The 57,671-nt window shown below is 37.3% G+C and carries 51 protein-coding genes, 2 tRNA genes, 3 rRNA genes, 1 pseudogene and 2 other annotated features (1 of these 59 running past the window's edge); of the genes and pseudogenes, 18 read left to right on the top strand and 39 right to left on the bottom strand.

Annotation, left to right across the window (positions count from 1 at the left end):
* From FSZ17_RS01750 to FSZ17_RS01735, 4 genes are all read right to left on the bottom strand, one after another.
* On the bottom strand, positions 1-308 hold the 5' end (the start) of the coding sequence (locus tag FSZ17_RS01750) for a GNAT family N-acetyltransferase (RefSeq protein ID WP_057776185.1). It extends 514 nt beyond the left edge of the window; 308 of the gene's 822 nt are visible here — the first part of the coding sequence; it begins with the start codon at positions 306-308; its stop codon lies beyond the left edge, outside the window.
* Between the two features lie 68 nt (positions 309-376).
* Positions 377-1,261 carry a DMT family transporter gene (locus FSZ17_RS01745; protein WP_057776184.1) on the bottom strand — a complete coding sequence of 295 codons (885 nt, stop codon included), beginning with the start codon at positions 1,259-1,261 and terminating at the stop codon, positions 377-379.
* A gap of 57 nt (positions 1,262-1,318) precedes the next feature.
* Entirely contained in the window at positions 1,319-2,131 is an 813-nt protein-coding gene (locus FSZ17_RS01740; protein WP_057776183.1) for a TrmB family transcriptional regulator, read from the bottom strand.
* Between the two features lie 97 nt (positions 2,132-2,228).
* Entirely contained in the window at positions 2,229-3,104 is an 876-nt protein-coding gene (locus FSZ17_RS01735; protein WP_057776182.1) for a LysR family transcriptional regulator, read from the bottom strand.
* A gap of 161 nt (positions 3,105-3,265) precedes the next feature.
* On the opposite strand from FSZ17_RS01735, the gene FSZ17_RS01730 reads away from it, so the two are divergent.
* Entirely contained in the window at positions 3,266-4,435 is a 1,170-nt protein-coding gene (locus FSZ17_RS01730; RefSeq protein ID WP_057776181.1) for an MDR family MFS transporter, read from the top strand.
* Between the two features lie 133 nt (positions 4,436-4,568).
* On the opposite strand, the gene FSZ17_RS01725 is transcribed toward FSZ17_RS01730, so the two are convergent.
* Positions 4,569-5,420: a vanadium-dependent haloperoxidase gene (locus FSZ17_RS01725; protein WP_057776180.1), complete on the bottom strand. Its 852-nt coding sequence runs from the start codon at positions 5,418-5,420 to the stop codon at positions 4,569-4,571.
* Between the two features lie 389 nt (positions 5,421-5,809).
* Between FSZ17_RS01725 and cyoE the strand changes: the two genes are divergently transcribed.
* Complete coding sequence (cyoE, locus tag FSZ17_RS01720) at positions 5,810-6,727, top strand: heme o synthase (protein WP_057776179.1); 918 nt, start codon at positions 5,810-5,812, stop codon at positions 6,725-6,727.
* A gap of 257 nt (positions 6,728-6,984) precedes the next feature.
* On the opposite strand, the gene FSZ17_RS01715 is transcribed toward cyoE, so the two are convergent.
* Positions 6,985-8,754, bottom strand: a complete 1,770-nt coding sequence (locus FSZ17_RS01715) for a sigma-54-dependent Fis family transcriptional regulator (protein ID WP_057776177.1) — start codon at positions 8,752-8,754, stop codon at positions 6,985-6,987.
* Positions 8,755-9,115: 361 nt separating this feature from the next.
* Here FSZ17_RS01715 and fdhA point away from each other — a divergent pair, with 361 nt between their 5' ends.
* Positions 9,116-10,330, top strand: a complete 1,215-nt coding sequence (gene fdhA, locus FSZ17_RS01710; RefSeq protein ID WP_057776176.1) for a formaldehyde dehydrogenase, glutathione-independent — start codon at positions 9,116-9,118, stop codon at positions 10,328-10,330.
* 12 nt (positions 10,331-10,342) lie between these two features.
* Positions 10,343-11,107, top strand: coding sequence for an MIP/aquaporin family protein (locus FSZ17_RS01705; RefSeq protein ID WP_057776175.1), 765 nt, complete (start codon positions 10,343-10,345; stop codon positions 11,105-11,107).
* Positions 11,108-11,138: 31 nt separating this feature from the next.
* On the opposite strand, the gene pdxR is transcribed toward FSZ17_RS01705, so the two are convergent.
* Positions 11,139-12,563: a MocR-like pyridoxine biosynthesis transcription factor PdxR gene (gene pdxR, locus FSZ17_RS01700; protein ID WP_082625412.1), complete on the bottom strand. Its 1,425-nt coding sequence runs from the start codon at positions 12,561-12,563 to the stop codon at positions 11,139-11,141.
* 93 nt (positions 12,564-12,656) lie between these two features.
* Here pdxR and FSZ17_RS01695 point away from each other — a divergent pair, with 93 nt between their 5' ends.
* Positions 12,657-13,235, top strand: a complete 579-nt coding sequence (locus tag FSZ17_RS01695) for a GNAT family N-acetyltransferase (protein ID WP_057776174.1) — start codon at positions 12,657-12,659, stop codon at positions 13,233-13,235.
* Between the two features lie 170 nt (positions 13,236-13,405).
* The gene (locus FSZ17_RS01690) at positions 13,406-13,951 is read left to right on the top strand and encodes a GNAT family N-acetyltransferase (RefSeq protein WP_057776173.1); all 546 of its coding nucleotides are present in this window, start codon (positions 13,406-13,408) and stop codon (positions 13,949-13,951) included.
* Between the two features lie 241 nt (positions 13,952-14,192).
* Here the strand turns inward: FSZ17_RS01690 and FSZ17_RS01685 are convergent, their stop codons facing one another.
* From FSZ17_RS01685 to FSZ17_RS01670, 4 genes are all read right to left on the bottom strand, one after another.
* Positions 14,193-14,738, bottom strand: a complete 546-nt coding sequence (locus FSZ17_RS01685) for an AAA family ATPase (protein WP_407643420.1) — start codon at positions 14,736-14,738, stop codon at positions 14,193-14,195.
* A gap of 146 nt (positions 14,739-14,884) precedes the next feature.
* The gene (argS, locus tag FSZ17_RS01680) at positions 14,885-16,591 is read right to left on the bottom strand and encodes an arginine--tRNA ligase (protein ID WP_057776172.1); all 1,707 of its coding nucleotides are present in this window, start codon (positions 16,589-16,591) and stop codon (positions 14,885-14,887) included.
* A gap of 48 nt (positions 16,592-16,639) precedes the next feature.
* Positions 16,640-16,849, bottom strand: a binding site (T-box leader).
* Positions 16,850-16,956: 107 nt separating this feature from the next.
* Positions 16,957-17,388: a GNAT family N-acetyltransferase gene (locus tag FSZ17_RS01675; protein ID WP_057776171.1), complete on the bottom strand. Its 432-nt coding sequence runs from the start codon at positions 17,386-17,388 to the stop codon at positions 16,957-16,959.
* Positions 17,389-17,425: 37 nt separating this feature from the next.
* Positions 17,426-18,127 carry a class I SAM-dependent methyltransferase gene (locus FSZ17_RS01670; RefSeq protein WP_057776170.1) on the bottom strand — a complete coding sequence of 234 codons (702 nt, stop codon included), beginning with the start codon at positions 18,125-18,127 and terminating at the stop codon, positions 17,426-17,428.
* Positions 18,128-18,384: 257 nt separating this feature from the next.
* Here FSZ17_RS01670 and FSZ17_RS01665 point away from each other — a divergent pair, with 257 nt between their 5' ends.
* The 4 genes from FSZ17_RS01665 (at position 18,385) to guaD (ending at position 21,747) form a co-directional block, all read left to right on the top strand.
* Positions 18,385-18,852 carry a COG4315 family predicted lipoprotein gene (locus tag FSZ17_RS01665; protein ID WP_057776169.1) on the top strand — a complete coding sequence of 156 codons (468 nt, stop codon included), beginning with the start codon at positions 18,385-18,387 and terminating at the stop codon, positions 18,850-18,852.
* A gap of 127 nt (positions 18,853-18,979) precedes the next feature.
* Positions 18,980-19,564: an RNA polymerase sigma factor gene (locus FSZ17_RS01660; protein ID WP_057776168.1), complete on the top strand. Its 585-nt coding sequence runs from the start codon at positions 18,980-18,982 to the stop codon at positions 19,562-19,564.
* A complete protein-coding gene (locus FSZ17_RS01655) occupies positions 19,554-20,288 on the top strand; it encodes an anti-sigma factor (RefSeq protein WP_057776167.1) in 735 nt (244 codons plus the stop codon). Before FSZ17_RS01660 ends, FSZ17_RS01655 begins: the two co-directional genes overlap by 11 nt.
* Before the next feature lie 91 nt (positions 20,289-20,379).
* Positions 20,380-21,747 (top strand): guanine deaminase, encoded by a 1,368-nt coding sequence (guaD, locus tag FSZ17_RS01650; protein ID WP_057776166.1) that lies wholly within the window; start codon positions 20,380-20,382, stop codon positions 21,745-21,747.
* Positions 21,748-21,839: 92 nt separating this feature from the next.
* Here the strand turns inward: guaD and FSZ17_RS01645 are convergent, their stop codons facing one another.
* The gene (locus FSZ17_RS01645; protein WP_057776165.1) at positions 21,840-22,871 is read right to left on the bottom strand and encodes a S66 family peptidase; all 1,032 of its coding nucleotides are present in this window, start codon (positions 22,869-22,871) and stop codon (positions 21,840-21,842) included.
* Between the two features lie 158 nt (positions 22,872-23,029).
* On the opposite strand from FSZ17_RS01645, the gene FSZ17_RS01640 reads away from it, so the two are divergent.
* A complete protein-coding gene (locus FSZ17_RS01640; protein ID WP_057776164.1) occupies positions 23,030-23,968 on the top strand; it encodes an alpha/beta hydrolase in 939 nt (312 codons plus the stop codon).
* Positions 23,969-24,117: 149 nt separating this feature from the next.
* Here the strand turns inward: FSZ17_RS01640 and FSZ17_RS01635 are convergent, their stop codons facing one another.
* The 3 genes from FSZ17_RS01635 to FSZ17_RS01625 all read right to left on the bottom strand — a co-directional run bounded on the left by FSZ17_RS01635 (position 24,118) and on the right by FSZ17_RS01625 (position 28,242).
* Complete coding sequence (locus FSZ17_RS01635; RefSeq protein WP_057776163.1) at positions 24,118-26,322, bottom strand: heavy metal translocating P-type ATPase; 2,205 nt, start codon at positions 26,320-26,322, stop codon at positions 24,118-24,120.
* 331 nt (positions 26,323-26,653) lie between these two features.
* A complete protein-coding gene (locus FSZ17_RS01630) occupies positions 26,654-27,073 on the bottom strand; it encodes a hypothetical protein (RefSeq protein WP_057776162.1) in 420 nt (139 codons plus the stop codon).
* Between the two features lie 257 nt (positions 27,074-27,330).
* Positions 27,331-28,242 carry an SDR family oxidoreductase gene (locus FSZ17_RS01625; RefSeq protein WP_057776161.1) on the bottom strand — a complete coding sequence of 304 codons (912 nt, stop codon included), beginning with the start codon at positions 28,240-28,242 and terminating at the stop codon, positions 27,331-27,333.
* A 367-nt stretch (positions 28,243-28,609) separates the two neighbouring features.
* Between FSZ17_RS01625 and FSZ17_RS01620 the strand changes: the two genes are divergently transcribed.
* Positions 28,610-29,575 (top strand): helix-turn-helix transcriptional regulator, encoded by a 966-nt coding sequence (locus tag FSZ17_RS01620; RefSeq protein ID WP_057776160.1) that lies wholly within the window; start codon positions 28,610-28,612, stop codon positions 29,573-29,575.
* A gap of 26 nt (positions 29,576-29,601) precedes the next feature.
* Here the strand turns inward: FSZ17_RS01620 and FSZ17_RS01615 are convergent, their stop codons facing one another.
* Complete coding sequence (locus FSZ17_RS01615) at positions 29,602-30,519, bottom strand: LysR family transcriptional regulator (RefSeq protein WP_057776159.1); 918 nt, start codon at positions 30,517-30,519, stop codon at positions 29,602-29,604.
* Between the two features lie 118 nt (positions 30,520-30,637).
* On the opposite strand from FSZ17_RS01615, the gene FSZ17_RS01610 reads away from it, so the two are divergent.
* The gene (locus FSZ17_RS01610; RefSeq protein WP_057776158.1) at positions 30,638-31,198 is read left to right on the top strand and encodes a flavodoxin family protein; all 561 of its coding nucleotides are present in this window, start codon (positions 30,638-30,640) and stop codon (positions 31,196-31,198) included.
* A gap of 263 nt (positions 31,199-31,461) precedes the next feature.
* Here FSZ17_RS01610 and FSZ17_RS01605 read toward each other — a convergent pair.
* The 5 genes from FSZ17_RS01605 to FSZ17_RS01585 form a co-directional block, all read right to left on the bottom strand.
* A tRNA-Val gene (locus FSZ17_RS01605) sits at positions 31,462-31,534 on the bottom strand.
* Between the two features lie 4 nt (positions 31,535-31,538).
* Positions 31,539-31,613, bottom strand: a tRNA-Glu gene (locus tag FSZ17_RS01600).
* 39 nt (positions 31,614-31,652) lie between these two features.
* Positions 31,653-31,769: ribosomal RNA gene (gene rrf / locus FSZ17_RS01595) — 5S ribosomal RNA — on the bottom strand.
* Positions 31,770-31,833: 64 nt separating this feature from the next.
* Positions 31,834-34,768 (bottom strand): 23S ribosomal RNA (locus FSZ17_RS01590).
* Positions 34,769-34,983: 215 nt separating this feature from the next.
* Positions 34,984-36,534, bottom strand: a 16S ribosomal RNA gene (locus tag FSZ17_RS01585).
* Together the 16S, 23S and 5S rRNA genes with 2 tRNA genes alongside form the textbook arrangement of a ribosomal RNA operon.
* A gap of 677 nt (positions 36,535-37,211) precedes the next feature.
* Positions 37,212-37,450: a binding site (T-box leader), on the top strand.
* Between the two features lie 55 nt (positions 37,451-37,505).
* Between FSZ17_RS01585 and ileS the strand changes: the two genes are divergently transcribed.
* Entirely contained in the window at positions 37,506-40,601 is a 3,096-nt protein-coding gene (gene ileS / locus FSZ17_RS01580; RefSeq protein WP_057776924.1) for an isoleucine--tRNA ligase, read from the top strand.
* Between the two features lie 160 nt (positions 40,602-40,761).
* On the opposite strand, the gene spoIIP is transcribed toward ileS, so the two are convergent.
* From spoIIP to FSZ17_RS01555, 6 genes are all read right to left on the bottom strand, one after another.
* Entirely contained in the window at positions 40,762-41,667 is a 906-nt protein-coding gene (gene spoIIP, locus FSZ17_RS01575) for a stage II sporulation protein P (RefSeq protein WP_057776923.1), read from the bottom strand.
* On the bottom strand, positions 41,657-42,193 hold the full coding sequence (locus tag FSZ17_RS01570) for an RNA polymerase sigma factor (RefSeq protein WP_057776922.1): 537 nt from the start codon (positions 42,191-42,193) through the stop codon (positions 41,657-41,659). Before FSZ17_RS01570 ends, spoIIP begins: the two co-directional genes overlap by 11 nt.
* Before the next feature lie 397 nt (positions 42,194-42,590).
* Entirely contained in the window at positions 42,591-42,971 is a 381-nt protein-coding gene (locus tag FSZ17_RS01565; RefSeq protein WP_228460265.1) for a YdcF family protein, read from the bottom strand.
* The gene (locus FSZ17_RS23600) at positions 42,953-43,090 is read right to left on the bottom strand and encodes a hypothetical protein (protein WP_228460264.1); all 138 of its coding nucleotides are present in this window, start codon (positions 43,088-43,090) and stop codon (positions 42,953-42,955) included. The genes FSZ17_RS01565 and FSZ17_RS23600 overlap by 19 nt, the downstream gene beginning before the upstream one ends.
* Before the next feature lie 289 nt (positions 43,091-43,379).
* The gene (locus FSZ17_RS01560; protein WP_057776921.1) at positions 43,380-44,030 is read right to left on the bottom strand and encodes a FusB/FusC family EF-G-binding protein; all 651 of its coding nucleotides are present in this window, start codon (positions 44,028-44,030) and stop codon (positions 43,380-43,382) included.
* A gap of 143 nt (positions 44,031-44,173) precedes the next feature.
* Positions 44,174-44,443, bottom strand: a complete 270-nt coding sequence (locus FSZ17_RS01555; RefSeq protein WP_057776920.1) for a CD3324 family protein — start codon at positions 44,441-44,443, stop codon at positions 44,174-44,176.
* 269 nt (positions 44,444-44,712) lie between these two features.
* Between FSZ17_RS01555 and FSZ17_RS01550 the strand changes: the two are divergent.
* Both FSZ17_RS01550 and FSZ17_RS01545 read left to right on the top strand, forming a co-directional pair.
* A pseudogene (locus FSZ17_RS01550) lies at positions 44,713-44,993 on the top strand (transposase); the annotation flags it as partial.
* Positions 44,994-45,194: 201 nt separating this feature from the next.
* Positions 45,195-45,767 (top strand): hypothetical protein, encoded by a 573-nt coding sequence (locus FSZ17_RS01545; RefSeq protein WP_057776918.1) that lies wholly within the window; start codon positions 45,195-45,197, stop codon positions 45,765-45,767.
* A gap of 50 nt (positions 45,768-45,817) precedes the next feature.
* On the opposite strand, the gene FSZ17_RS01540 is transcribed toward FSZ17_RS01545, so the two are convergent.
* From FSZ17_RS01540 to FSZ17_RS01510, 7 genes are all read right to left on the bottom strand, one after another.
* Positions 45,818-46,336 (bottom strand): DinB family protein, encoded by a 519-nt coding sequence (locus FSZ17_RS01540; protein WP_057776917.1) that lies wholly within the window; start codon positions 46,334-46,336, stop codon positions 45,818-45,820.
* Positions 46,337-46,608: 272 nt separating this feature from the next.
* The gene (locus FSZ17_RS01535) at positions 46,609-46,797 is read right to left on the bottom strand and encodes a hypothetical protein (RefSeq protein WP_057776916.1); all 189 of its coding nucleotides are present in this window, start codon (positions 46,795-46,797) and stop codon (positions 46,609-46,611) included.
* Between the two features lie 157 nt (positions 46,798-46,954).
* Positions 46,955-47,563, bottom strand: a complete 609-nt coding sequence (locus tag FSZ17_RS01530) for a class I SAM-dependent methyltransferase (protein ID WP_057776927.1) — start codon at positions 47,561-47,563, stop codon at positions 46,955-46,957.
* Between the two features lie 316 nt (positions 47,564-47,879).
* Positions 47,880-49,127, bottom strand: coding sequence for an MFS transporter (locus FSZ17_RS01525; protein WP_057776915.1), 1,248 nt, complete (start codon positions 49,125-49,127; stop codon positions 47,880-47,882).
* Between the two features lie 17 nt (positions 49,128-49,144).
* Positions 49,145-49,741: an ArsR/SmtB family transcription factor gene (locus FSZ17_RS01520; RefSeq protein WP_057776914.1), complete on the bottom strand. Its 597-nt coding sequence runs from the start codon at positions 49,739-49,741 to the stop codon at positions 49,145-49,147.
* 205 nt (positions 49,742-49,946) lie between these two features.
* Positions 49,947-50,762 (bottom strand): VanW family protein, encoded by an 816-nt coding sequence (locus FSZ17_RS01515; protein WP_057776913.1) that lies wholly within the window; start codon positions 50,760-50,762, stop codon positions 49,947-49,949.
* A 165-nt stretch (positions 50,763-50,927) separates the two neighbouring features.
* Entirely contained in the window at positions 50,928-51,293 is a 366-nt protein-coding gene (locus FSZ17_RS01510) for a hypothetical protein (RefSeq protein WP_082625460.1), read from the bottom strand.
* Positions 51,294-51,566: 273 nt separating this feature from the next.
* On the opposite strand from FSZ17_RS01510, the gene FSZ17_RS01505 reads away from it, so the two are divergent.
* Positions 51,567-52,037, top strand: coding sequence for a hypothetical protein (locus tag FSZ17_RS01505; protein WP_057776912.1), 471 nt, complete (start codon positions 51,567-51,569; stop codon positions 52,035-52,037).
* A gap of 175 nt (positions 52,038-52,212) precedes the next feature.
* Here FSZ17_RS01505 and FSZ17_RS01500 read toward each other — a convergent pair whose 3' ends face one another.
* A complete protein-coding gene (locus FSZ17_RS01500; RefSeq protein ID WP_057776911.1) occupies positions 52,213-52,608 on the bottom strand; it encodes a hypothetical protein in 396 nt (131 codons plus the stop codon).
* Between the two features lie 57 nt (positions 52,609-52,665).
* The gene (gene blaOXA, locus FSZ17_RS01495; RefSeq protein ID WP_228460263.1) at positions 52,666-53,493 is read right to left on the bottom strand and encodes a class D beta-lactamase; all 828 of its coding nucleotides are present in this window, start codon (positions 53,491-53,493) and stop codon (positions 52,666-52,668) included.
* A gap of 284 nt (positions 53,494-53,777) precedes the next feature.
* On the opposite strand from blaOXA, the gene FSZ17_RS01490 reads away from it, so the two are divergent.
* Entirely contained in the window at positions 53,778-55,139 is a 1,362-nt protein-coding gene (locus FSZ17_RS01490) for an aminotransferase-like domain-containing protein (RefSeq protein WP_057776910.1), read from the top strand.
* Positions 55,140-55,778: 639 nt separating this feature from the next.
* On the opposite strand, the gene FSZ17_RS01485 is transcribed toward FSZ17_RS01490, so the two are convergent.
* From FSZ17_RS01485 to FSZ17_RS01475, 3 genes are all read right to left on the bottom strand, one after another.
* Positions 55,779-56,033: a DUF1292 domain-containing protein gene (locus FSZ17_RS01485; RefSeq protein ID WP_057776909.1), complete on the bottom strand. Its 255-nt coding sequence runs from the start codon at positions 56,031-56,033 to the stop codon at positions 55,779-55,781.
* A 567-nt stretch (positions 56,034-56,600) separates the two neighbouring features.
* Positions 56,601-56,906: a hypothetical protein gene (locus FSZ17_RS23245; protein WP_185150656.1), complete on the bottom strand. Its 306-nt coding sequence runs from the start codon at positions 56,904-56,906 to the stop codon at positions 56,601-56,603.
* 85 nt (positions 56,907-56,991) lie between these two features.
* On the bottom strand, positions 56,992-57,513 hold the full coding sequence (locus FSZ17_RS01475; protein WP_057776154.1) for a DinB family protein: 522 nt from the start codon (positions 57,511-57,513) through the stop codon (positions 56,992-56,994).
* Positions 57,514-57,671 lie beyond the last annotated feature (158 nt).

Below are 57,671 nucleotides of genomic sequence, written 5' to 3'. Positions count from 1 at the left end.
GTATTTAAAAGAATTTTCTTAAACCCTCGTTCCTCCAACACTTTTTCCGCTTGATAGTAAAGTTGCGTAAATATTCCCTTTCGGCGATAATTCGGAGCTACCATACCACAAATCTCAGCTTTATTTCCAAACCCATAAAGACCGAGGAACCCAACTAACTCCCCATCCTCATAATGAAAAAAGTCATTTATTTCATTCGCTTCGCGAGTTTGCAGCATATCCCAGTTTAATTTTAGCTGAAAGCATTCGCCTTCCTCACAAACATGCTGAAGCTCCTTGATCTCTGTTAACTGTTTTGTCGTCAGCAAACTTTCCCCTCCCAAAATGCTTTATCACTCTTAAACTATTTCTTTATTTTAAGAATAATTCCTGCTTTTCATCCATTCACTGTCTCTAATCTTTTTTCTTTTTTTGGAGAATAACTGATCCCCACAAACACTAGGAGAATACCGAGGAGTTGGTAGACATCAGGATAGTAATCCAAAACAATTACATCTAGTAAGATGGCAACAATCGGATCGATAAAGACTAAAATCGCTATGGTTTGGGCCTTTAATTCTCGTAAACTGCTGAAAAATAAATAGAATACAAATCCAGTATGAACAAACCCAGTAACAAGAATATTCAGCCAATTACCAGTAGTAAGATGCATAAAATTTGAAAAATCCACTAATGGAAGCAATAATAGGACACCCAAACTCGTTTGAATAACGGTTGTAGGCAACGGGCTAAGAATTTGAATTCCCTTTCCCGTGATTGAAGTAAGGGCATAGAATAATGCTGCTGCAAACGCCCAAAGCACACCAGTGGATAAAAATTCGGCAAAGGATGATTGTTGATGAATGCCTCCGACTAACAATGTACCTAAAAAGCAAATAAAGAAAAATACGATTCCAGTTCCTGTTAATTTTTCTTTAAAGAGAAAAGAACCTAAGAGAAGCACAATAACAGGTGCTAAATGATATATGGAAATAGCTACAGTAATAGGCATTAATTCAATAGAACGAAAGAAAAGGACCCAGTTTATGACAAGAAACACTCCACAAAGTAAAGCAAGAACATACTCACGGCGCGGAATAAAAATCTTTGCTTGGTTCTTTGTTTTTACTGAACGAAACCCCCATATTGCTCCTAAAAGAATACTTGCACAAAGGCAGCGTATAAAAACCAATTCAATTGCTGGGAGACCTGTTTGTAATGAAAATAGTCCGATTGAACCGAATAAAGCCATTGCGATGGCGAATTTTAGTTTTGCATACATGTGAACCCTCCTGCTTAGTTAGAACTATAACCACCATTTTTTTATAAAAAAACAGCATTATGTTAAGCCGTTTTTTCCCGTCATGACTTGAATCAAGTCTTCTCTGCCCTTCCATAGTGCATCTAGTTTTTCAGGACCGTGCGCATTGATGAGTTCTTCGACCATGATGTCGTGCCGAATGTATTCTGTCGCAATGAGAACTAGAGCAGGATCTGTTGACTTCACAGCCCATTCTGAACCTCTGTCACTAAATTTTGCAATCAGGGCTTCTTCTTCATCCCGAACTAGAATAGTTAAATATCCTCCCATTCGTTTACTCACAATGTCTGGTGCCATATAGTTGTGATGATATGTGTGTCCCAACGTCATAGCTTCATCCCCAAATAAAACTGTAAAAATGGGGATTGCTCCTTCCTTCTCTCGAATTGCTTTTTCTATGTCTTTCACTGCGGGAGACCAAATCGATAACCAGATCTCTTTTTTGGCAATACGAATCATTGAAAGCATTTCTTGAACGATATGCTCATAATGGACAATTCTTGTTACCACATCAACTTTCTGATCACTTTCAAACTGGGTGAGAGACGATTCTAGCCATTCTAATGATGTATTCATCTCCTCTTTAAGACGAGAAAGTAGCTGTTTCGGCTCAACAGGTTTATAGACAATGGGATCAGAGGGAACCGTTTGTATGGCTCCTTTATCAAGTAATTTCCCTAATACTTCATATATCATGGACCGAGGGACACCAGAGCGCTTACTTAATTCATAACCAGTAACTGCTGGTGATTTCAGTAGACCTATGTAAGCCTTACACTCATATTTCGAAAACCCATGTTTTTGCAATTCGATCATTGCTTTCTCTTCCATAATTCTCTCCTTCATGGTAGTTATGTTAATAACCACTATAATTCATTCATAATTGAATGTCTATAAAAAATCTGAAAATATTATTATTTCTTAATCATTATATAATTCCATTAACAGTGCTTTTCATCATATGGTCAAGCAAAGGCTTTACTGCTTCCAACTTGCGTTTCGGATAAATTATATAGCTTTGGATTAATGGGGGCTTTATTTTGGATCGAAAGCGGAGTGATGCAAGCTCACCTTGTTGGATGAGTGTATCAGCAATGGCAGCAGGCAGCAGTCCAATAAGATGATCACTTCGTAAATATTGAATATACAGGGAGGCATGATCCACCTGTAAGGCAAACAATTGCTTTCCAATGCACTCTTCAAACCATTTTTTATAGCTAGGTCCCCAATCCATATGAATATAAGGCAATGTACTTAATGTACTGAGATCGATTTCTTCAGTAAAATGATGATCAGCTTTAGCAACAAGCTTAATCTCCTCTTTTTTAAACTCAATTACCTCAATTTCAGCATGTGAAGGCGGGATATAGACCACGCCAAAATCAATGACACCATCAAGGATTTGCTGAACGATATCCCATGAATGTCCGGTAATAAAACGAAGAGCCATTTTCGGGTTCTTTGCTTGAAAATCTTTCATAATTGGGAAAAGTAAATAATCCCATAATGAATGCAGGCTTCCAACGACTAATGAGCTTTCAAATCTTTCCTCCAAGTTGAGCTTTCTAGCCCCTTCGTCAACAAGCTCAACAATCCTCTTCGCATAGTCTAGCAGCTCCTTGCCAGCATTAGTCAGAAGAACTTGGCGATTATCTCTTTCAAACAGTTTTTTGCCAAGCGTTTGTTCCAGCGCTTTAATACGCATCGTTACGGTTGATTGTGATATATACATTAAATCGGCTGATTTCGTGAAGTTTTTCGTCTGGGCGACAGACAGAAAAGCACGAAGCTGTTGGATCTCCATTTTACCCATCCTTACGATTAGTTTTTTTAATCAATACCATTCTAATTATTCGTTATACAAATGGCAAATACGTTGATAAACTAAAAAAACGAAGCAGTATTGGCTTCTTGAACTAATGCTATTGAATTTTGATATTGATTTTGGAAAAAGGTGGGGACACCATGAAAGCAATACGATTATTATTAGTAAATTCATTTCTCATGAATGTTAGTTTTTTCGCTTTTATTCCTTTTTTATCTGCTTATATTACTGGAAGCTTAGCACTTTCTGCTGGAATTGCTGGTCTCGTCTTGATGATCCGGCAATTAACACAGCAAGGAACATCATTTTTATCAGGGATACTGGGAGATCGCTTTGATTACAGATTGATGATTAGTACCGGTATGGTTTTACGCGGAGCAGGCTTTCTATTGTTTGCCATTTGCACAACACCGCTTGAGTTAATTGCTGCGGCCATTATTACTGGTTTAGGAGGGTCATTATTCGAGCCAACAAGTAAAGCGGCACTATCTATCTTTACTCCTCCTGCCAAACGCGGCGATGTTTTTGCTCTAGATAAGATCGTACGCCATTCGGGGATCATTTGTGCGGGAATATTGGGTGGAGTTTTATTACAGCTTGACTTTTTCTACTCTTCCTTAGTATGCGGTGGAATTTTCATTTTCAGCGGGGTGATTACCTTTATGAATCTTCCTAATGAAAAAGTCGCAGTTCCGAAGCAATCCCTTGCTGATTCTTGGGAAAAAGTGAAATCAGATCGGTTGTTTATCTTCTTTACGATCAGCATGATTGGGTTTTGGTTCATGTTTATGCAATTGTATTTGACCATTCCTCTGCATGCTGCAAAGGTATTCAACAGCCCAACTTTTGTCTCAAGTCTATTTATTGTTTATGGAGTGATCGTCGTTTTTCTCCAATATCCCCTGCAAAAATGGACAAGAAGGTTTCAGAGATTATCTGTTATTAAAATGGGCATGAGTATTATGGGAGCAGGAATTCTGCTAATAGGGATATCTAATAGCATTCTATTATTTTGGGCGGGATTCTGTATATATGCGATTGGCATTATGCTTGTAGAACCAACATCTTATGAATACACAGCAGAAATAGCTCCTCCTCAATTTTCAGCCAGCTATTTTGGTTTTTCCCTTCTTGCAATGGCAGTTGGCGGTGGAATTAGTCAAGGAGCTGGCGGATGGATGTATGAGCATATGCCTCAAGTAAATTGGCTGGTTGGTGCAATAGCTGGTATTAGCTCAGCTTTATGTATTCACGTACTTCAAGCATGGAACAAGAGGGCTAGTTCCAGAAGGAAATATAGCGTTAGATAATAACATTCTGTTCAGAGTAAATAGAAAATCCCCTATAATTGATAGAAGTGCAAAAAACTATCATCAAAACGGGGGATTTTCTATTATTAACGGTTGCTCAGGTTCAGTACTTTCCGTAGGACCCAAATTCTGTTCAACACGAGCTAGATTCGTCTCCCATTACAAGAGAAGTACAAGTTTTTGGGAAATCAAACGGGATAAACTGTTGGTAATCTATTGGGAAAATATCTGCATCTAGGAACTTTGTATAAGGTGTATCAATTGGTTTTAAATCACTATCAAGTTGTGTTTTTAGGTAATCAACTATAGCTGTTCCGATATATCTTCCCAATCTTAGTCCTTCGTTATTATCTGCCGGAAAATGAACTCCTGCATATAATCGACTAAGCGCATTGTCATCAGCTATTTTTCTAAGTTTGCTTGCTTCTTTTGGGAAAAAATAGCTTAGTACGACTTCTGTACATCCTGACATGCTGGCATGACCAGATGGATAAGTTGGAAAACGCGGAGTGCACAACAATGTTCTCATCGTTTGATCATATTGGTTTGGCCTTGCTACATCCCATGGATATTTTAAAGCCCACACTACGATCATTGTATCATTTATAGCAGCCTGTACAGCTGCTAATATCCTTCCAGCATGCAAAGGGCTAACTCCATAAGTATCAATTAAGCGATCAATAACCGGTGTCCATTGTTTAGTAGGGACCCCTGTTCCATAATATATACCAATATTTTTTTGAGTGGGAGTAAGATTCTCTAGCGTATTTTGGACAATACGTAACTCTTTATCGAAATTAATTAAGTTGGGATGTTTTATAGGGAGTTTCATTTTCCAACCGTTCGGATCAAGGAAGTTTCCATTTTTGTCTCGCTTTAAATAAATTAGTGACCACGAGCCAGCCAAAGGAGTAACCGGATTATTAGGTGGTTTCGATTCCCCTGCATACGGTATCTCTGTCCAGCGTAAATATTCTTTCCTCAAAATATCACACCTCTACTTCTTCATTATTCATCAGTAGCTATTGCAGTAATTTAATTGAAATGAACAAATACTAATACTTGTCCTATACTGCTGATAACTTATTTTATGAAAGAAAAAATGATGTGATTGGACTTTTTTTGGAGTCTATCTTATTCTCAAAAAAAAGAGTGGTAAATGATATCATTTGCCCTTTTTTCTCTCCTCCTGAGTTAATCTTCGTCTAATCATCCTTCTTCCCCGCTCCCTTGACAAGCATACCTTATAGCTTTAACATACCAAATAGTATATAAATTAATAAATGATAATTATGTCAAAAATAACCTTAAATACTATTAATCTGGATTGAAGCACGATTATTATAGATTGTCTAGTAAAGGAAGATAGTAATAATGCGAAGGCAAAAAAAACCTACCCCGCCGGAACAGACTATGTCAAATATTTTGGCACAAACCGTCAAAACCGGAATCATTAAATCAAACCTTTTCCCGATGTTTGCTGGATTAACATTGGCATTATACACTTATCAGATTAGCTTTCTAGAAAAGCTTCCTGAAATTATTTTTGCTTTAATTGGTTCCATTTTAGTTATGGGTGCCGCTGGGGCTTTTAACAATCTATATGATCGAGATATAGATTCCATAATGGAAAGGACCAAAAATAGACCAACTGTAACTGGAGAAATAAAGCCTAAAACAGTATTATGGCTTGCTATCTTCATGTCTATCTTTGGAATAGCAGCTCTATCATTAGCAACTCCTCTAGCAGCATTTCTAGGGTTTCTAGGATTGTTTTTTTATGTTGTCCCGTACACGATGTGGAGTAAAAGAAGAACCATTTATAACACGGAGATTGGAAGTATTTCTGGAGCAATGCCGCCTCTCATAGGTTGGGCTGCTATATATCCAGACATCACACATCCTGCTATTCTTGGGCTATTTATCATTACAGTTATTTGGCAAATGCCTCATTTCTATGCTATCGCGATTCGTAAGCACGATGAATATAAGGCTGCGAAGGTACCTATGCTTCCAGTAGTCAAAGGTGTTAAAAGAACATATATACAGACAAATATTTATTTAATTATTCTAATTGCGATAAGCTTCCTTTTAGGGTCTTTAAGCCTTGGCCTTATGATCGTAGCACTTCTTTTGAGCATTTCCTGGCTTATTTTAAGTGTGTTTGGCTATAAAAAGATGGATTCAGAGAAATGGGCAAAATCCATGTTCCTTTTCTCCCTTCTTCACATGACGATCCTTTTTTCCACTGTCATTATCTACTCTCTAGTGGGGATCATTTTTGAATTGTAAGAATGTTGATGATTTTTTCAGCTTAATGCATGTGTATTTGATTTTTTTGATTAAACTTTATTTCAAATCCTTAATAAAGCCTGTCTTTTTTAGACAGGCTTTTTTGATTGTGTTCTTATTTACAAATGGCACTTTTTTTCTACAAAATAGCGCACGATTGTCCATAATTGACGTCACTGAAACATTTTTTTTAGATCAAACGATTCTTAGCCTGTATATCTAACTTTTCCTATTAAAATTTCCTTAAATGAAGATTGCTATTTCTCCAAATTATATTTTTTTATTTTTAGATATAACGTATTTCTACTAATTTGTAAAATATTCGCAGCTTTACTTATGTTCCATTCTACTGATTGTAATGCCTTTAAAATTGCAGCTTTTTCTGTGTTGTTAAGTGAAAGGGGTATTTTCTCTTCAGAATCTTTCCTATTCAATTGCAGTTCATACTCGTCTTCAAAATGTAAATCCTCACCCTTTATTTCATTACCTTCTGCAAAAAAGGAGGCTTGCATGAGGACACTTTTGAGTTCCCGTATGTTCCCAGGCCAAAGATAGGAGATTAGTTTCTGCTTAGCTTCTTCAGATAAGGTTTTAGATGGAGTTTCCAGCTCTGTTATGAAGTGTTCTGCAAGCTCTATAATGTCGGTTCTATTACGAAGAGGCGGCAATGTAATAAAAATCCCTTTCAATCGGTAGTATAAATCTTCTCTAAATCTTCCTGCTTGTACCTCTTCACGCAAATTTTTGTTTGTTGCAGCTATCACTCTTGTATCGATGAATCTGACTATACTTCCGCCAATTCTGGTCACTATTTTTTCTTGTAAAACGCGGAGTAAAACCGCTTGCGCCTTCAATGGCATATCACCAATTTCATCGAGGAATATGGTTCCTCCATCCGCTGTTTCAAATTTTCCAGGAGCCCCTTCCCGTTTAGCACCAGTAAAAGCACCTCGTTCGTAACCGAATAGTTCACTTTCAATCAAACTTTCAGGTATTGCACTACAATTTAACGCAATAAATGGTTTCATTTTACGTGGTCCAGCCGTATGTAGAGATTGTGCTATTAGTTCTTTACCCGTACCGCTTTCTCCATAAATGATTATAGGATAATCCGAGAAGGAAGCTTTATTAACAACCTTCTTAACCCGAACAATCGATTCACATGATCCGATGATATCATGTGTTGTGTAAAGTTTTATGTCTTGAGAAAATTTTTGGTTAGTTTTGTGTAGAGAAACAATAGAACGAAATATTTTATTTGTTTGATCGGATAATATTTCTACCAAATTGCCTTGTTTAGCGTGAAACTCTTTTCCAATACAATCATCACCTAAAAGTTGACGTGCTGTTTGGTTTGCACGAATGATCTTTTTATCTTCATCAAGTGTAAGAAGTGGATAAGAGAATAAGTTTGTTGTATGATCTATTTCTTTTAATGTCAATAGCTTTTCGTGGTTTTTATGCTCCAAGAGCAGCCGATTCTGTACTGCTTCAGCAATTATACTCGCTAAGGATATCGTAAGTGGGTGATATAACTCTTTTCTCGCACTGATATTAACAGCCCCGATGAACTCTCCAGTTGGCGAATATATGGGACTTGCTGCACATGTAAGAAAGTGATTTGTAACAAAGAAATGGTGTTCAGCGTGAGTTATGATAGGTTTTTTTTCATGAATAACTAGCCCAATTGCATTTGTTCCTTTTATTTCTTCGGACCAATTAGAGCCAACGGACATATATTCAAATGACTCTTCAATGTCTAACTTTCCCATTTTATGAAGGATCGTGCCATTCTTATCAACAATAACTGTTACAAGTCCACTTGATTGAAAAGTAGGGTAAAGCTTTTCTAAAATGTATGTACTATGTTTAATCAAATACTCATTCTTTTTTATTACTTCTTGTAAGTCCTTTTCCATTAATGAGAAATCATTAATGGAATCTGTGGGTGAAAGTCCAAAACTATGACATCGCTTCCAAGAAAGATCAATTATCTTCCTTTGATTTAAAAAATTTACGGGTGACATCTAAATCTTTTCCCCCTTCATGAACTTTTGCTCTCAAGCTTGTATGTAGTTGACGGTCAACCTACTTTAACTACGCTAGTTAAATTCTTTGTAAAAACAAGCTTTGTGTATGCAGACTGACAACTTATTATTCATACAAAAGACACTTACTATTTATTATATTTACTCTGGCTTTAACGAAATATTCAAAATAATTTTTATCGTGTATCAAAATAGGACATATTCTGTTCATGTCTTGAACAAATTTCTTTTTTGTCAATTTAATAAATGATGATTTTCAAGGATTTTATGATTGGCACGATAATTGCAATATATATAGATTGAATCATCAATTTTTATTTAAAAGGGAGGAATAGAAAAGATGGCAGGAAACAGAGCAGTAGCGTATATGGGCCCTGGTAAAGTTGAGGTAATGGACATTGGTTATCCAGATTTAGTTTTAAGAGATGGACCTGGAGTAAATCCGCTCAACGTTGGGCGAAAATGTGATCATGGTGTTATCTTAAAGGTTGTTACGACAAATATTTGTGGAAGCGACCAACATATGGTTAGGGGTAGAACAACCGCTCCAGCAGGACTTGTACTTGGGCATGAAATAACAGGAGAAGTGATCGAAGTCGGCCGCGATGTAGAATTCATCAAAAAAGGTGATCTTGTTTCTGTTCCGTTTAATATTGCCTGCGGACGATGCCGGAGCTGTAAAGAGCGCAACACTCATATATGTGAAAATGTAAATCCTGATCGTCCTGGTTCAGCCTATGGATATGTAGATATGGGTGGATGGGTTGGAGGTCAGTCTGAATATGTTATGGTGCCTTATGCTGATTTCCAATTATTGAAATTCCCTGATAAAGATCAAGCGATGGAAAAAATTAAAGATTTAACGATGCTCTCTGATATTTTTCCAACAGGCTATCATGGGGCAGTGAGCGCAGGTGTTAAACCAGGATCTACTGTTTATATTGCAGGTGCAGGTCCTGTTGGGCTAGCGGCTGCACATTCGGCACAATTATTAGGTGCCGCTGTAGTTATTGTAGGAGACTTAAATGGTGAGAGACTTGCTCAAGCTAGAAGCTTTGGCTGTGAAACGGTAAATCTTCGTGAACACTCTGATTTGGGTGAGCAAATTGACCAAATTTTAGGTATTCCTGAAGTGGATTGTGCAGTGGACTGTGTAGGTTTTGAAGCATCTGCCCATGGAGCTAATGCTATAGAAGCACCAGCAACTGTATTAAACTCCATTATGCAAGTTACACGGGCTGGTGGACGTCTTGGTATTCCTGGTCTTTATGTAACGGGTGATCCAGGTGGAATTGATGAAGATGCCAAAATTGGTACATTGAGAGTTCGGCTTGGCTTAGGATGGGCGAAGGCGCATACATTTGTAACAGGACAAACACCAGTTATGCAATACCACCGTGACTTGATGAAGGCTATTTTAAGTGGAAAAGCACAAATTGCAAAGGCAGTAAATGCCACAGTTATTTCCTTAGACGAAGCGCCAATGGGCTATGAAGAATTTGACAAAGGTGTTGCCAGAAAGTATGTTATCGATCCTCATGGACTTGTGAAATAATGGTGGCGGGTAATGGAGAGAACTGGCCTGTTCAAACGATGTGTTGCTGAAGGTATTGGTACTGCATTACTAGTCCTTATTGGTCCTGGAACTGCTGCTTTTAATGGTTTGATTACGGCTAATAATAATGAGTCTACAACTTTGGCAGATATTGGCGTTATCAGTTTTGCCTTTGCGATTGTTGTTATGGCGATGATTTATTCAATTGGAAAATTTTCTGGTTGCCATATTAACCCAGCGGTTACGATGGCATTAGCTTCGACGGGTCATTTCCCTTGGAAAGAAGTATTTCCATATCTCATTGCACAATGTGTGGGTGGTGTCATTGGTGCCTTTGGAATCGTTATGGTTCTTGGCATAGACGGAGTATTATTAGGAAATTTAGGGGCCACTGTACTTGCTCCATCTACCGGTTATTTTCAGGCGATAGCAATTGAAGCCATTGCAGCATTTATTCTAATGTTCGTTATCATGGGAATTGCTGTAGACTCCAGAGCTCCTAAGGAATGGGGAGGGCTCGTAATCGGTTTAACGGTAGGAGGCATTATCATGATGTTTGCCGGCCCTACGGGAGCATCATTTAATCCCGCTAGAACCTTTGGGCCTTATGTTGTTGATAGTCTATTAGGAGGTAACATAGACTGGATACAATTCCCTATCTATGTTATCGGACCCCTAATTGGAGCGATAGCAGCCGCGGTTACTTATAATTTTATTGCAAGTTCAAGGCAGTTGCAGTTATCAAGTAAATCATCTCATAATGAAGTAGTTAAATAGAAGCCTGTTAGTCCCTGCCCGTTAATGAATTTTAGAGGCGGGGACTAGCACTTTTATCATTTGTTCTGATATGTGGGACAAGAGGACAGTTGTATAGCCATGTTTCTGCTAACTTAAAAATCCCTTCCCTTATTTCATCATTTGTTAGTCCTCCATAACCAAGTATCACCATGTGAGTATTTGGCTCCTCTATATATGAAATAGAAGCAGGATAAATTCGTATTCCTAAATCGATTGCTTTTTGGATGGCACGTTGTTCTGTTAAATAGTGAGGCAGCTTGAGTACAATATGCAGACCTGAATTTTCTCCGATGATTTCGAATTCCTTTGGTAAATAGGTTTCGATGGCTTGTAATAAAGTAAGATGTTTTTTCCGATAGGCGGTACGCATTTTTGCAAGATGTCGTTCGAAATAGCCTTCTTTCATAAAATCAGCTACTGTCAGCTGCTCGACACGAGAAACAGTAGATTTTTGGTGTCTATTAAATTTTTCGAACGCTTCAACAAGAGATTTTGGAAGAATCATATAGCTCATACGCATAGAAGGAATCAGAGATTTAGAAAATGTCCCAAAATAAATGACATGTTGAAGTTGATCGATTTGTGCGAATGACGGAATCGGTAATCCGTCAAAGCGAAATTCTGAATCATAATCATCTTCAATGATCAAGCTATTCTGTTCATTCGCCCATTTTAATAATCCCATACGTCTTTCGAGGGGCATTATCATTCCTAGTGGAAACTGATGGGCCGGTGTCGTGTACAATAAGTCTAATTTTTCAATCGGGATGGTTACGCCATGATGATCTACTTGAATAGGGAATACTTTAAGTCTTAACTTTTCAAATACAGCCTTTACTCGAATAAATCCAGGCTCCTCCATACCAACACATATATCCAAACCGAAAAACTGACATAAATCCTGCAACTGCATTTGCGTGCCGCTATATAGGAACACTTGGCTTTCTTCACATTGTACACCACGAGAACGCCCCACATATTTAGAGATTTCTGTTCGTAATGTCCACTCTCCTTGCCATGGACTATTCACTAAGCTCGCTTCTTCGATGTGTTGACGTATTAATCGTTTCCAAATGTGGTATGGAAAAAGAGTTGCATCTACATGCCCAGAATTAAAATCGATTAATACTTGTTGATTCAAAGATTCTGTAGATTCGATATTAGGTTTATTCGACGCTGCTGGCTGCCATTCTTGCTCGAAGGCTGAAACAAAATAGCCTGAGCGTTCTCGACTCATGATATAACCTTCCGCTAATAATTGATCATACGCTTCACGAACGGTATGTACACTTACACCAAGTTGAGTGGCAAGCAGACGTTTTGAAGGGAGTTTACTTTGGGGAACAAGGATTTTATGAAGAACGGCTGTTTTTATTTGTTCATAAATTTGTATATACATAGCCTTCCCTTGCTCTAAATAAATGGGCAGTTCCATTGAAACCTCCTTTTGGTATGGTCAATATTTTTCTTTTTGGTTATTTTTATCATACCAAATTTTCATTTTAATAGTGGTAAGGAGTGATAAACGATGGAGAATATCAAATTAAAAAACGAAATTGTTTGTTTAAAAGTAATGGATGAAAGTGATATTGACGAGATTTTTGAAGCATCCAAAGATCAATCCATTTGGCAGCATGCGACGCAGAACATTACCACGAAAGAGGACGTTATTCACTACGTACAAAAAGCACTTATGGCAAAAGAGCAGGGAATAGAAATTCCCTTTGTTATCATTAATCAAAAGACAAATCAAATCATCGGTTCGACTAGATTGATGGATATACATTTAGAACATAAGCGATTAGAAATTGGTTCAACATGGCTACATCCAAACTATTGGCGTACTGCTATCAATACAAATTGTAAGTATTTGCTGCTAAGGTACTGTTTTGAAAATATAAACCTACAACGCGTACAACTCAAAACAGATCATGCGAATTTACGTTCACAAAAGGCCATTGAACGAATCGGAGCGATAAAAGAAGGCATCCTTCGCAACCATATGATTCGCCAAGATGGCACAGTACGTCATACCGTTATGTACAGTATTACAAAGGAACAATGGCCAGAAGTAAAGGAACATCTTGAGCACTTAATAAGTAAATAAGATAATTGCTTATCCGTAATTAATTCAACATATGGGAGACTACTATTATCAATATTTACCATTTATATATATATCTTATCGACAAACAAGGTCAGGGGTCTGCAGAAAAAAAGATTACGAGGCTCCTCCCCTGTTTTTCTGAATCAATTTTATTATGAATGGAGTATGTCATGATAATTAACAAGCAAGAGTTTTATGTTAATGGGCTAAATTATACTGTTAGATCGGCAATCGAAAAAGATGCAAAAGATTTGTCTGAATTAAGAGTACAGATTGATGGAGAGACCGAAAATTTAGACAGAGAACAAGGCGAGGCATTCATAGATGTACCCGGTTTTGAACATATCATTAAAACAGATACTGAAAGTAAAAGGAATTTATTCTTAGTTGCGGTCGTTCATGATCGGATTGTCGGGTTTTCAAGATGCCAAGGAAATCAATTGAAAAGATTCTCTCATAAAGTAGAATTCGGAGTCTGCGTATTAAAAGAGTATTGGGGATACGGTATTGGGAAAAATCTTTTACAAGAATCTATTTCTTGGGCTGACTCCAATGATATTAAAAAAATCACTTTGAATGTTTTAGAAACGAATGATAATGCCATAAAACTCTATAAAAAGCTTGGCTTCGAAATAGAAGGTGTATTAAAAAATGACAAAATCCTTTCTGATGGCAACTACTATAACACTATTATTATGGGAAGATTTAACGAATGACTCCTAAAACTATTGGGGTCATTTTTCGCGATGAGGAACTAACTTTTTGTTCTAATGAAGTTTACCGTCTATACCTTACCCCTTGAACTAGCAATAGTATGTATTTTATAGTAGTAGTTTGAAAGTGAAGGATGAATAAAAAGTTATACCAGAGTGAAAAGTAATCTTTGTAAAGCTCATTTTTTTAAAAAACGAAGGAGGTCGCCAATTTCTTTCAGCGACCTCCTTCGTTTTTAACATGTTAAATTTCCGCTTCTGAATAAACTCTCTTTAAAATTTCATCAACAGTCTCATCTGGGGTTAAATTTGAAGAATCGATCCACATACCAATCCGTGGTGTTTCTGATTGCAAGACTCTTTCAAGAGAAGCAATATCTAATGCACCGTATCCTTTTTTCTGGCGAGATGCTTCCCTAGCAGCAACAACATCAGGGCTAGGCGATAAAACAATTACATACAGAGGCCCTTGCTGGATATACTCAACAACATCTTGTAGCATAGGACCAATTATTACATCCTGCAATACCACATTAAATCCTAATTTGAAATATTCGTCTGCTACATAAGCAGCAAGTTTATATCGAAGTCGTAATTGCTCTAACGCTTCATCGGAAGGGGTACCTGACATTCCAACTTCACCATTTACTATCATTTTTCTAAACACATCTCCACGAACATGGACACTCTTATCCATACGCTCTGAAAGAAGTTGAGCAATTGTAGATTTACCAGATGCCATTATACCAGTGATTAAAAATATTCCCTTTTCATTTTCATTTTTTATCATACTCATTCCCCCGTTATTTTTTGTCATAAGAGGACATCCACTCATCTTATCTGAATAATATTAATTTTATTAGCGAATATATATCTTTATTCACAGGGCATATTTACAAAACGAGTAAAAATCATTTTGAATAACGATCGGACCTATCACATTTGCTCAGGAGCTTTAAGTCCTAACAAACGCAATCCTTCTTTTAAAACAATTGCTACTGCCTTTACTAACTGTAAGCGTGCTTGCTGTTGATCATCTTCCTTTAAAATTTGGACGGTTCCGTAATATTTGTTAAAAGCTTGTGAAAGATCTATTGTATATTTTGCAATTTGCGAAGGGTCAAACTGATTGTATGCATGTTTAATGACATCTTCAAATTTCATTAGTAAGGATAAAATAGCCCAGGCCCTATCATCTTCATAGGTTTCATAAGAAAACAGACCTTGTTCCTCTAATTTTCCTTTTCTCAGGATAGAGCATGCACGTGCATGTGTATATTGTACGTACGGTCCAGTTTCTCCCTCAAAGGTGAGCATCGCTTCAAGAGAAAACTCAATATCATGTAAGCGATCATTTTTAAGATCATGAAAAATAACAGCACCTACTCCAACCCTCTTCGCTACTTCTTCTTTGTCTGCAAGATTAGGATTTCGCTCTTCAATATTTTTAGCTGCCAGTTTAATCGCTTCTTCAAGCACCTCTTCTAATAGAACAACTTTTCCCTTTCGAGTCGACATTTTCTTTCCATCTTTCAACATCATTCCGAATGGGATGTGGTGCATATCTTCTGACCATTCATACCCCATCTTTTTTAAGACATGAAAAACTTGATTAAAGTGAAGAGACTGTTCTCTGCCTACTACATATAAGGCTTTTGCAAAATCATACTCTCTTTTTCTAAAAAGAGATGCAGCCAAATCTCTCGTTGCATACAATGTTGCTCCATCCGATTTTTTTATAAGGCACGGTGGACTTTCATGTTCATCTAGAGTAACAACCATCGCCCCATCTGATTCTGAAAGCAGCTGTTTTTCATTGAGTAGTTCTACAACCTCATCCATCTTATCATTGTAAAATGCCTCTCCATTAAATGAATGAAACTCAATTCCCATAAGCTGATAGATCCGTTCAAATTCCTTTAAAGACTCTTCACGGAACCATTTCCATAATGAAAGTGCTTCTTTATCTCCTTCCTCTAATCTTTTAAACCATAATCGTCCTGTATCTTCAAGCCCTGGTGTTTTTTCCGCTTCTTCATGAAACCGGACATACAAAGCGAGTAATTCCTTAATCGGATTAGCTTTTACTTTTTCTTCATTTCCCCACATTTTATAAGCCGTAATTAACTTGCCAAATTGTGTACCCCAGTCACCTAGATGATTTATCTTTATTGGTGTGAACCCACACTTTTCCATGATATTCGCCAATGCGTTCCCAATAACAGTAGAGCGTAAATGGCCCATCGAAAAAGGCTTCGCAATATTAGGCGATGAAAGATCAATTGAGATGTTTTTTCCATTACCAATGGACAGACTTCCGAACTTCTCCTTCTGATTAAGCACTTCCATTACAATTTCATGCCCAATTTTCTGTTTTGCTAAAAAGAAGTTTACATATGGCCCAACAGCCTCAATTTTTTCAATATATTCATGATTAATGTTAAACATAAGATCTTGAGCAATTTGTGGAGGTGCCTTTCTTAACTTTTTGGCTAATAAAAAACACGGAAATGCATAGTCGCCCATTTCCTGTTTTGGTGGAACCTCTAGAATTTTTTCAATTTCTTCTTTAGAAAAACTATCAATCCCCATACTAATCAATGTGTCCTGAATAGATGAGATGACTATTTTTTTGTACTTCATCACCAAACCTCCTAATTTGTAATAAAAAAAACCCCATCTCTAAAATCGTTTAGAGACGAGGGTTTTGCTCGCGGTACCACTCTACTTGCTTAAAAAGCCTGCTTGAAAATGTAACGGTTATAACCGGACTTATCTACTTATCATTCAATAAGCCTTCTCCGAGGTGCGCTTCATAATCGATTTCGTACCGGGATCCCACCATCCCCAGCTCTCTATAATCGAAGCTTCGATTATTACTCTCCTCTTCTAAGAATTATCCTTTATTAATTTATTTTTCCGTATTATACACTAAATTTTACTATAAAATCCATTTTTTCTTTTAATATTCAAAAATCAATTTGCTGCTATCTTCATCCATCCTCCGCTTAAATAAGACTTTTAACAAATCCAATACTTTTTTCGGCATAGCCCATTTTAATATAAAATTTATAAGCATTTTCTCTCTCTTGACTCTTTCCGCTGTTTAGTCCGATTCCAGTAGCTCCTGTACTTCTAGCCCAGTTCTCTGCTTCTTCTATTAGTTTCATGCCTATCCCTTTATTGCGATAGTCCGAATCTACGACGAAGGCTACAATTCGAGCATAGGAACCATCCATTTCATAATAGAATCCTATTACTAAACCGATCATTCCAACAACTTTGTCATCAATAGTAGCTACCAATGTGTAGTAGCTTAAGCTTGATTCAATATGGGTAAATCTAAGTTTCATCTTTTCAATAGTAGTTGGATATCCAAGTTGAGTCATTAACGCCGCTAATTCAGGTATATCATTTGCATTTGCTTTTCTAATTTCCATGCTATCACTCCAAAGATATTTTTATATCCCGACATTTTCATGATTGAAATAGCGCAGTCAACAAGCCAGATACACCAAAAACATCATTAGGCTGTTTAATTTCCTTCATTTTTCTTATCTCAATTTCCTTGAAATCCTTAAAGATGGATCTTAATTTTTCATCAGTAAAGCCCAATCCTCCTTTTAGGCTTCTTAATCTATATACCTCCCAATCTGTTATTTCCGCACCGCCTAACGCCCCACCTGGAACAAAACAAGTAATGGCAAAGAAGCCATTTGGTTTTAAAGCTTTTTTTACTAAATTTATGTAACTCATTCTTCGGTGAGGAGCAATATGGTGAAAGCAGCCTGAATCATACACTATGTCATATGTACCTTCCTCGATGTCTAATGCAAAGATATTTTCATTGATGAAGTTTACATGGACATTCTTTTCATTTGCTCGCTCTTCTGCCCATTTAAGAGACTCTTGTGATAAATCTACGGCATCAACCGTACAGCCTTTTTCAGCAAAATAAATGGCGTTTCGACCTGGGCCACAGCCCAATTCGAGAACTTTTCCTGGCTTAAAAAGATTATTTTCAAAGTAACAAACTAAATTTTCATCTGGAGAGTTAACAAAAAACGGAACATCTCGATCACGTTCAGTATAAAAGTGATCCCAAAACTGAGTTGGCTCTCTCAATAAGGAATCTAACATTTCCATTAAATCCTCGTAATCATAAATCGTTTCTTTCAATGTTATCCCTTCTTTGCAATTAAATTTGTCTAATTTAATTATACTAAAATTTACCAATATTTTCGTTATATATAAAGTATTATTTTCAATCGCAAAAGTCCCTTTATCACAATTTATTTCTGCCTTGGCACCATTCCTAAGATACTTGTATTTCTTATGTTTTTAAGTTAACAACAAGTAAAAATTTAAATCGAACCTTTTCTAATTTTCTTTCGTTACCTTTAGTGAAAAGAATAGATGCGGAGGAGGATTTAGTGATGAAACAGTTTATGTGGCTATTCACTTTTCTTTTAGCAGGTATACTTCTTGGAGGATGCAGCTCTGAGGATGCGGACAAAAAAGATCCAGTAGAAGAAACAACTGCAGAGGAACCGGTATCAGCACTGAAGCTGATGGAAAATGAAAAAACAGGCAAGTACCTTGCTGATGCTCAAGGCATGGCACTTTATTACTTTACGAAAGATAAGCCTAATACAACAAACTGCAGTGGTGAATGTCTTGAAAACTGGCCTGCTTTCTATTCTGAACATCTAGACGCTCCTGATGGATTCAATAAAGATGACTTCGGAACAATTACTCGTGAAGATACCGGTAAGAAACAGACAACCTACAAAGGCTATCCGCTATACTACTTTGTAAACGACAAAGCACCTGGTGATGTAAACGGCCAAGGGGTCAAAGATGTTTGGTTTATTATTAACAACGAAACAATATTTGCACAGTAGCATTCTTCCAATGGAACTGCCCAACGCTAGGCAGTTCTTTTTCCTCTTCCCACTTTTATCATTCCACCTTAACTAACTTATGATTTATACTATTTAAAAACAGATTCAAAAAGGGGGAGAATTTGCTGTGAAAAATAAGTCGGACGAAGAGCTGGTTAAATTAATTGTGCAAAATCATCGTCCAGCACTCGAAGAACTGTATGATCGTTACATAAATCTCATCTATAGCTTCTCATTAAAAATGACAAAGGGTGACACCGAGAAAACAAAAGAAATTGTCCAACTGGTTTTCCTCCGTCTTTGGACGACAAAGCGGACTTACAGCGCTTCACAGGGTAAATTTGCAAACTGGATTCTTACCATTACCCGAAATATTGCGATTGATCTGATTCGTAAAGAACATAAACATAAAGGAACGGTCCAATTAGATCATAATGAATGGGAGAAAATCCAAGGACAGCAGTCAGAACATGTACTGCAGGAAGTTTCAAATAATCTATTAAAACAGCAAATTCAAGAAGCAAAACACCAGCTCTCTGAACCACAAAAGCGTCTTATCAACTTGTTGTATTGGGAGGGCTACTCCTTAAGCGAAATAGCACAACTGGAAGAGAAGCCGCTCGGTACCATTAAAAGCCGTCTAAATCAAACCTTAAAAAAACTACGAAATTATTTTAGCGAAGAAACAGGAGGAGTTCGGCATGGAAAATAAATGCGAAAACCTGTCTTTGTATATAATCGATCAACTGTCTGAACATGAAAAAGAACAATTTAAACGCCATCTTAAAACATGCGCCCACTGTCAGAATGAATTAGAATCTTTGCAGGAAACATGGCAGACGCTTTCTTATGATATGGAGGAAGTGGATGCTCCAGATTCACTTAAAATGGAAGTTATGGACTTTATTTTTAAAGAAGATAAAACCGAAAAAGCTAAAAAGGAAAGCCCTCTATATCCAATAAAATTATTCTTAACGAAGCATTTTTCACCGTTATCTGCGGGTATGACGGCCATATTAATAATAAGTTTTACTGGGTTACTATGGTATAACCTCCACTTAAAAGATACCATTACAGCGTTAGAAGACGAAATGGCTTCCCCTACCCAGATTGTGAGAACGTTTAATTTAAAAGGACAGGATACAGCTGCTTCAGCAAACGGAACCGCCTACCTTCTCCAAGAAGGGCATGACAACAGCCTGATCATTGAGTTAAACAATATGCCGGGAACTAAAGATGATGAAGTATATCAAGTATGGCTATTAAATAACGGAAATCGCCAAAATGCCGGAACAATAAAACCAGATCAAAACGGCAACGGCTTGATCACCTACCGTATGCCTAAAGATCAATCGTTTGATGATATTGGGATTACACTAGAACCTAACCCAAATAACACGCAGCCAAAAGGCCGCAAAGTAATGGGAACCATTTAATAACCTATTAATCGATTATTTCATGCGATAACATAGTACTGAGTAAGGATCATTTAATCCTTACAAAAATCCAAACATTAAGGTGTAATATATGAAAAACTATACAAAAATTTTCCAAGGGACTGCTTTTTCCAGCAAGTCATCAAAAGAAATACAAATCTTAAAGGATTATCTTTTCTGTATCAATGCTAACGGATTGATTGAAAAAGTCATTGCCCCAGAAGATGATGACTATCAAATCTTACTAGATGCTTATCGGAATGAAGAAAACTTTCATCGTTTAGCAGAAGGCCAGTATTTTTTACCTGGTTTTATCGATTTGCATGTACATGCGCCGCAATGGGCTCAAGCTGGAACTGCTTTAGACATTCCGCTCTATGATTGGTTAAACACGTATACCTTCCCAATTGAGTCTAAATTTGCGGATTTAGATTTTGCGAAAAATGTCTACCAGGATGTCGTAAGCACCCTCCTAGCAAACGGAACAACGACGGCACTTTATTTTGCCACTGTTCATAAAGAAGCCAGTTTATTACTGGCCGAAATTTGCGCTGAAAAAGGACAGCGCGGTTTAGTTGGAAAAGTGGTTATGGACAATCCTGAACAAAGCCCAGACTATTATCGTGACGCTGATACACCAACAGCATTAGCGGATACAGAGGAATTTATTTTAGCTGTCAAAGAACTCGCGAAATCAACAAAACAGGGTGTTTATCCAGTCGTGACGCCGCGCTTTATTCCAAGCTGTACCGACGATGCGTTAAAAGGTTTAGGAGAATTAGCTGCGAAGTATGATACGTACGTCCAATCTCACTGCAGCGAAAGTGATTGGGAGCACGGCTATGTGCAAGATCGCTTTAATAAGAACGACGCGTTTGCTTTACATGATTTTGGTCTATTACGTGATAAGTCTGTCATGGCGCATTGTAATTTCTTAGATGATGACGATGCAGGTTTATTTACTGAAACAGGTACCGCTGTTTGCCATTGCCCCATCTCAAATGCTTACTTTGCCAATAGTGTCATTCCAATCGCTCATTTGCATGCAAAGGGTGTTGAAATTGGTTTAGGATCAGACATTTCTGGTGGCTTCTCACCTAGTCTTTTTGATAATGCTAGACAAGCAGTCATATCATCCAGAATGTTAGAAGATGGAGTGAATACAACTCTTCCTGCTCAAGAACGCGGAATGCCAAAATCTCGCATCACAATTAATGAAGCATTCTATTTCGCAACTGCCGGCGGTGGTGAAAGTTTAAGCTTACCAATCGGGCGCTTAGCAGAAAACTATACTTGGGATGTGCAGATTATCGATACGGCATTAGATTCTGCTAAACTACCTATTTATGATGCAAATGAAGATTTACATGATGTCTTCCAAAAGATTATGTATCTGACTCGACCAGAAAACATTCGTGAGGTTTGGGTACAAGGTGAGAAAGTTCATTCACGTAAGTAATGGTGTTCACCCATTAGGCTAAAAGAATGTTAAAAATACAAAAACGACCTCTTAGACACTTATCTTAAGAGGCCGTTTTTATTTAATATTATCTACTGTACTCCGCTTTCCAAAATTGCAAAAGTCCCCTTATCACAATTTATCTCTGCCATAGCGCCATACGGTAAAATAAACTTCGGCTCTGTATGACCAAAATTCATGTTATAGAGAATCGGCAAATCTACCAAATCATATTCCATCATGACTCTTTGAATCTCTGCTTTATATTCTTCATAATACATCTCTTCTAGTGGCTTTCCAAAGATAATTCCATTCGCTCTTTGCAGAATGCCTTGTGCCGCATAATTACGCAGCCAATACTTTATTAATCCTGGGTCTGGCTTTTCTTCAGAGGTTTCAAAGAATAGGATACTATCCTCCCAATATTTCTGAGCGGGCCAAATGTCGGTTCCTTTAGCAAACTCTAGCACTTCCATACAGCCTCCAACCAAACGTCCTTTAACAACACCTGATCCTTGAAGGATTTCGCAACCCGAGTTCTGTTTCATCTTGCGCCGACGATTCTTATTCACTTCATCCCATTCCAAAAACTCACTCGTCCATTCTTTAGCTGATGGAATTTCACCAATCACTTCATTTGAAAAGAAAGTCCGCTTTACCATTTCAACTGTATAGGGATCCATCTCTACATTTTCTGCAAAATCTACTAAAATCGCTGGACCGTAAAAAGAAGAAATACCCGCCCGATGGCAAAATAAATGTGAAATCGTCACATCAGAATAACCCACAAAAATTTTAGGATTCTCCTTAATAACATTGAAATCAATATAAGGAAGCAAGCGAATACTATCCTCTCCTCCAATATTCGCAAATATTGCTTTAATGCTCTTATCTTTAAAGGCATTCATCAAATCTTCCGCACGAGCTTGCGGATTATGATAAAGATATTCACTGCCTTTTAAGCTATTAGGCATTGGAACAACCCTTAGCCCAAACACTTCTTCTAATCTCCTAACACCTTGCTCATAACGCCATCTAAGTTCTGGGTCACCTGCCCCTCCCCATGAAGGGCTTACTGTCGCAACTAAATCTCCTGTCTCTAATTTCTTTGGCTTAATTAACATATGAATAGTTCCCTCCCTGTGGTAAAATCGTTATTTCAAGAAAAGTCTAAATATGGTAATTTAGTTATACAATAAGAAGAAATACTTCGCAATAATATTAATCCCTTAAAATATTTTGATATTAATATAGCTGATAAAAAATGAGGTGGGTAATCGTTATGATACGAGAAGACTTTACATTCCAAGCAGCAGATGGTGCAGAGATTTTCTATTGTAAATGGGCAGATCCTAAGAATGAAACAATAAATGGAATTGTTCAAATTGCTCACGGAATGGCAGAACATATTTTACGTTATGAAGACTTTGCCCGCTACTTAGTGGAAAGAGGCTATCTTGTATACGGTCACGATCATCGTGGGCATGGACAAACAGCAAAAAAACAAGAAGATGCCGGTTATTTTACTGATTCTGAAGGTTTTGAACAGGTCGTTCGCGATGTAAAGCAACTCACAGATCTTATCCAAACAGACCATCCTTCTGCCCCCATAATTTTATTTGGCCATAGTATGGGATCATTTATCGCTAGACGTTATGTTCAGCTTTTTGGCAATCAACTTGCAGGCGCTATTTTCTGTGCTACTGGAGGGAATCCGGGATTAGTTGGAAAAGTGGGCAGGTTCATTGCTGAGAGAGAATGTCGAAAAAAAGGCAGGCGAACAGCCAGTCCCATGTTAGATCAACTCTCTTTTGGAAGCTTTAATAAACAGTTCAAACCATCTCGTACCTCCTTCGATTGGTTAAGCCGAGACGAGAAGCAAGTTGATCTATATATAGCTGATCCTGCATGCGGAAATATTTTTTCAGCTGGATTTTTCGTAGATTTATTAACTGGATTATTAACAATCCATCGTCCAGAAGAAATCAATAAAATACCAAAGACACTTCCATTATTTTTAATTGCCGGAGATAAAGATCCTGTTGGTAAAAACGGAAAAGGTGTAACACAAGTTTATCAGCAATACGAACGTGCTGGGATTGGAGATATTTCAATTAAACTTTATGAAGGCGCACGTCATGAAATATTAAATGAAACAAACCGAGAGGAAGTCTTTGATGATATTGCGACATGGATCGCAGGTATTTGTACACGTTCCTAAAACAATATTAAACTTATATTCTTTCGGTATTTCCATATTTAGGATAGAAAGGAGCAGTCAAAATGATGACTGCTCCTTTTTCAAAGTACCTGTTGCTTCTCGATCATTGAAAACATCAAGTACTTTCAACCTAAACAGAGTGGCAGGCCCTAAGCATTTCTTAACCTAAGTGAATTTAATACAACCGAAACAGAGCTTAATGCCATTGCTGCTCCTGCCAGCCAAGGAGGCATAATGCCTAGCATCGCGAAAGGGATCATGAAAATATTATAAAAAAACGCCCAGACAAAGTTTTGCTTTATATTGATCATCGTTCTTTTGCTAATTGTAAATGCATCGACAACCCGCATTAAATCACCTGTTATAATCGTCACATTTCCCGATTCAATGGCAATGTCTGATCCGGTTCCAATTGCTATTCCAACATCTGCAACAGCTAGTGCAGGCGCGTCATTAATTCCATCTCCTACCATCGCAACCCGATTGCCCTTTTTTTGTAAATGCTTAATCATCTCTGCCTTTTCTTGAGGTGTTACTTCTGCGCGAAATTTATGAATTCCGACCTTTTGAGCAACAGACCTAGCAGTATTTTGATTATCACCTGTCAGCATAATTACTTCGATTCCAAGTTTTTTCAGGAATAAAATAGCCTTTTTCGAAGATGACTTTACTTCATCAGCAACCGCAATAATACCGGCAAATTTTGAATTAATGACGGCCACCATTACGGTCTTTCCTTCTTGCTCTAATTCCTTTACTAGATTATTAGCCTTAATAGGAAGGGGTATATTTTTCTCCATATAATACCTTGGATTCGCGATCACCACTTCCTTACCATGAACCGAGGCCTTTACTCCATATCCTGGAAGGTTCAGCACTTGACTTGCACTTGGCAAGGTCTTTATTTTCGTATGCACATTTTTTACAATAGCTTTTGCTAGAGGGTGATTGGAGGCACTTTCAGCTGCACCGATAATCTCTAAAAATGCATTTTCACTGAAATGCTCCACGTACATATTCGTTATATTCGCTTCACCTTTTGTAATCGTTCCTGTTTTATCAAAAATGACGACATTACTTTTACAAAGCAATTCGAGAAATTTCCCTTCCTTAAACAGAATTCCCAATTGGGCAGCTCGTCCACTCCCTACCATAACGGATGTAGGTGTTGCCAGCCCAAGTGCACAAGGGCAGGCAATAATTAAGACAGTAATCACCTTTTCTAAAGCCTCATAAAAATGTCCTGGCAGATAAACATAATACCAAGCGACAAATGTCAGGACCGCAATCATAATCACAATGGGAACAAAGATCCCCGTAATTTTATCTGCTATATGTTGAATAGGAGCTTTAGAGGATTGCGCCTCCTCTACGATACGAATTATTTGCGATAAAGTCGTTTCAGAGTTTATCTTTGTTACTTTAATCGTCAAAACACCATTCTGATTCATGGTTCCAGCGTAGACAAACTTCCCTATCCCCTTCTCAACTGGAATGCTTTCGCCTGTTAACAAAGATTCATCAATCAGTGAATTCCCCTTAATAACTTGTCCATCAATAGGAACTTTTTCACCCGGTTTTAGCAAAACGACATCTCCGATAGAAAGGTTCTCAACTGGCAGCTTCAATTCTCTTCCATTCGCAAACAATGTAGCTGTTTTGGTTTGTAATTGATACAGTTTTTTTATTGCCTCTGTTGTTTTCAATTTTGTCTTTGCTTCTAGCAGCTTTCCTAGTAAAACGAATGTAATAATAAATGCACTTGTTTCATAGAACAGCCAAATAGAATGAGAAGGATTTTTTGAAAATAAAGAAGAAACGGTAAGATAATGACTATAAAAAAAGGCCGCTGTTGTACTTAATACAACCAATACATCCATATTTGCACTTCTATTTTTGAGTGCCTTCCAAGCTCTTTCATAAAACGGGAACCCAATGATAAACTGAATTGGGATCGTAATGCCTAATTGGAACAACGGATTAATAAATAGCTTTGGAACCTGTATAAAGGAAGCCCACTCGAAATGAGCAAACATGGCCCATGCTAAAGGGAAAGTAAGCAAAGCAGAAATAAAAAAATTCCATTGAAGGATCTTAATTTCTTTACGCTTTTCACGATCAGTCGGGACATTTTCCACTATGATTTCTTTCGCTTCAAATCCAATTTTATTAATTTTATTGATCACTTCCGAAATGCCTGTCCGTTCTTTCTGAAAAGTAATACGACCTTTTTCAGTTGTTAAATTGATATTAACATGTGTCACGCCATCTATTTTCCCAACAGCCTTCTCGATTCTTACAGCACAAGCAGCGCAATGCATACCTTTTATCTCTACATAGTTCGTTACTTCCATCGCATATCCTCACCACTTTAGTTGTTTTGTACATTCTATTAGGAATACGAATTCTTTATACGTTTTTTAAAAGATTAATATATTGAGCTGCTCAAATATATCAATAGTAAGCAGGAGGGAGAATATGGGTGCATGTACAATTACTCAGCATTTAGATAGCGTCATGTACTGTCTTAATAAATGAAAAGATTCTTAAAAAAGAGGCGTCCCTACTTTCATGTAGAAACCCCTCATTTTATAAATTTGAAAAGATAATTAAAATTCATTCCGACTTTTTCCTTCCTTTCCATGAATCTTTCAATGGAACAATCCTATTGAATGTATTCAACGACTAGCTTTCATTGAATTTACTCACGACATTTTGAATTTTATTATCAACTTCAAAATCTAAATCTTTTTCATACACATAAAATATCAGCACATTTTTTACCTCATAATTACTGAAAGAAACGATATTAGCGTTTGCTGTTTTATGGCGAAAGTCTTCTAAACCTTGTTCCCGTTCTTTGGTTGATTTATAAATATATACAAATAAGCTTTTACCTTCTAATTCATAAGAATAAGGTCTAACACCATTTAGTTTCATTCCAAAAATGTTGTCTTTGCTTACTTCAATTTCTTTTAGTGACAATTGTTGTTCTTCAAAAGAGGTTAGGACTTGTTTTAAAGTAATGACAGAAGCATCAGAAATTTTTTGGCAAGAAGTCAAAAACAAAACTATAGTTACAAAAAATAATGCAGCTTTTCTCATTTCTAGCTCCCTTATTATGTGTGACGTTAACCATTTAATTAATCTTAATTTTTTCCTCGAATGAAAGACCCAAATAACGATACTTAATAATAATAGTATCTATTGGTTTCTCTTTTGCAATATTTATTCCGTAAATTTTATCATTTTCAGTAGCAGCACCCTTATTCTAACTTTTCACCCATTCGTTGAAAAATAAAAAAGCCTTCCTACTTCATGTAGGAAAGCATCTGTTTTTAACTTTTTAGTTAAACAGTATTTTATCTATACCCTTCTGCATTGGCAGGTTTTCCAGCCTCCTGAACTTCAACAAAATATCTCCAACAATCTGGTTGCGATCCATCTACATCAAAGAAGTTATACATTTTAGCTAGTTGAGCACTTGATAGTGAGTGTCCATTCATACGATTCTTATTAGGGTCTTTTGCTATTGCCGTAACTCCTCGCCCGATAAAACGCGGTGTTTCAGAAATAATAAAATGAGGTTCGGCCTTTGTTGCATCCTGCCAATTTTCTTCTTTAACTCCAAAATGCTCAAGCATGATTTCCGAGCGCATCCAGCCGGGTGTAACAGAAACAGCGGTGCATTCATAAGGGGAAAGTTCATGCGCCAAAGCCTTAGCCATGCGATTAACGGAGCTTTTCGCTAAATCATAATACAAAGATAATCGGTAATTATTATTATTATATTCTTCTGTACCGTCTGTCACTTCGACAACTAATCCTCCTTTATTTTTAATCAGTAAAGGAAGTGCGTAATGATTTGTTATGATATGTGTATCGATGGCCAAGCGTAACAACCTGAAACCTTTATCTAAGGAGTGTTGCCAAACTGGAGTATTCCATTCGACTAAATATTCACCTCCCCAAATATCATTGACAAGTATGTCTAATCTCCCCTGTTCCTTTTCAATTTTTTCAATTAAGAGCTGCACTTGCTCAGGTACAAGATGGTCTACTTGAACAGCGATTCCTATACCGCCTAGACCATTGACTAAATCTGCTGTTTCTTCTATTGTTTCAGGGCGCCCGTATTCAGAAATCTCGTTTCGAGTAGTACGTCCAGTTATATAAACAGTAGCTCCTGCAGCACCTAATTCCATAGCAATACCACGTCCGGCTCCCCTTGTACCACCAGCTACTAAAGCTACTTTTCCTTCTAAAGGTTTCATTTTATGTCGCCCTCCATTTTTAGAATATCCATAGTATAATACATAATGATGACATCCTTTGTCATATATAAAGTGAAACTTCCATCAATGGGGGTTTTTCGACGCACAGGACGTGCTAGTGCCGACGTTGCCACAGGACGTGGCGTTCTTAGTCGGCCTTCATCCCCCACTGATGGTTAGTTGCGGCCCACAGGAAGTGGGTCACGCAGACGTTGCCACACGATGTGGCGCTTTTAGTCTGTGTTCATTTTACGGGCTTTTACGGGCAGTTGTCCCCCACCTATCTTCCTCGCTTCTCTCTCAATCTTGAGGTGGGGGTCTTACTGCCCGTTTATGCGGGATAAATTTTTTAATAAAGGTGATAAATATGCGTGCGGATCGACTACTCTCAATATTACTGTTGCTTCAAAATAGAGGCAAATTAACAACCAATGAATTGGCCGAAGAATTAGAGGTGACTGGACGTACCATTCATCGAGATATGGATGCATTGAGTGCAGCAGGTATTCCTATTGTAGCTGAACGGGGAAAATCTGGCGGGTGGAGATTACTTGAACAATATCGGACAAATTTAACAGGTTTAAAAGCCAATGAATTAAAATCTTTGCTTATTTCACCTTCATTTCAATTACTTACTGATCTAGGTTTAACAAAAGATTGGCAGGAAGCACGTCAAAAAATTCTCGCTTCGATTCCGAGCACCTTGCAGAAAAATTCCCATGATATTTGGAATCGAGTTCATGTTGATACAACCGCATGGAGACAGTCACCTGAAAAAATTGAGTCATTTAAAATTTTGCAACAAGCCATTTGGGATGAAAGAAAACTACAAATTAAATATGAACGGGCAGATGGGGAATGCATTGAGAGAGTTGTTAGCCCGTTCGGATTAGTAGCTAAAGGAAGTACATGGTATTTAATTGCTTCCGCAAACGAAAAAATCCGAAATTATAGAGCCTCAAGAATTAAGTTTGTATCGTTGACGGATGAATTGTTCTCCCGGCCAAATGACTTTGATTTAACTCAATATTGGAATGACTCTACAAAAGAATTTATTAAAAGTCTACCCAAATATGAGGTTGATGTTGAAGTTTCTTCGTCTATCGTTCCGAGAATAAAGTTTACAGGGAGATTTGTTCAAATAATAAAAATGGATTCACCTTCTGATAATGGATGGATCCCTGCAAAACTGTGCTTTGATACGGAACAAGAGGCAAGTGAATTTATTCTAGGTTTTGGGGATCAAATAAAGGTTATTCGTCCTAACTCGTTAAAGAAAAGTATTTATGGTATGGCAAAGAGGATAGTGGATTTTTATGAGCGCGAGGATTAACATCATCCACTAAATCCCCTTTTTTATCATTTTTTATTACTCGTTTTCTCGTTGAAAACTTTATATTGATCTCGTGATATTTGGATAAAATCCTCAAGATAAGAGGGAATATACTTGTCTTTATGCCAAGCAATCTCTGTGAATACCGATTCTAAATCGATAGATGTGGGTATTTCGATAATACTACCCCGATCAAGTTCTTTTTCTACCGCCATTTTAGGTAAAAGGGAAATACCTAATCCGGCCATCACACATTGTTTGATGGCTTCTATACTAGCAAATTCAATAATATGTTCTGGATGAACACCTTCAAATTGAATTCTATGCTCAAACTGAGTTCGATAGGAGCAGCCCTTTTCTGTTAACAGGATCGTTTCTTGTCCGATTTCTTCTGCGGTTACGGGATTTTTTTTCGCTAAATGATGCCAAGGAGATGCTATGAATACTAAGTCTTCCTCAATTAACATTTCTTTATGAAGCGTAGGCATCTCTTTAAAGGTGTCGGTGATGAAAGCTAAGTCGAGAGTGCCTGATTGCAGTAAATCCTTTGCGATATCTTTCGTATGAACAGGTTTAAAAATCAGTCTGACCTGTGGGTGACGTTGTTTAAATGATTGCAAAATAACTGGAAGTCGATATGAACATTGGCTTTCCTGTGCACCAATCGTTAAAACTACATTGGACTCATTTTGACCAGCTAACACTTGCCTCATCTCCTGGTCAAGATCAAGCATCTTTTGCGCGTATTGTTTCAGCTGATTGCCTGCTTCTGTTAAGTAGATGCGTTTCCCAAGCCGCTCGAATAATGGCATTCCTAACTCTTCTTCTAGTGACTTAATTTGAGCAGTAATACTTGATTGTGCATAATCTAGTATTTTAGCAGTTTGAGTAAAGTTCAAGGTTTTCGTTGCAGTTAAAAACGTATGCAAATGTTTAATTTCCAAATTTCACATCCCCCTAAATCGGTTTTATCGATTGATTTAATCAAAATATTCATCTTTATTGATGGATAATTTGAGTATAAACTTTTCTTATACTAATGTATAGAAGAGGTGATCGATAATGAAAATCGCTACATTTATAGGTAGCTCAAGAACAGAAAGTAACAGTGAATTACTTGCAGATACGGTCTTGAAAGGGATAAAACATCAAAAGGTATATATAAAGGACTTAACTATTCAACCAATTAATGATTTACGTCATACAAAAACAGGATTTCAAACAGTAGATGATGATTATGATCAAGTAATCAAGGCATTTATGGAAAACGATGTGATTATCTTTGCTACGCCCATATACTGGTACAGTATGTCAGGCATAATGAAAAACATGATTGATCGACTTAGTCACGCCATACGTGTTGAAAGGTATCCACAGTTTAAAGAACATTTAAAGAAAGTGGAAGCAATTGTTCTAGCTGTAGGTGGTGACGAACCAAGAATTAAAGGGCTCCCTCTTATTCAGCAATTCCAATATACTTTCGATTTTTTAAATATGAGGTTTTCATCTTATATTTTAGGTGAAGCCAATCAGCCTGGTGACATCCTAAAGGATAGTCAGGCTTTATCGCAAGCTGAGCTATTAAATAAAAGACTTAAATTCTCGCATAACACTTTTAAATAAAGTGAAACTTCCGTCAGTGGGGGTTTTTTTCATCCCCACTGATGGTTAGTTGAACCAATCGGGCTTTTACGGGCAGTTGTCCCCCACCTATCTTCCTCGCTTCTCTCTCAATTTTGAGATGGGGGTCTTACAGCCCGTTAACGCGGGATAAATTGTCTCTAAAATAGAAAAAGGATAACTAACCATATCACACGATATGACTAGTTATCCTTTTTCAAGTCAGCTGCTCGACCAATTAAGCTACACTGACATAAAGAATATAATGGAGGATGACGGGATCGAACCGCCGACCCCCTGCTTGTAAGGCAGGTGCTCTCCCAGCTGAGCTAATCCTCCATATTGGTGACCCGTACGGGATTCGAACCCGTGTTACCGCCGTGAAAGGGCGGTGTCTTAACCGCTTGACCAACGGGCCAACTAATTTTGGCAAAAAAATAACCCTTATTAGGGTTTGGCCTGGCGACGTCCTACTCTCACAAGGGGACAGCCCCTAACTACCATTGGCGCTGAGAAGCTTAACTGCCGTGTTCGGGATGGGAACGGGTGTGACCTTCTCGCTATCGCCACCAGACTGTATTAAACTGAGGTTTATTCCCTCAAAACTAGATAACTGACAATCATCATTAAATATTTTATTGGTTAAGTCCTCGACCGATTAGTATTTGTCAGCTCCACGTGTCACCACGCTTCCACCTCAAACCTATCAACCTGATCATCTTTCAGGGGTCTTACTAGCTTGACGCTATGGGAAATCTCATCTCGAGGGGGGCTTCATGCTTAGATGCTTTCAGCACTTATCCCTTCCGCACATAGCTACCCAGCGATGCTCTTGGCAGAACAACTGGTACACCAGCGGTGCGTCCATCCCGGTCCTCTCGTACTAAGGACAGCTCCTCTCAAATTTCCTGCGCCCACGACGGATAGGGACCGAACTGTCTCACGACGTTCTGAACCCAGCTCGCGTACCGCTTTAATGGGCGAACAGCCCAACCCTTGGGACCGACTACAGCCCCAGGATGCGATGAGCCGACATCGAGGTGCCAAACCTCCCCGTCGATGTGGACTCTTGGGGGAGATAAGCCTGTTATCCCCGGGGTAGCTTTTATCCGTTGAGCGATGGCCCTTCCATGCGGAACCACCGGATCACTAAGCCCGACTTTCGTCCCTGCTCGACTTGTAGGTCTCGCAGTCAAGCTCCCTTATGCCTTTACACTCTTCGAATGATTTCCAACCATTCTGAGGGAACCTTTGGGCGCCTCCGTTACTTTTTAGGAGGCGACCGCCCCAGTCAAACTGCCCACCTGACACTGTCTCCCACCCCGATCAGGGGTGCGGGTTAGAATTTCAATACAGCCAGGGTAGTATCCCACCGATGCCTCCACCGAAGCTAGCGCTCCGGCTTCCAAGGCTCCTACCTATCCTGTACAAGCTGTACCGAAATTCAATATCAGGCTACAGTAAAGCTCCACGGGGTCTTTCCGTCCTGTCGCGGGTAACCTGCATCTTCACAGGTACTATAATTTCACCGAGTCTCTCGTTGAGACAGTGCCCAGATCGTTACGCCTTTCGTGCGGGTCGGAACTTACCCGACAAGGAATTTCGCTACCTTAGGACCGTTATAGTTACGGCCGCCGTTTACTGGGGCTTCAATTCAGAGCTTCGCTTGCGCTAACCCCTCCTCTTAACCTTCCAGCACCGGGCAGGCGTCAGCCCCTATACTTCGCCTTACGGCTTCGCAGAGACCTGTGTTTTTGCTAAACAGTCGCCTGGGCCTATTCACTGCGGCTCATCCGGGCTATTCACCCAAATGAGCACCCCTTCTCCCGAAGTTACGGGGTGATTTTGCCGAGTTCCTTAACGAGAGTTCTCTCGCTCACCTTAGGATTCTCTCCTCGCCTACCTGTGTCGGTTTGCGGTACGGGCACCTTTTCCCTCGCTAGAGGCTTTTCTTGGCAGTGTGGATTCAGGAACTTCGGTACTTTATTTCCCTCGCCGTCACAGCTCAGCCTTTATGCAAGCGGGATTTGCCTCGCTTGCAGCCTAACTGCTTGGACGCGCTATTCCAGCAGCGCGCTTACCCTATCCTCCTGCGTCCCCCCATTGCTCAAACGGTAAAGAGGTGGTACAGGAATATCAACCTGTTGTCCATCGCCTACGCTTTTCAGCCTCGGCTTAGGTCCCGACTAACCCTGAGCGGACGAGCCTTCCTCAGGAAACCTTAGGCATTCGGTGGATGGGATTCTCACCCATCTTTCGCTACTCATACCGGCATTCTCACTTCTAAGCGCTCCACCAGTCCTTACGGTCTAGCTTCAACGCCCTTAGAACGCTCTCCTACCACTGACATCGTAGATGTCAATCCACAGCTTCGGTGATACGTTTAGCCCCGGTACATTTTCGGCGCAGAGTCACTCGACCAGTGAGCTATTACGCACTCTTTAAATGGTGGCTGCTTCTAAGCCAACATCCTGGTTGTCTAAGCAACTCCACATCCTTTTCCACTTAACGTATACTTTGGGACCTTAGCTGGTGGTCTGGGCTGTTTCCCTCTTGACTACGGATCTTATCACTCGCAGTCTGACTCCCATGGATAAGTCTTTGGCATTCGGAGTTTGTCTGAATTCGGTAACCCGATGAGGGCCCCTAGTCCAAACAGTGCTCTACCTCCAAGACTCTTACTACATGAGGCTAGCCCTAAAGCTATTTCGGAGAGAACCAGCTATCTCCAAGTTCGATTGGAATTTCTCCGCTACCCACACCTCATCCCCGCACTTTTCAACGTGCGTGGGTTCGGTCCTCCATCCAGTGTTACCTGGACTTCAACCTGGACATGGGTAGGTCACCTGGTTTCGGGTCTACGACCACATACTCATTCGCCCTATTCAGACTCGCTTTCGCTGCGGCTCCGTCTCTTCAACTTAACCTCGCATGTAATCGTAACTCGCCGGTTCATTCTACAAAAGGCACGCCATCACCCGTTAATGGGCTCTGACTACTTGTAGGCACACGGTTTCAGGATCTCTTTCACTCCCCTTCCGGGGTGCTTTTCACCTTTCCCTCACGGTACTGGTTCACTATCGGTCACTAGGGAGTATTTAGCCTTGGGAGATGGTCCTCCCTGCTTCCGACGGGATTTCACGTGTCCCGCCGTACTCAGGATCCACTCTGGAGGGAACGAAGTTTCAACTACAGGGCTTTTACCTTCTATGGCCGGCCTTTCCAGACCTGTTCATTTACCTCGTTCCTTTGTAACTCCGTGTAGAGTGTCCTACAACCCCAAGAGGCAAGCCTCTTGGTTTGGGCTAATCCCGTTTCGCTCGCCGCTACTCAGGGAATCGCGTTTGCTTTCTCTTCCTCCGGGTACTTAGATGTTTCAGTTCCCCGGGTCTGCCTTCAATACCCTATGTATTCAGGTAAAGATCCTATCCCATTACGGATAGGGGGTTCCCCCATTCGGAAATCTCCGGATCAAAGCTTACTTACAGCTCCCCGAAGCATATCGGTGTTAGTCCCGTCCTTCATCGGCTCCTAGTGCCTAGGCATTCACCGTGCGCCCTTTCTAACTTAACCTACTTCGGTCAACGATTAACGTTGTCCTCATGGTTTGTACTCTTACTCAATGAATAAATAAGAGAGAAAACTAAAATGGCGATTACTCGGTTATTCTTCTTCATTTCATTATCTAGTTTTCAAAGAACAAAAGTTTTGAGAGATTATTCTCTCAAAACTGAACGAACAAGAAACGTCTTATTTAAGAAGTATGAAATACTTCTATATATCCTTAGAAAGGAGGTGATCCAGCCGCACCTTCCGATACGGCTACCTTGTTACGACTTCACCCCAATCATCTGTCCCACCTTAGGCGGCTGGCTCCTTACGGTTACCCCACCGACTTCGGGTGTTACAAACTCTCGTGGTGTGACGGGCGGTGTGTACAAGGCCCGGGAACGTATTCACCGCGGCATGCTGATCCGCGATTACTAGCGATTCCGGCTTCATGCAGGCGAGTTGCAGCCTGCAATCCGAACTGAGAATGGTTTTATGGGATTCGCTTAACCTCGCGGTCTCGCAGCCCTTTGTACCATCCATTGTAGCACGTGTGTAGCCCAGGTCATAAGGGGCATGATGATTTGACGTCATCCCCACCTTCCTCCGGTTTGTCACCGGCAGTCACCTTAGAGTGCCCAACTGAATGCTGGCAACTAAGATCAAGGGTTGCGCTCGTTGCGGGACTTAACCCAACATCTCACGACACGAGCTGACGACAACCATGCACCACCTGTCACTCTGTCCCCCGAAGGGGAACGCCCTATCTCTAGGGTTGGCAGAGGATGTCAAGACCTGGTAAGGTTCTTCGCGTTGCTTCGAATTAAACCACATGCTCCACCGCTTGTGCGGGCCCCCGTCAATTCCTTTGAGTTTCAGCCTTGCGGCCGTACTCCCCAGGCGGAGTGCTTAATGCGTTAGCTGCAGCACTAAGGGGCGGAAACCCCCTAACACTTAGCACTCATCGTTTACGGCGTGGACTACCAGGGTATCTAATCCTGTTCGCTCCCCACGCTTTCGCGCCTCAGTGTCAGTTACAGACCAGAAAGTCGCCTTCGCCACTGGTGTTCCTCCACATCTCTACGCATTTCACCGCTACACGTGGAATTCCACTTTCCTCTTCTGCACTCAAGTTCCCCAGTTTCCAATGACCCTCCACGGTTGAGCCGTGGGCTTTCACATCAGACTTAAGGAACCACCTGCGCGCGCTTTACGCCCAATAATTCCGGACAACGCTTGCCACCTACGTATTACCGCGGCTGCTGGCACGTAGTTAGCCGTGGCTTTCTGGTTAGGTACCGTCAAGGTACCGCCCTATTCGAACGGTACTTGTTCTTCCCTAACAACAGAGTTTTACGATCCGAAAACCTTCATCACTCACGCGGCGTTGCTCCGTCAGACTTTCGTCCATTGCGGAAGATTCCCTACTGCTGCCTCCCGTAGGAGTCTGGGCCGTGTCTCAGTCCCAGTGTGGCCGATCACCCTCTCAGGTCGGCTACGCATCGTTGCCTTGGTGAGCCGTTACCTCACCAACTAGCTAATGCGCCGCGGGCCCATCTGTAAGTGATAGCCGAAGCCATCTTTCAGCTTTCCTACATGTGTAGAAAAGAATTATCCGGTATTAGCTCCGGTTTCCCGAAGTTATCCCAGTCTTACAGGCAGGTTGCCCACGTGTTACTCACCCGTCCGCCGCTAACTTGCGAGAGCAAGCTCTCACAAGTCCGCTCGACTTGCATGTATTAGGCACGCCGCCAGCGTTCGTCCTGAGCCAGGATCAAACTCTCCAATAAAGAGTAAGATTAGCTCTTAATATATTAATAGAATTAACGTTGACGTTTCTGCTTTGTTTAGTTTTCAAAGAACTATTTTTTGAGGCGGAATATCAATATACCATCTCAATCTCAAAGTGTCAAATACTTTTTTAAAATAATTTCTGCTGTGTTAACAACAGGATTACATCTTATCAAAGTATACTAGGTATTGTCAACAACTAAAAGATAAATTTATAAAAAACTTTTCATTTACTATTTATCTATCAGCTGAGGATTATTATCTTACTATCATTTTTAATAAAAATCAACACCCTGACTAAAAAAATTATCGTTTTTTAATTTTTATATAAATATATAGATATATCAATTAGGTATCCTCTTAAAAATGTAACCGATGCAGTAGTGGAAAGTACAAGGGTTTATGGGAAACCAATCTAGAATATATTCGAAGGTGATTTCCAACTTATACTCGTCAATGCCACGTTATTAAAGACATTCCAGGATGCAAAATGATATTTCATATTTGTTTGTTCTTAACAAATGCCGCTTATGCTAAGCTCAGATTATCATTATATCCTAATAAAAAAATAGAAAAGAACCACCTCAAAGGGGCTGTTTTAATCCCTTAAATCTTAATTCCAGAACTATTTGACAGCTATTTTTATGTCTGTTACAATAAATTCCAATAAAAGCATACAAATTCGTTGATGAGAAAAAGTAGCGTTTCGTCTTGATCCACAGAGAGCTGACATTTTGGTGCAAGTCAGTGTTCGAGTATTACGTGAAAATCCTCTCTGAGAAGTTAGACTGAATCTTATAGTAAGTCTAATCGGGCGTCTACCGTTACAAGGAACACGTATGATTGTACGTTGCTAAGTGCTATTGATCGGATCAATAGAATTAGGGTGGTATCGCGGTTAACCCCGTCCCTTTACTTGGGACGGGGTTTTTTGTGTGTTTTTAAACATTTTTGTATAGGAGCGATATCTATGAATGTGAATGAAAGTAAGGAAACTGTTACTCTTCGTGAAGAACATATCCGTCATTATTGGACAGAAAAAAACACATTTAGACAGTCTGTTCAATCAAGAGAAGGCAAGACACCTTTTGTTTTTTATGAAGGACCACCAACAGCAAATGGTCTGCCCCATGTAGGTCATGCGTTTGGGCGAACGATTAAAGATGTGGTAGCTCGGTATAAAACAATGCAAGGCTTCCAAGTAGAAAGAAAGGCTGGCTGGGATACACATGGTCTTCCAGTTGAGCTTGGAGTTGAAAAACAACTTGGTATTTCAGGAAAACATGAAATTGAACGGTATGGCATAGAGTCTTTTATCAATAAATGTAAGGAAAGCGTATTTACCTACGAGAAAAAGTGGCGTTCATTTACAGAAGAATTAGGTTATTGGGTAGATATGGACAGTCCATATCTGACTTTAAGCAATGAATACATCGAAACGGTATGGAACATTTTAAGTAAAGTTCACAAAGATGGCCTCCTGTATAAAGGGCATCGCGTATCGCCATATTGCCCTAGCTGTCAAACTTCTTTAAGTTCGCACGAGGTTGCCCAAGGCTATAAAGATGTAAAAGATTTATCAGCTACTGTAAAATTCAAGCGTCTTGATGCAGACGAAGAATATTTCTTAGGCTGGACAACAACACCTTGGACACTGCCGGCAAATGTTGCACTAGCCATGAATCCAACCTTAACGTATGTGCGAGCACAAAAAGAAAATGTGGTTTACATCATTGCTAAATCATTAGTAGAAAAAGTCCTTGGTGATCATGTAAACATGTTAAGTGAACATAGTGGCATTGAATTTGAAGGAGTCCATTATGCCCCACCATTTAATTACGTAACTGTTGAGAAAGGACACCAGGTCGTTTTAGCAGATTATGTCACAGAAGACAGCGGAACAGGTATTGTTCACATTGCCCCAGCTTACGGTGAAGATGATTATAAAACCGTTCAGCAAAATGATTTATCCTTTATTAATGTCGTCGACCAACAAGGACAATACACCGCTGACGTTGTAGAGCTTTCAGGTAGATTTGTGAAGGACTGCGACGTTGATATTATTAAAATGCTTTCTGAACAAGGCACGCTTTATCATAAAGAAAAATATGAGCACAGCTACCCACATTGTTGGAGATGTGACTCTCCTTTACTTTACTACGCAACAGATAGCTGGTTTATCAGGATGTCGTCATTAAAGGAGGAAATGCTTGATAACAACGCAACTGTTACTTGGTATCCAGAGCATATTAAAGATGGACGATTTGGTCACTTCCTTGAAAATCTTGTTGATTGGAATATAAGCAGAAATCGATACTGGGGTACACCTTTAAATGTTTGGGTTTGTCATGATTGTAATCACGAAGAAGCACCTAGCAGTATCGAGGAATTACAAAAACTAGCAACATTGCCGGTATTAAACGATATCGAGCTGCATAAGCCATATATTGACGAAGTACTATGTACCTGTCCGAAATGTGAAGGTACTATGCAACGAACGCCTGAAGTTATTGATGTTTGGTTTGATAGTGGCTCGATGCCGTTTGCTCAGCATCACTATCCATTTGAAAACAAAGAAAAATTCACAACACAATTCCCTGCGGATGTCGTCATCGAAGGAATTGACCAGACGAGAGGATTTTTTTACAGCCTACTCGCTGTTTCCACACTATTTTCAGGAAAAGCACCGTATAAAAACGTCTTGTCACTCGGACATGTGCTTGATGAACATGGCCAGAAAATGTCTAAGAGTAAAGGAAATGCATTGGATCCTATTGAACTTATGAAGGAATACGGTGCAGATGCACTTCGCTGGTCCTTCTTAGTTGATAGCTCACCGTGGAATCCGAAACGCTTTTCAAAAAAGATTGTGCAAGATGCAAAATCAAAATTGATTGATACATTAGATAATACCTATAAGTTTTATGCCATGTATGCCAAAATAGATGGCTATATATATGATCGACAGCAAACAGGAAAGAGAACAATCTTAGATGAGTGGATACTTTCTCGCCTGCATAGTACAGTCAAACTCGTTAATGACTATATGGAACGTTATCAATTTACCCAAGCCACACGAGAAATTGCAGTTTTAGTTGATGAATTGAGCAATTGGTATGTTCGACGATCAAGAAATCGATTTTGGGCATCTGGGCTTACAGAAGATAAACGAGCCGCTTATTCAACGCTATTTGAAGCACTTAGTACAATAAGCCGCATGTTAGCTCCTTTTGTACCATTTGTGTCAGAAGATATCCATTTGAAGCTTCATCATGATAGCGTACACTTACAAGACTATCCAAAAGCGAATGCTTCCATGATCAAACCTGATTTAGAAGCAGACATGCAAACGATCCAAAAAATAGTGGAGCTTGGACGCAGCATTCGCAATGCCAAAAACATGAGGGTTAAGCAACCTTTACAACAAATGATTGTATGGCGCAAAGAAGGAAAACATCTTCTACACGACTATACAGATATCATTAAAAACGAGTTAAATGTTAAACATGTTGTTTATACAGAAGATTTATCACAATATGAATCGACTGTCTTTAAATTGAATTTCAAAACAGCTGGTGCTGCATTCGGTAAGCAGATAAACGCAGTCAAACAATTTGTCGATAATATACTAGATGCCGAGAAGCGAGTGTTACTAAATGATGGTCAACTAGAAATAAATCTAGAGGAGCAAATGGCAACATTACTGAAAGAGCATATTAATGTAGAATATGTAGTTGCGCCTGGCTTTGAGATGGCTGGCGATCAGCAGTTAAAGGTGCTATTAGACGTAAAACTCACACCTCAACTAGTGGAGGAAGGCCAAGTTAGAGAATTAATCAGATCGATTCAAGATACTCGAAAAAAATTAGATTTACCTGTCGAGAAGTATATATCGATCCACATTTCAGCAACAGATGAAATTAGAGAAAAAATTCAATGTTTTGAGGGACTAATTAAAGAAAACGTCCTTGTTCACAACATTAGCTATGGAATTCTAGATGATTCCGAACAGCACATTGAAGTAAAATTTGGTGATAAGATCGTGAATATTTCGTTAAGATACTAGACAGAAAAAGACGCACTGCAAACAGTTATATTTAGCAAGCTGTTCGCAGTGCGTCTTTGCATAAAGCCCTTTACTTGCACTATCCTGCAGATTTATTTAAATAAGGAAAGAAGGAAAGCACCCGATGGTTAACCATAAATCGCTAAAAACTAGCTCAAGTTTATTTCTCATCTTTAAGAATTTCTTCAATAACCTCTGCAATAACATCTACTGTTCTATATTCCTCTTGTAATGTGTTTTCGACTCCACCAATTTCTAACAGCACTGAATTCTCTATAACGTCTTGATTGTAGGTGTTTTGTTTTTTTAAATTTTGTTTAACAATCACTCCTCTAGATAAACCAGGATATTTTTTTTCTATTTTTTCATGAAGGATTTCAGCAAACTTCACGTTTTCATCGGAATTAATACTTGAACTGGATACTATAAATGCAATTCTGGAATAATCTTTTCCATTTAGTTCAATGGTAGTATCACTTCTTTTTCGTGAATCTCTGTGTATATCAAATACCATTTTAATAGACTTATTATTCACGATGGCATCTTCTAAAGGTTTTCTTGAGACTTTATATGAGTCGCTAAACGGTAAGCCTTTTTCTATTAAAATCTTCGTTATATTGGTTTCATCATGAATGGAATTAATACCACTCTTTTTTAATGATTGGCATAATCTCTCTCCAACTAATGTGATATTTTTCGTTTCATGAAATGCATTGTTAGGTTCTTTGGTTTTAGATTCTGAAAAAAATGATTCAGTATTATGTGATTGATATATATAGACTAAAGGCTCTTGTTCATTAACTGAAGAAGACATATATCCTTTTCCAAGGTTTTTATGATTATTGTTAAGTACGTCTGTACCGCCAAAAAAGAAAAACCATGACATAGCAATAGCACAAATTACTATACTAATTGAAGCAAATGAAAATTTTTTAATTCTTCTTTTTCTATTTAATTTCCTTGCGGTTTGTCTAAGTTTATTAGATGTATCTAATACAAAATCTGTACTAGGATTAAGTGGATAAGTTTCTTTAATTAGATCAAACAATTCCTTATCAGTTTGCATTTCCAAAAACCTCCTCTGCATCAATGTTTAATTTCTTTTTAAGTTCTTTTAATGCTCTATGATAGTCTACTTTTACCTTTGATTCGCTGCATTGTAGGATTTCAGATGTCTCTTTAATTGAAAATTCATTTATACCTCTTAGTATTACTACAGCCCTATAGTTTGGTTTTAACTTTGAAATGGCTGTATGAACAAGCTTTTTCATTTCATTTTGCTCAATTAAGTTATTAGGCTCCAAATCGTTTGAAACCATTTGCTTAAAAAATCCATCACTAAATATTGAGCTGAATTTTTTCTTTCTATAATGATCAACGGCAGTATGTTTTGCTATCGAAAAAATCCAAGTCTTTAAGTTACCAGGACTAAAATTAGATAAATTGTTCAATACACGAATAAACACTTCTTGAGTCAAGTCCTCTGCATCATTTTGATTTCCAGTGAAACAAGTGAGAAATCGATAAACATCTAAATAGTAAAGACGATAGATTTCAATAATCTTTTTTTCCAAGTTCTCAAAATCCAGCAACTTTTTCCCCCCTCAATTAAGTATTCATTTATTAATCGTTTAAGCCTCAAGAAAGGTTACAAAATTTTACTATCATTAGGAGTAATAATATCTTGAAAATTCTGTACCTATACAAAAAGACCGTCTTTACATGACGGCCTGACATTCTTTTATATTTATATGAACCTAATAGGCTACCAAGTGATTTTTCTAAATACCTTTACTACTTTCTTTATTATTAAAGGATTTTCCTCCTTTAGCTTAACGGCTCTGCTAATCGGACATGAAAAATGAACCAAGAATGGTAGATATGTCTTAAATCATTGCACCAATTAGTGATTTAACATAGACAAAATCCAAGTTCTATTTAATCCAATTTGGAATATGGCGACCAAAGTATTTACCGATTTTCTCCACTTCAGTCATAATGCGACCTTATTCCAACCTCAGACAAAAACCAATTTTCCTTGGTTATCCCATACCTATCGATTACGGGAGAAACGAAGAACTCCGTTTCTTTTGGGAATTCCGCTTGATAAGATAGTAATGCTCGACGGGCGCGTCCCGCTTTACAGACCATTATAACTTTTCTAGGTTGTATTCCCATTTTTCGTAGAACTTCCAATGAAAAACGTGCATTTTCAAAAGTATTTTGTGCTTTATCTTCCTTTAATATCGCTTCTTCAGGCACTCCATTTGCAATGCCAATCTTTTGTAAGTAATCCCATTCAGTTGTTCCAGCGTATGGATTATATCCCCCAGATGGAAGTATGCACGGCGCTAATCCTTGTTTATACAAGAAAGAGCTTTTTCCTTAAGTTGAGGATGGTTACCACCAAAAACTAAAATTACATCTGCTAGAGCAATTTCGGTTTCCACAAAAATAAAGTTGGTAATGCAATCGAATGGATACGACATTGTTTATTCCTCCTTTCTCTTCGGGTTACTTTCGATACTATGGGACAGTAAGATGGTTATTAGAGGTTTATGGACTTTCTCCTCTAATAATATTTATCTAGCTCAGGATTTCTAAAATAGTAAGAGAATTATTCATTATTACTATTTTATTTAGTTTCATTACAAAGGATTGGAGTAAAAACATGGTAGTGGTTAGAAAAATTAAGCCAGAAATGACATACAGCAATAGACATAGAATCCATTTTGAAAAAAATGATCAAAGTGGATTCTTCTTTTACTTGTGAAGTTTTCACATTCCTAGTGAGTCCTTTAGAAAAGTTGTTAAATTTTCAACATTGGTTATTTTATTATTGCATTCGTTGCTATCGGCGCAAATAAGATTGCCGATGGACTTGTAATAATCCGGATTTTTAGGTTTTTTGGCTTTTGTTACAGTGGAAAAATAGGCAACCTCACCAAAGCAATTGCAGAAGGAACAAAGATTTTTTTTACTAGTAGGTGCAAATTTACATTCAATGCCTACCATCTTTCCATCCACCCGATATACAATAAATTTTTTATTGGCTCTTAGATCGTTCCAACTTAAATAGGTCAGCTGGCTGTGGTCTATTTGTGATAAATCAGGCAGCTTTAATTTTTTATTCTTCGGAAACATTTTTCTCAGCTGCTGCTCGGTGATTTTTGGAAAAGGCAGCAAAAAGTCCGAAAGATGCTGGATATATTGCTCATACTCGTCATCTGTTTTCAGTCTGGAAAGATCCAGTATTTCTTGTTGGTCCGATGAAGCATTTGGAATGAGATCCAAGATTTTGGCATTGGCTAAGTCGATCACAGCAGCCAAAACGGTCGGGGGTACATTCTTTTTGGTGCTGTCCTTAATCAAAGCAATCTGTTTTTTTATAAAATTTAAATGTTCATTTTTAATAAATTTTTCGATCATCACGTGTCTCTCCTAACATTTTACTGATGTCTCTTTACACTTATTTTAAAAAATGCAGCTAGCTTCTAAAATGGAGAAAATGACTTAGAAACGTTTTTTACACAGAAAAGCACTGATGAAGAATTTTCACCAGTGCTTTTCACTTACTTTTTATGTGAATAAACAATTTTCTTAATGGTTTCAGTTGAGAGGTAATATTCCTTAGCAAGTTGCTGGATACTGTTTCCACTAATAAAAGAATTTCTAATAGCAGCATTACGGCGATCATGCCACCGTCTCCCGCCACTTGAAGTTCCCCATTTCCGATACTCCGTTTCCGGCTTAGGAATGTAAAGGGTTTCCCCTTGGACATACTTTTGGATTTCCATGATTAGCTTTTCAGGTAAAACTTTGTTTGCATTAATATATTTCAATTTTGCCCGCCCCTTATTTTGATTTTGAAAAAAATAAGGTGCAAAGCCAAAATATTAGAAAAGCTTGTTCAGCGATAAAATTAAATGTCTCGCCCCATGCAAAGTATCGCCTTTCCAATAATAGGCTTTGCATGAGTGGAAGAAGTACCAGACAATCTAACGTGATTCTCCATCTGTAAGCACCCCCTTTAATTTATAATTATAACGAAATTTACTATTCGATTGAATCGTTTAGCTTGTTTTTTAATGGTATATTTTCAAATAGGTTTCACTTATTAATGTATATAAATATTCTTCGTCAGAACATAGAGCATTTTTCAAAGTTAGAGGCAGAGATAGACACTCTCACTAAAAAATTGAAGAATAATATCATCAAATCTATCCTAGGTATCGGAGAAAAGATCGCGGCAACGATTATTTCTGAAATTGGTGAGATAGATCGATTTAATGTTCCTAAAAAACTTGTAGTTTTCGCTAGTGTTGACCTAGTGTATTCGAATCAGGTATGTTTACAGCCACTAAGAATCGTATTACAAAACAAGGATCTAATTATAAAGGGAAATTTTGCTTTACAATCTCTAAATCCCCCCACATTTTAATAAAGCTACCATTAGCAGGATATACGTAAAACTTGTAAGAAAATCCCTTTTTTATAAAACAATCCAGCACAATCGATACACAAAACGTAAAACGAAAACATATATTGGTGAAAAAATCGAAGTTTCATAAACTTATTAAGGGGGGAGCAGTTTTGGCTATTCAAGGTGATTGGGCTTTTTGTGAAAAATGTTACGGATTGTTTTTTAACGGATACGCTCAAAAGGGAAGGTGCCCTGGCGGAAGAGGTGGCCACAAACAGCCACGAACAGGAATGGGTTACAATTACACGCCCAATCATAGTATCCCTGGTAATCAATATACTCAACCTGACTGGGAGTTCTGTGTAAAGTGTCATGGGATGTTTTTTAACGGATATTCAGGGGGAACATGCCCCGCTGGCGGTGTCCATCAGCGCCACGACCAAGCATATCATTTTGTTCTAAAGCACGATGCCCCAAAGCTTTATTCTAATGAACAACCTTATTGGGAATTTTGTGTGAATTGTCATGGGTTGTTCTATAACGGATTTAATGATAAGGGAAGATGCCCTGCAACCCCACGTGTTATGCTTCTTAACGGGGATCATGTACACATTGGTGGCCACAAGAGGCATCCACAAGCGTACCACTTTGTTCTTCGATTTGAGACCCCAGCTCCGCTTGGGTATACACTAAATGTAGGTTGTGGATGGCCGCCTAATCCGAGCGTGTGCCCGGGTTATTGAGTGATCGGGAATCCAGTAATTAAGTGAATCGTATGTTGTTAAAGGCTCCACTAAATCAGCAAGTTGTCTAAAAGTGATTTTATCTCTTTTATTTGTTCTATGTGTCGCTGTTCATGCAAATAGATCTGTTCAATCCATTGATCAAGAGGTAATTCACCTAAAGCAGGATGCTTCACTGATTTTTCCGCCAATATGGATTTATCTTCTATCGTGCTAAGAAAAGTCATCAATTTTTTTCTCGAATCGTTTAACAAATCAACTATTTGCTGAACTTCAAATAGTTCTACATCTGGTTCAACGATTTTTGGAGCTTTAATCTTTTTCGTTCTATCCAATAATATAAGTTGAACGTTTTTACGCTCTTTTTGAGTACTATCAATCTCTTTTAATCCCCATGCAATAGCCTTTATAGATGCCTCTTCCACTAAAACTAAGTGATGGCAAACCTGTGCTATACTCCACATATTCATATCAGGCTTACTATTAAATTGAGCATCACTTAATAAAGCAATCTCCTTTAGTAGATTATTTCTCATTTCATACAGATTATCATTTACTAATTTATTCATGAGACTTCTCCCTTCACCAGAAAATGCATAGTTAGATTCCTATTTATGTATATATTCTCAACGATGAAAAGTATTCTTCTGAGCTTTCTTTCATATTATTAAGTTTAGTAGTATATTGAAATCAATTGATTTTGCTTGAAACATTTTGTCTCGAAATTCATAAACAATAACAATTTCACCAATATAGCCAGCTGGAGAAATTTGACCTACCGTTACCTTAATAAAGAAAAACTACCAAATGGTTTCAGACGGTCTTAAAATTCAAGTTTCAGTTATTGTAATAAATTTAAAATTATCATTAACAAGATAGATATTGATAAGAAGCCAGCCATAAAATACCCAAAATATTTTAATGGTTTTGGCAACTTTTTTACAGCATTCTTACTAACATTTGCAGCATTTCCTTCTATCTTGTTAAAGTGGTCTATTACATCATTAAATGGTTTATTTTCTTCTTTCATACAACCGCCCCCTTTACCACATTTTAATTTATTTATTTATTTTATTATTGTATTAATTGTAAAATCTTATTAAAATAATCTGCCCCTTAATTGAACAAGAAAAGAAGCGATCCTCGTTATTCAAGTATCGCCTATTCGCTTAATTAGAATCGAACTGTTACTTAGAGGGTCTTGCCCGTATTAAATAGATGATATCTGACCAATAACGTTCGATATGATCAACCTGAAGATTCGATTTTTCAATTATCTTATCGATATTTCTGTTACAATGACACCCAGATATTTTAGCATATAGTGGGTCAATCATTTTTTGAGTAAAGGATAGTAATGGATTAGAGCTCAGACCATGTTCCATTAACAGTATGATCCCATCCTTACGGCACCAACTATTAAATTTACTTAATGTTACAATTGGGTCAGGATAACTGCAAAGTGAAAGGGTTGATACGATGCAATCAAAAGAGTTATGTTCTAATATCAACTCATCAATATCTTCCTGTATAAATTCTGCTTTCACTTGAAAAACTGATGCTGCTCTTTTGGCACTCTTAATCATTTCCGAGCTAAAATCAACTCCAGTTACCTCAACATTATTCCTATCATAGTAAGGAAAGTTCGCTCCAGCTCCAACTCCGACCTCTAAAACTTTTCCGTATGCGTTTTTTATTATTTTACTTCTCCATCCAGCAAGCTTTTGATTAGCACGATTATTTTCATACACTTTTACCTGTTTATCATATTTTTTAATTAGCTTTTCTTTTTTCATTTGCTCACTTCCTGAAAGATTAATAAGACTTGAAATAAGCATTTCCTTCATTTTGGGCTTTACCATGTACATAAGATAATTTTAATATTATTCATATAGTAATGGAATTGTTATTCAACCAAACCTCCTTCTGTAGTTAATAAAATGGGAAATGTTCTTTCTTGAAAGAAAGCCCACTATTGTTTAAATACATTTATTCATTAACTTAGCTGGAAATACAAAACTCATATCATTTATTACAGAAATGCAGCCACTGTAACCTAACCAAAAAGTAGCTGATCAAAGCCACACATAACTTAATAAAAAAGTTCATGTACTATATTTCTTCTTTAATAACTTTCGATTTTGCAAGAAATACAAAAGATATTATAGTAATTCCTAGACCACAGATCATCATTATATGCGATATACCAAAATTAAAAACCAGAGCTAAAGAAACGAAGGCATAAGATAAAGGAACCAGCCCATTAGAGAATGCACTTACTAGACTCATAACCCTTCCAATTTTATCTTTCTGACTTTTTTCTTGTATAGAAGTTACTAACATCACATTAATAAAAGATGAAAGCGAACCCATTAAAATTAATAAAAGCACCCCCTGCCAAATTTTCTCTATTTGTCCTAGAAACGTAAGCAATATACCTAATGTACTTATCATTAATAGGATAGCTAACCCCTTTTTTTTCTTAATCGTTAATACTCCTATCATTAATGCTCCTGCAAGCATACCAACTTGGTATGAGCTTTGAAGAAAGCTTAAATCTAAAGCACTTCCCTGAATTACCTTATCTACAACGAGAGGAATCCCCATTAATAGAGGACCAAAGAACAGAAAATTGATAATAACCAGGATTATTAACATACTTTTTAGAGATTGCATACTTCTAACATATGCAATTCCTTCTTTTAACTCTGAGATGGTTGACTTTTTTTTTAGTTTTATATTTTCATTCTCGTTTATAAGTAGAGAGAAAAGAGATGTCATAAAGAGTAAAAGAGCTACGAATAGAAACAAATGGATAAAAGATCCTGCAGCAAGAATGAGCCCTCCAATCATTGGACCGGAAACCATTGCTATTTGATTTGAACTCTGTATCAATGAATTGGCTCGTATCAGCCCTTCTTTTGGAACCAAAATGGGAAGTAATGATGTATTAGCGGGAGAGAAGAAGGCATCAAGGATACCAAATATTAATGCAAAGCCTACCAATGGCCAAATTTGTAACCAACTCATTCCAAGGAAAAAAATCATGATAAGTACTATTAAGAATCTTATCAAGCTTGAAATAAACATAATTTGTGATTTTTTTAATCTATCAGCCCAAACACCACCTATAATCATAAAAAGGACTCTTGGAATCATAGTTGCCATCATGACAATTCCAAGTGAAGCTTCTTTATTCAATTCGGTAATGATATACCACTGTTCTGCAAATAAATATGTGGATAATGACAGAAAAGATGCTGTGCTAGATAACCATAAGAGAATAAATGGTCGATTTCTTAACAATTCTACAAAATAAAACTTGTGATTAGATGCATCTAACACTTGTTGGTTTTCCAATTAGATTCCTCCATTAACTATTTGCTGTTTTTGTTAAATAGTGGTTCCTCTATCTGGAAGGCTGTTGTCATAATGTAATAAAGTTGTTTATCTTCATCATCTGAATCATCATCTATTAGAGAATCTAATAAATTTCTATATTGACGAGTAAACTTTATAAATTTTTCTTTACTTAAAGAGAATTCTCTTTGAATAGACATATTTAACCATTCTTCTACATTAGATGAGTTTAATTCAAATGACTCCTCGGGAGCTGTTAACACTCTTGTTTTAGCTCTGTTTATGACCTCTAAAAATGATTGTCTAGTTGCCTCTTTTGATTCAACGTAACTTAGTAAATGATCAGCTGGAATAAAGCCTCTTGCCACTGCTTGATAATATTTTAGGATATTTCCTCCCCTTTCTTCTTTTTTCACCAGCTTTATGATCCCGTGTTTTTCTAATTCCCTTAGATGATAAAGGATTTTAGCTCTAGAAAGATTTAATTCATTTGCAAGCATATGTCCTGTATGAGGTTGTTCTACTAAAAAAATAAGCATTTTTGTTCTAAGAGGATCACTAATCGCTTTTAATTGGTCGTATGTTTCAATAACTAATATTGGTTTTTGATTCATTATACAATCTCCTTTTTAACCGGTTAAATTTATTTAACTGTATTGTATATTTTAATTCTAAAGATGTAAATATATAACAGGAATTATTTTTATGTTAAAAATATGCTCCCATAGATTAGGTATCGCGCTTATTATTCCTTATTAAACCAAACGGCTCCGTTATTAAAAAAGCGCTCCACTTAATTCGTAGAGCGCACCCGTTTATTTAAAGACTATAGGTTCTCAATTTCTCTTCAGATACTTCATATTTCACCTCTGAAAAGTTTTTAATAAGTAAGGACTCATCTATGAAATTTCCTGTTCTCTTATCAACAACCTTTCTCCATATTTCATTTTTTCGAAAAGTTTTGCCGTTTTGTTTAATAAATTTATGATTTCTTTCCTGAATATGATAAGAAAACTCCCATTCTTTATCAGTATAAATTGCCCCTTTTAAGTGTTTACTTGTTACCCAAGTTCTAATTTGGAAAGGCTGATTCGTTGGATTTTTAAATCTTAAATCTATGTAATTGTAAAACACACTTGCACCACTCCCAAAAGGGAGAACTCTTCCTTCGTCAGGGAAAGGGTCAAAGCTATGATGATGTCGTTCTACTACTTCTAATGGAGTATGAAGTACCATCCAATAAAGGAGATTGGCCAATTGACAGATCCCACCACCGGTACCTTTTTTGACCTCACCCATTGAAAGTAGCATTCCCTCAATATATCCTTTTTTCTTAGTTGTTTTCCCAACTAATTCCCAAAAGGAAAAAATTTCTCCAGGATTAATTATGATACCGTCAATTTTATTAGCTGCAAGTTTTAAATTAGTAATTTTATTTTCTTGAAGTTGAGGGTCGCTATTACCTAATTTTCTTCTTAAAAGTGATTGATGTTTCTTACAAGTAAACGAATAAGAGTCTTTTCTTAAATTTTTTGAAAATCTACTTTTCTCCTTCATATTTCGAATAAAACGGAAAAGTCGCTTTTGGCTTATTCTAAGGCGGTAAAGTATAGGGTAGATTACTGATATTTTCATTTTTCTCTCCCTTTCTACACTTTTAATAATACTCTAATTCAACAATACTGCTCCCTAAGCTAAATAATTACAACAAAAAATGCATTAATCCTTCTTGGATTAATGCATCCTTCGTATTATAAGGTTAGCCAGATATTTCTGCTCAGCCTTTAGCTTAACAGTAAATTACTTCTCGCCATATTTTCCCTCCCTTATTACTTTTCTATATTTCCCACCCTCTTCTTGAATAGCTATTGCTTCTTCTGTATTTATTCCTTTTATAGCGAAATATTTTGTACCTTTTTCATATACATTAGAGAAGTTGCCAGAGTATGTACCCTCTTTATCTGAATACTTTGTTACTACTCCAATTTCTCCATCTATTTCATCTACATATTCATCAGTTAAATGATAAATATAACCATCCCAAACAACAAATGAAGCAGACCAATCTGCTGATGAATTTTCAGAACTGCTATTGTTACAACCAGAAAGAACAAGTATAAAAAAAACACAAATTATTGCAGTAATTAAACATTTTTTTATTCTCAAAAGCACTCCTCCTTTTCATTATTAGACGCTTGTGTCAATATAAGGTTTCTTTATTGTTTCTTAAACTAAATGTTTACGCTAGTTCAATAAAAAAATATTTATTCCTGCAGAAAAAATAAGGGGCTTAAATATCAAACGTTTTGAAGAGAAATGGAAAATTAATGTTAAAATTAATTTATAAATAGTGAATGGCTATACTAAGACTAACTAGGAGCTAACCTTCGTTGACATACATTTTAGTTAAAAAAATATTCTTAATTCGGGGGAAGGGATATGAAGAAAACTTTTATTATTATTTCAGTTATTATTTGTGGTATTTTCTTATTTTTAGATTGGAATTATGTTGATGATGATGTCCGACATATTCTTTTTGAAAAGGAAAGGCCATGGCAGGATAAAGAATTTGAACAAGTTAAAGAAGTGTATGTAACGATAGATGGGGTAGAAACATTATTAACGGAAAATGCTCAGGAGATTCAAGCACTTTTGCAAGATTTAAAATACAAAATGGCAACTAATCAGTATTGGCTCGTAAAGTGGAAGAACGGAGATTTTATTCCTTTTAATGAAGGAGGATGGGAACTTCGATTCAAAACAGATGAATATGATGACTTAAACGCATCATCCGTAAAATATTCACCTAAAGGGGATGTGATTACTTTTAATATGTTCTTTGGAGAAGTTGCTACACTAGACTCAAGCGAAATATTAAAGGATTTATTAAGAGCTAAAAAACTTTTATAGTATCATAAGGCACTAACGAAGAGCTTTATTTGAAGAACAAAAATTATATTCGATAAAAAAAAAACGCCTGGAAAAATCCCCTAACGTTTTTATGTGCTAAATTGACTGTTAGTTATTTTGTTATTTATACTGCTTTTTGATAAATGTGACCTTAACATATAAGGCAATATTATTTCTATCTTTTTTTATAAGCCATATACCCTAAACATATATATAGGAATCCAATAAATAAAATAAAAATTTCAATTTTTAATCCTATTGCCCCCCAAATTACAAAAAACGTGATTATAAAACCTATTCCAATAAGTACAATTAATCCAATATAGATAATATTCCATGTTTTATTTTTAAGTCTTAACGAGCCAATGAATGTAAATAGACCAATAGAAAATATCATGACAAAGATGGGAAAAACAGAGGAGTATTGAGTTGTAGAAGTACTGTTCTCACTACTCCATGCGTTTGATAATCCTATACCAATTAAAGCAAATAAACCAAAAATAATTGCCAAGATAGTCATTACTATTCCAACCAAACTAGCTAAAACCTTTGTATAAAAGTACTCTTTCACAAATTCACCTTATTTCTAAAATATCTTTTATCGAAAAAATACTTTTGACTGCTAGATCTAGTTTATAATATGCATTTTCTTTAATACTTCGATTGTAATATTTTTTGCTTGTGTTCCAGTTCCATTAAGATTTACTGCAAATACCCAAGTTTCTTTATCTGTTTCGATAAATCCTATGTACCATCCTAATCCCATATCCGAAAGTCTTGTTCCTGTTTTCCCATGAAGCGTATAATTGTCTTGTTCATTTTGTATCATCATTCGTTTTACAACTTTTTGGTTTTCTTTTTTAAAAGGGAGATCTTCTTCTACAAGGTCTTCCAAGAAATCAACTTGTTCCACTGCTGAAATCTTTAATGTACTATCGAGCCAGAATCTATCAATTCCCCCTGATATATCTCCGTTTCCATACCCGATTTGGTTCATATATTCTAGCATCTTTATTTCACCTATATCCCTTGCCATATCCTGATAAAACCATATAGCTGACTCCCTCATCGCTGAAGCTAATGAATGATCACGATTCCAACTTTCAAATTCCCTTACAACACCATCCCAACGTTTTACTTCATACTCGTCTCTTAGTGCACTAGTTTCTAACCCTATTAAAGAATTAGGCACTTTAAATGTTGATTCTGGTGTAAGCCTTTTTGTGCTTCTTTCACTGTTATATACATATAGGCTATCATTTTTTAAATTCTTAAGAACCATTGTTCCTTCTTTACCATTAAACAACCCTTCAATTTCTAGTTTCATTGTTTTTTGCACTTCTGCTTTAGTTACTGTTGATAGACATGTAAAAACCAAAATGATTGGAATTAAAAAGAATGCTGCTACGTTAAAGAGTTTTTTTGTTGAACCATTTTTAGATTTGTACATTTTCATAAATAGCCTCCTTTATTGATGAAGAAAATTTACTCTTCTGTTAATTTTATACTATATGGGACTTTTATTTTTTGGAAGATGATAAAATTGTTATCTGTACCTATACAGATAAAGTGAAACTTCAATCAGTAGGGGGGTTCCTTCATCCCACACTGATTGTTAGTTGGACCAATCGGGCTTTTACGGGCTGTTGACCCCCCCACTTAGAAATTTACTCTTAACTCAACTTCTTGAAGTGGGGGTCTTACAGCCCGTTAATCTGCGATAGAATGTGAGGGTTACTTATGGAGAGAAAGTATGAAGAAATAATAAATTATATACTTGGTCAAAAATCAGATGGACATCTTAAGCCTGGTGAAAAGTTACCTTCAATCCGAGCACTCTCAAAAACCTTTGGTTGCAGTATAAATTCGATTGTAAAAGCCTACAGTGAAATGGAAAAAGAACACAAAATCTATTCGGTTCCCAAAAGTGGTTATTTTCTTGTGGGTACCCGTAATTTAGAACCTAATCTAACTGAAGAATTAATTGATTTTTCATCCGCAGGTCCTGACAGATGGAATATGCCTTATCGTGATTATCAGCATTGTATGAATCAGGCAATCGATCTGTATAAAGAAGAGATGTTTCAATACTCAGAACCTCTTGGTCTAACGTCACTCCGTCTTCAGCTTTCAAAGCAACTACAGGAACTTCAAGTTTTTGCATCTCCAGATAGGATTGCTGTAGTCTCTGGCTCACAGCAGGCATTAGATATTCTAGTATCTCTAGCCTTTCCAAATGAGAAAGAGGAAATCTGTGTTGAGCAACCGACCCATTTTAGTTTTATTGATTCCATTCGCTCCCGTGGATTGAATGCAATCGGAATAGAAATGACAAAGGATGGAATTAATCTTACAGAATTAGAAAAGATTTTTAAACAAAGGAAAATTAAATTTTTCTATACCGTTTCAAGATTCCAGAATCCTACCGGATATAGTTATACGAATCAGGAAAAGAAGAAAATCGTAGAGCTGGCACAAAAATATCATGTATATATTATTGAGGATGATTATATGGGAGATCTAGATACAAGGAGAAAGGCTGATCCTATGTTTGCATATGATCCTTCGGGGAGAGTAATATACACAAAAAGTTTTTCGAAAGTCTTATTGCCAGGCTTACGGCTCGGGGCAGTAGTACTACCAGATTCGCTTTTAGGAGCTTTTACCCAAGCAAAATTTGCAGCTGATGTTCATACCCCTGTTATAACTCAAGGAGCCTTGGAAATTTATCTGCAAAGCGGCATGTATAACGCGCATATACAAGGTCTGAGAAAAGTTTATAGTGAAAAAGGGAAAATTCTTAAACAGGCTTTTCATAAATATCTTCCAAGAAATGTTTCATATACTGGTGCCGAATCTGGATTTTATTCAACCATTCAGTTGCCCTCCAATATTAAGGCAGCTCATCTCGTAAATAGCCTTAAGAAAAAGAATGTTCTTATCCAAGATGCGACCGGTATGTATCTACCCTTATATAAAAAGGAAAATGTTATCCGTTTGAGTGTTTCCCAGGTTGAAGACAAAAAAATTGAAGAAGGAATTCAAAAACTTGGAGAAGAGATCGCTTTATTATTAGGAAAAGAGAAGGAATTTATAAATTAACATCCTTCTCTTCATCCTGCATAAATCAATTCTGATATCTTATGTGCAGCTTAGATTAAACCATGATAAATATATGTTATTACATCCATAAAGCTATAATTATCTGGTGCTACACCAGTATGTACCATTTCACTTTCGGCGAAATTATAAATAATCACCAGTATAAACATTATTGCAACTACAAATATAATCGATTTTTTTAACATATTTTTTCATCCTTTCATGTACACATTAAAATTCCAAACTAACAAAAAGAAGTCAGTTCTTATAGTGTAATTTTACACCAATTATAACGATTATTCCCGTTGAAACAAATGGTAATTTATTGAATTAAACAGTCTACCCTGTTTGTCGAATAAAAAAAGCTACCAAAATGGCAGCTACTACTTCAATTAAACCTGTTTGCTGAATATCTTCTGTATTAGGACACCACTATCCTTCTTAAAATAACCTGCCGATCAATATAAAAAAGCGTTTCCACTTATTGTAGAAATGCCCCCGTTAGAGCTTAAACACTTTTAAAAATCTCCACCTATCAATAAAGTCGACTTCTTATGAAAGAATGGTGCACGATTGCTGAACAACAAAAAACCTTGCATTAGCAAGGTTTTCATAATCCCTTTTTTGTCCTATAAAGTATTAGTCTTCTTGCATTATTTCATCAAAAGCTGAAGAAACTCTGTCGAATTCCTCGTCGCTTTCAATGGCTGTGAAGTCTCCATCCTGATTGACCTTTAAAAAGAAAATATCAATGTCTTCCTCGATTTCTTCTTGAAGATCCTCCACAAAGCCGACTGCAACGTATTCTGTCCCTTCCATATTTACCACTGCTAGCACTTCAATTTCCTCGCCCTGGTCATTTGTAAAGATTTCGCCTACTTCGATTTTTCCCATGAGATAACCCCTCTCCTTTTTTTAAAATTGTCTTACACGAATGATCGTTTAGAAGGATTCATAATCATTTTATTTCCAAAGAAGACTAGATTCATGTAGGAAATCTAGATTTAAACATTATACATACAATTATTAATATATATCAAAATCATCAGAAGTTCGAACTATCTTGTCGCTCCTTACTTATCTTAAGGCTCTTTTCGCATATATTGTTGCTTTTGCCTTCAAATTTTGCCCGTTGATTTCCGCTGCGGTCACTTGCTTTCCGCGGGGAGAGACGTGAGCCTCCTCGGCGCTTGCGCCTGTGGGGTCTCACGCTTCCCTCCATTCCCGCAGGAGTCAAGTGCCCTCCGCTCCAATCAACTCAGATAGTTAAATAAAAGTGCATTAAAAACAACAAACTTTACGAAAACAACCTATCTTAATAATATATATATTTAGTATTACCATTAAAAATTAATCGCTCAACTTAAGTAGAATAGGTAAATACTTCCATTAACCTACTCTGTTCGCTGAACAAAAAAAAAAAAAACGATCTTCGATATTGAAGTATCGCTAACCGATAGTTTAAGAATCTTTTTCATCTGTGAATATTTTAAATGCCCCAAGTACCACTAATACAGGGATTACCACCAACGTAAGTCTAAGAAAGTAAATATCAAAGATGAAACCAATTACAAAAATGGGTAATCCAATCATCACTATCATTGATGCGAATTTAGTATAACGGATAACTTCATTGGATAGCTCTGGTTCTTCTTTATACATCCATCTTTTCCCAAATAATAAACTTTCTTCAGGATAAAAATAAGACCAAGTTACCAAACCATATATGGGAATCATCAAAATAATAATTAAAATCGTTTCAGCCATAAAATCCCCCTTCCTCTTTACCACTATTTTTCCATCACTTCATACTATTCTTGTTTTATAAAACTGCTCTTTAGCTGAATAAGATTTATTTATTATTTTCCAACAATCGCTTAATTGTTCTAATCTGTCCACGATGGTTAATTTCATCCTCCATAACATGAAACCATAAATAATAATTATTATAAGAAACACCATTACCCCACTTATTTTCCTCAAACAACCAGCTATCTTTCTTCAATTTCAGATATGTAAGTGTATTTTCTCTAATTTGAAATAATTCATCTAAATAATATTCAAGAGAGTGATTTTTAATCACATCTCTCGCTTTGTCTCCAAGTTCCAGAGCTGATCCCCACTTTAAATATTCGTCTTCATTCAAATCTCTTTTTTCAAACGAGATAACTTGATGAACAAACTCAATCGACGCAATATGTAATAAAAGAGAACCGATAGAATTCGAACCTTCATTTGGTAAATAATCTAATTCACTTTGGCTTAAATTAGAAATTTCACTCAGTGTAACTGCTCTTGTATGTTCAAGCATAGACACAAGTTCCCCAATTTTGTCAGTAAAGTTTTCTCTTGGTATTATTCTATAATCAATCATCAAATCTACCTCCCTTTAGTGTTAAGTATAAGACTACCAACAAAATGGAAAAAAGAAAGACTGATAATTCGTAAAAAATAGTGGTATAATTTAGTTAATTACACACAAATAGGCAGCCTGATTTTTGATTCAGCGCTGCCTTTTTTCTTCCGGCTTTT

Origin of the sequence: Cytobacillus dafuensis, from assembly GCF_007995155.1 — a bacterium.
In the GTDB taxonomy this organism is placed as follows: Bacteria; Bacillota; Bacilli; order Bacillales; family Cytobacillaceae; genus Cytobacillus; species Cytobacillus dafuensis.
This window is presented reverse-complemented; position numbering and strand designations above follow the sequence as displayed.

Bases quoted from the DNA above. Each gene is read 5' to 3' on its own strand.
- blaOXA (WP_228460263.1), bottom strand. From the start codon at position 53,493: ATGAAAATGTACAAATCTAAAAATGGTTCAACAAAAAAACTCTTTAAC.
- FSZ17_RS01715 (WP_057776177.1), bottom strand. From the start codon at position 8,754: ATGTCACCCGTAAATTTTTTAAATCAAAGGAAGATAATTGATCTTTCT.
- ileS (WP_057776924.1), top strand. From the start codon at position 37,506: ATGAATGTGAATGAAAGTAAGGAAACTGTTACTCTTCGTGAAGAACAT.
- FSZ17_RS01675 (WP_057776171.1), bottom strand. From the start codon at position 17,388: ATGGAAATTAGAAAAGCAAATGCAAATGATATACCTGAATTAGCGGCG.
- FSZ17_RS01475 (WP_057776154.1), bottom strand. From the start codon at position 57,513: ATGATTGATTATAGAATAATACCAAGAGAAAACTTTACTGACAAAATT.
- FSZ17_RS01485 (WP_057776909.1), bottom strand. From the start codon at position 56,033: ATGGGAAAAATCGAAGTAGGCGAAATCTTTACAAATGACCAGGGCGAG.
- FSZ17_RS01535 (WP_057776916.1), bottom strand. From the start codon at position 46,797: ATGAAAGAAGAAAATAAACCATTTAATGATGTAATAGACCACTTTAAC.
- pdxR (WP_082625412.1), bottom strand. From the start codon at position 12,563: ATGGAACTGCCCATTTATTTAGAGCAAGGGAAGGCTATGTATATACAA.
- FSZ17_RS01705 (WP_057776175.1), top strand. From the start codon at position 10,343: ATGGAGAGAACTGGCCTGTTCAAACGATGTGTTGCTGAAGGTATTGGT.
- spoIIP (WP_057776923.1), bottom strand. From the start codon at position 41,667: ATGCAAACTGATAAGGAATTGTTTGATCTAATTAAAGAAACTTATCCA.
- fdhA (WP_057776176.1), top strand. From the start codon at position 9,116: ATGGCAGGAAACAGAGCAGTAGCGTATATGGGCCCTGGTAAAGTTGAG.
- FSZ17_RS01560 (WP_057776921.1), bottom strand. From the start codon at position 44,030: ATGATCGAAAAATTTATTAAAAATGAACATTTAAATTTTATAAAAAAA.
- FSZ17_RS01530 (WP_057776927.1), bottom strand. From the start codon at position 47,563: ATGAAAAAAGAAAAGCTAATTAAAAAATATGATAAACAGGTAAAAGTG.
- FSZ17_RS01640 (WP_057776164.1), top strand. From the start codon at position 23,030: ATGATACGAGAAGACTTTACATTCCAAGCAGCAGATGGTGCAGAGATT.
- FSZ17_RS01690 (WP_057776173.1), top strand. From the start codon at position 13,406: ATGATAATTAACAAGCAAGAGTTTTATGTTAATGGGCTAAATTATACT.
- FSZ17_RS01505 (WP_057776912.1), top strand. From the start codon at position 51,567: ATGAAGAAAACTTTTATTATTATTTCAGTTATTATTTGTGGTATTTTC.
- FSZ17_RS01695 (WP_057776174.1), top strand. From the start codon at position 12,657: ATGGAGAATATCAAATTAAAAAACGAAATTGTTTGTTTAAAAGTAATG.
- FSZ17_RS01625 (WP_057776161.1), bottom strand. From the start codon at position 28,242: ATGAAACCTTTAGAAGGAAAAGTAGCTTTAGTAGCTGGTGGTACAAGG.
- FSZ17_RS01610 (WP_057776158.1), top strand. From the start codon at position 30,638: ATGAAAATCGCTACATTTATAGGTAGCTCAAGAACAGAAAGTAACAGT.
- FSZ17_RS01665 (WP_057776169.1), top strand. From the start codon at position 18,385: ATGAAACAGTTTATGTGGCTATTCACTTTTCTTTTAGCAGGTATACTT.
- cyoE (WP_057776179.1), top strand. From the start codon at position 5,810: ATGCGAAGGCAAAAAAAACCTACCCCGCCGGAACAGACTATGTCAAAT.
- FSZ17_RS23600 (WP_228460264.1), bottom strand. From the start codon at position 43,090: ATGTCGTATCCATTCGATTGCATTACCAACTTTATTTTTGTGGAAACC.
- FSZ17_RS01540 (WP_057776917.1), bottom strand. From the start codon at position 46,336: ATGAATAAATTAGTAAATGATAATCTGTATGAAATGAGAAATAATCTA.
- FSZ17_RS23245 (WP_185150656.1), bottom strand. From the start codon at position 56,906: ATGGCTGAAACGATTTTAATTATTATTTTGATGATTCCCATATATGGT.
- FSZ17_RS01520 (WP_057776914.1), bottom strand. From the start codon at position 49,741: ATGAATCAAAAACCAATATTAGTTATTGAAACATACGACCAATTAAAA.
- FSZ17_RS01645 (WP_057776165.1), bottom strand. From the start codon at position 22,871: ATGTTAATTAAGCCAAAGAAATTAGAGACAGGAGATTTAGTTGCGACA.
- FSZ17_RS01655 (WP_057776167.1), top strand. From the start codon at position 19,554: ATGGAAAATAAATGCGAAAACCTGTCTTTGTATATAATCGATCAACTG.
- FSZ17_RS01630 (WP_057776162.1), bottom strand. From the start codon at position 27,073: ATGAGAAAAGCTGCATTATTTTTTGTAACTATAGTTTTGTTTTTGACT.
- FSZ17_RS01515 (WP_057776913.1), bottom strand. From the start codon at position 50,762: ATGAAAATATCAGTAATCTACCCTATACTTTACCGCCTTAGAATAAGC.
- FSZ17_RS01740 (WP_057776183.1), bottom strand. From the start codon at position 2,131: ATGGAAGAGAAAGCAATGATCGAATTGCAAAAACATGGGTTTTCGAAA.
- FSZ17_RS01735 (WP_057776182.1), bottom strand. From the start codon at position 3,104: ATGGAGATCCAACAGCTTCGTGCTTTTCTGTCTGTCGCCCAGACGAAA.
- FSZ17_RS01730 (WP_057776181.1), top strand. From the start codon at position 3,266: ATGAAAGCAATACGATTATTATTAGTAAATTCATTTCTCATGAATGTT.
- FSZ17_RS01490 (WP_057776910.1), top strand. From the start codon at position 53,778: ATGGAGAGAAAGTATGAAGAAATAATAAATTATATACTTGGTCAAAAA.
- FSZ17_RS01635 (WP_057776163.1), bottom strand. From the start codon at position 26,322: ATGGAAGTAACGAACTATGTAGAGATAAAAGGTATGCATTGCGCTGCT.
- FSZ17_RS01685 (WP_407643420.1), bottom strand. From the start codon at position 14,738: ATGATAAAAAATGAAAATGAAAAGGGAATATTTTTAATCACTGGTATA.
- argS (WP_057776172.1), bottom strand. From the start codon at position 16,591: ATGAAGTACAAAAAAATAGTCATCTCATCTATTCAGGACACATTGATT.
- FSZ17_RS01620 (WP_057776160.1), top strand. From the start codon at position 28,610: ATGCGTGCGGATCGACTACTCTCAATATTACTGTTGCTTCAAAATAGA.
- guaD (WP_057776166.1), top strand. From the start codon at position 20,380: ATGAAAAACTATACAAAAATTTTCCAAGGGACTGCTTTTTCCAGCAAG.
- FSZ17_RS01745 (WP_057776184.1), bottom strand. From the start codon at position 1,261: ATGTATGCAAAACTAAAATTCGCCATCGCAATGGCTTTATTCGGTTCA.